This window comes from Mycolicibacterium setense (assembly GCF_000805385.1).
Lineage (GTDB): Bacteria > Actinomycetota > Actinomycetes > Mycobacteriales > Mycobacteriaceae > Mycobacterium > Mycobacterium setense.
Map to the genome: position 1 here is coordinate 57672 of NZ_JTJW01000003.1, position 55320 is coordinate 112991.

The 55320-nt window shown below is 66.5% G+C and carries 57 protein-coding genes (2 of these 57 running past the window's edge); 25 read left to right on the top strand and 32 right to left on the bottom strand.

Annotated features, from left to right (window positions below; genetic code table 11):
- The 5 genes in view from QQ25_RS01835 to QQ25_RS01855 are tightly spaced (each overlapping or abutting the next) and all read left to right on the top strand, a layout consistent with a single transcriptional unit that may run on beyond the window.
- A protein-coding gene (locus tag QQ25_RS01835) for a hotdog family protein (RefSeq protein WP_409370965.1) crosses the window boundary here: on the top strand, positions 1 to 300 show its 3' portion. 606 nt of this gene lie to the left of the window's left edge; 300 of the gene's 906 nt are visible here — the last part of the coding sequence; the start codon falls outside the window, past its left edge; the stop codon is at positions 298 to 300.
- Positions 300 to 1412, top strand: a complete 1113-nt coding sequence (locus tag QQ25_RS01840; protein ID WP_039376859.1) for a CoA transferase — start codon at positions 300 to 302, stop codon at positions 1410 to 1412. Before QQ25_RS01835 ends, QQ25_RS01840 begins: the two co-directional genes overlap by 1 nt.
- Positions 1406 to 2683: an amidohydrolase family protein gene (locus tag QQ25_RS01845; protein ID WP_039376860.1), complete on the top strand. Its 1278-nt coding sequence runs from the start codon at positions 1406 to 1408 to the stop codon at positions 2681 to 2683. Before QQ25_RS01840 ends, QQ25_RS01845 begins: the two co-directional genes overlap by 7 nt.
- Entirely contained in the window at positions 2680 to 3828 is a 1149-nt protein-coding gene (locus QQ25_RS01850) for an MFS transporter (protein ID WP_308205421.1), read from the top strand. Before QQ25_RS01845 ends, QQ25_RS01850 begins: the two co-directional genes overlap by 4 nt.
- On the top strand, positions 3794 to 5257 hold the full coding sequence (locus QQ25_RS01855; protein WP_039376862.1) for an aminotransferase class I/II-fold pyridoxal phosphate-dependent enzyme: 1464 nt from the start codon (positions 3794 to 3796) through the stop codon (positions 5255 to 5257). Before QQ25_RS01850 ends, QQ25_RS01855 begins: the two co-directional genes overlap by 35 nt.
- Here the strand turns inward: QQ25_RS01855 and QQ25_RS01860 are convergent.
- Positions 5173 to 5886 (bottom strand): UdgX family uracil-DNA binding protein, encoded by a 714-nt coding sequence (locus tag QQ25_RS01860; protein ID WP_082017419.1) that lies wholly within the window; start codon positions 5884 to 5886, stop codon positions 5173 to 5175. The two genes, QQ25_RS01855 and QQ25_RS01860, sit on opposite strands and share 85 nt — an antisense overlap.
- A gap of 71 nt (positions 5887 to 5957) precedes the next feature.
- Between QQ25_RS01860 and QQ25_RS01865 the strand changes: the two genes are divergently transcribed.
- Positions 5958 to 6983 (top strand): alpha/beta hydrolase, encoded by a 1026-nt coding sequence (locus QQ25_RS01865; RefSeq protein WP_101906526.1) that lies wholly within the window; start codon positions 5958 to 5960, stop codon positions 6981 to 6983.
- A 65-nt stretch (positions 6984 to 7048) separates the two neighbouring features.
- Complete coding sequence (locus QQ25_RS01870; protein ID WP_039377692.1) at positions 7049 to 7378, top strand: hypothetical protein; 330 nt, start codon at positions 7049 to 7051, stop codon at positions 7376 to 7378.
- 10 nt (positions 7379 to 7388) lie between these two features.
- On the opposite strand, the gene QQ25_RS01875 is transcribed toward QQ25_RS01870, so the two are convergent.
- Genes QQ25_RS01875 through QQ25_RS01920 form a run of 10 tightly spaced genes read right to left on the bottom strand, consistent with a single transcriptional unit; the run spans position 7389 to position 15286 of the window.
- On the bottom strand, positions 7389 to 8156 hold the full coding sequence (locus QQ25_RS01875) for a GntR family transcriptional regulator (RefSeq protein WP_039312731.1): 768 nt from the start codon (positions 8154 to 8156) through the stop codon (positions 7389 to 7391).
- A 49-nt stretch (positions 8157 to 8205) separates the two neighbouring features.
- Positions 8206 to 8985 carry a 3-oxoacyl-ACP reductase FabG gene (gene fabG / locus QQ25_RS01880; RefSeq protein ID WP_039312734.1) on the bottom strand — a complete coding sequence of 260 codons (780 nt, stop codon included), beginning with the start codon at positions 8983 to 8985 and terminating at the stop codon, positions 8206 to 8208.
- A 19-nt stretch (positions 8986 to 9004) separates the two neighbouring features.
- On the bottom strand, positions 9005 to 10009 hold the full coding sequence (locus tag QQ25_RS01885; RefSeq protein ID WP_039377693.1) for a phosphotransferase enzyme family protein: 1005 nt from the start codon (positions 10007 to 10009) through the stop codon (positions 9005 to 9007).
- Between the two features lie 28 nt (positions 10010 to 10037).
- Positions 10038 to 10703 carry a microcompartment protein gene (locus QQ25_RS01890; protein WP_039312737.1) on the bottom strand — a complete coding sequence of 222 codons (666 nt, stop codon included), beginning with the start codon at positions 10701 to 10703 and terminating at the stop codon, positions 10038 to 10040.
- Between the two features lie 2 nt (positions 10704 to 10705).
- Positions 10706 to 10987, bottom strand: coding sequence for a BMC domain-containing protein (locus QQ25_RS01895; protein WP_029106444.1), 282 nt, complete (start codon positions 10985 to 10987; stop codon positions 10706 to 10708).
- Between the two features lie 12 nt (positions 10988 to 10999).
- Entirely contained in the window at positions 11000 to 11275 is a 276-nt protein-coding gene (locus QQ25_RS01900; protein ID WP_039312740.1) for a EutN/CcmL family microcompartment protein, read from the bottom strand.
- A complete protein-coding gene (locus QQ25_RS01905) occupies positions 11272 to 11775 on the bottom strand; it encodes a hypothetical protein (RefSeq protein ID WP_101906376.1) in 504 nt (167 codons plus the stop codon). The genes QQ25_RS01900 and QQ25_RS01905 overlap by 4 nt, the downstream gene beginning before the upstream one ends.
- A 31-nt stretch (positions 11776 to 11806) precedes the next feature.
- Positions 11807 to 12412 (bottom strand): BMC domain-containing protein, encoded by a 606-nt coding sequence (locus tag QQ25_RS01910; protein ID WP_039312743.1) that lies wholly within the window; start codon positions 12410 to 12412, stop codon positions 11807 to 11809.
- Positions 12413 to 12416: 4 nt separating this feature from the next.
- Entirely contained in the window at positions 12417 to 13982 is a 1566-nt protein-coding gene (locus tag QQ25_RS01915) for an aldehyde dehydrogenase family protein (RefSeq protein WP_039376863.1), read from the bottom strand.
- Complete coding sequence (locus tag QQ25_RS01920) at positions 13979 to 15286, bottom strand: class-III pyridoxal-phosphate-dependent aminotransferase (RefSeq protein WP_039312747.1); 1308 nt, start codon at positions 15284 to 15286, stop codon at positions 13979 to 13981. The genes QQ25_RS01915 and QQ25_RS01920 overlap by 4 nt, the downstream gene beginning before the upstream one ends.
- Positions 15287 to 15469: 183 nt before the next feature.
- On the opposite strand from QQ25_RS01920, the gene QQ25_RS01925 reads away from it, so the two are divergent.
- Both QQ25_RS01925 and QQ25_RS01930 read left to right on the top strand, forming a co-directional pair.
- Positions 15470 to 17005 (top strand): APC family permease, encoded by a 1536-nt coding sequence (locus QQ25_RS01925; RefSeq protein ID WP_039312750.1) that lies wholly within the window; start codon positions 15470 to 15472, stop codon positions 17003 to 17005.
- Positions 17006 to 17056: 51 nt separating this feature from the next.
- Positions 17057 to 17302 (top strand): hypothetical protein, encoded by a 246-nt coding sequence (locus QQ25_RS01930; protein ID WP_039312752.1) that lies wholly within the window; start codon positions 17057 to 17059, stop codon positions 17300 to 17302.
- Here the strand turns inward: QQ25_RS01930 and QQ25_RS01935 are convergent.
- Positions 17282 to 18172 carry an alpha/beta hydrolase gene (locus QQ25_RS01935; RefSeq protein WP_039312755.1) on the bottom strand — a complete coding sequence of 297 codons (891 nt, stop codon included), beginning with the start codon at positions 18170 to 18172 and terminating at the stop codon, positions 17282 to 17284. The two genes, QQ25_RS01930 and QQ25_RS01935, sit on opposite strands and share 21 nt — an antisense overlap.
- 96 nt (positions 18173 to 18268) lie before the next feature.
- Here QQ25_RS01935 and QQ25_RS01940 point away from each other — a divergent pair, with 96 nt between their 5' ends.
- Positions 18269 to 19087: a MerR family transcriptional regulator gene (locus tag QQ25_RS01940; protein ID WP_039376865.1), complete on the top strand. Its 819-nt coding sequence runs from the start codon at positions 18269 to 18271 to the stop codon at positions 19085 to 19087.
- Entirely contained in the window at positions 19042 to 19854 is an 813-nt protein-coding gene (locus tag QQ25_RS01945) for an SDR family oxidoreductase (protein ID WP_052235634.1), read from the top strand. Before QQ25_RS01940 ends, QQ25_RS01945 begins: the two co-directional genes overlap by 46 nt.
- Positions 19855 to 19887: 33 nt before the next feature.
- Here QQ25_RS01945 and QQ25_RS01950 read toward each other — a convergent pair whose 3' ends face one another.
- Positions 19888 to 22086: an acyl-CoA dehydrogenase family protein gene (locus QQ25_RS01950; protein WP_039376867.1), complete on the bottom strand. Its 2199-nt coding sequence runs from the start codon at positions 22084 to 22086 to the stop codon at positions 19888 to 19890.
- Between the two features lie 123 nt (positions 22087 to 22209).
- Here QQ25_RS01950 and QQ25_RS01955 point away from each other — a divergent pair, with 123 nt between their 5' ends.
- The 3 genes from QQ25_RS01955 to QQ25_RS01965 are packed head-to-tail and all read left to right on the top strand — an operon-like array spanning position 22210 to position 26405.
- The gene (locus tag QQ25_RS01955; RefSeq protein WP_039312767.1) at positions 22210 to 23433 is read left to right on the top strand and encodes an alpha/beta hydrolase; all 1224 of its coding nucleotides are present in this window, start codon (positions 22210 to 22212) and stop codon (positions 23431 to 23433) included.
- A 27-nt stretch (positions 23434 to 23460) separates the two neighbouring features.
- Entirely contained in the window at positions 23461 to 24879 is a 1419-nt protein-coding gene (locus QQ25_RS01960; protein ID WP_039312770.1) for a WS/DGAT/MGAT family O-acyltransferase, read from the top strand.
- A 17-nt stretch (positions 24880 to 24896) separates the two neighbouring features.
- Positions 24897 to 26405: a GMC family oxidoreductase gene (locus QQ25_RS01965; RefSeq protein WP_039376869.1), complete on the top strand. Its 1509-nt coding sequence runs from the start codon at positions 24897 to 24899 to the stop codon at positions 26403 to 26405.
- A 10-nt stretch (positions 26406 to 26415) separates the two neighbouring features.
- On the opposite strand, the gene QQ25_RS01970 is transcribed toward QQ25_RS01965, so the two are convergent.
- The 5 genes from QQ25_RS01970 to QQ25_RS01990 are packed head-to-tail and all read right to left on the bottom strand — an operon-like array spanning position 26416 to position 30785.
- Positions 26416 to 27261: a TauD/TfdA dioxygenase family protein gene (locus QQ25_RS01970; RefSeq protein ID WP_039376871.1), complete on the bottom strand. Its 846-nt coding sequence runs from the start codon at positions 27259 to 27261 to the stop codon at positions 26416 to 26418.
- 28 nt (positions 27262 to 27289) lie between these two features.
- Positions 27290 to 27625, bottom strand: coding sequence for a hypothetical protein (locus tag QQ25_RS01975; RefSeq protein ID WP_039312779.1), 336 nt, complete (start codon positions 27623 to 27625; stop codon positions 27290 to 27292).
- Positions 27622 to 28896: an aromatic ring-hydroxylating oxygenase subunit alpha gene (locus QQ25_RS01980; RefSeq protein WP_039376872.1), complete on the bottom strand. Its 1275-nt coding sequence runs from the start codon at positions 28894 to 28896 to the stop codon at positions 27622 to 27624. Before QQ25_RS01980 ends, QQ25_RS01975 begins: the two co-directional genes overlap by 4 nt.
- A gap of 53 nt (positions 28897 to 28949) precedes the next feature.
- Complete coding sequence (locus tag QQ25_RS01985) at positions 28950 to 29696, bottom strand: SDR family NAD(P)-dependent oxidoreductase (protein ID WP_039376875.1); 747 nt, start codon at positions 29694 to 29696, stop codon at positions 28950 to 28952.
- 15 nt (positions 29697 to 29711) lie between these two features.
- Positions 29712 to 30785, bottom strand: coding sequence for a ferredoxin--NADP reductase (locus QQ25_RS01990; RefSeq protein WP_052235562.1), 1074 nt, complete (start codon positions 30783 to 30785; stop codon positions 29712 to 29714).
- A 212-nt stretch (positions 30786 to 30997) separates the two neighbouring features.
- On the opposite strand from QQ25_RS01990, the gene QQ25_RS01995 reads away from it, so the two are divergent.
- On the top strand, positions 30998 to 32095 hold the full coding sequence (locus QQ25_RS01995) for a fatty acid desaturase family protein (protein ID WP_039376877.1): 1098 nt from the start codon (positions 30998 to 31000) through the stop codon (positions 32093 to 32095).
- 33 nt (positions 32096 to 32128) lie between these two features.
- Here QQ25_RS01995 and QQ25_RS02000 read toward each other — a convergent pair whose 3' ends face one another.
- Genes QQ25_RS02000 through QQ25_RS02015 form a run of 4 tightly spaced genes read right to left on the bottom strand, consistent with a single transcriptional unit; the run spans position 32129 to position 35495 of the window.
- Positions 32129 to 32581, bottom strand: a complete 453-nt coding sequence (locus tag QQ25_RS02000) for a MarR family winged helix-turn-helix transcriptional regulator (protein ID WP_039313751.1) — start codon at positions 32579 to 32581, stop codon at positions 32129 to 32131.
- 34 nt (positions 32582 to 32615) lie between these two features.
- Complete coding sequence (locus QQ25_RS02005) at positions 32616 to 33902, bottom strand: metal-dependent hydrolase family protein (RefSeq protein ID WP_039376880.1); 1287 nt, start codon at positions 33900 to 33902, stop codon at positions 32616 to 32618.
- The gene (locus QQ25_RS02010) at positions 33899 to 34225 is read right to left on the bottom strand and encodes a hypothetical protein (protein WP_039312792.1); all 327 of its coding nucleotides are present in this window, start codon (positions 34223 to 34225) and stop codon (positions 33899 to 33901) included. Before QQ25_RS02010 ends, QQ25_RS02005 begins: the two co-directional genes overlap by 4 nt.
- A gap of 4 nt (positions 34226 to 34229) precedes the next feature.
- The gene (locus tag QQ25_RS02015) at positions 34230 to 35495 is read right to left on the bottom strand and encodes an aromatic ring-hydroxylating oxygenase subunit alpha (RefSeq protein WP_039376883.1); all 1266 of its coding nucleotides are present in this window, start codon (positions 35493 to 35495) and stop codon (positions 34230 to 34232) included.
- A 145-nt stretch (positions 35496 to 35640) separates the two neighbouring features.
- Between QQ25_RS02015 and QQ25_RS02020 the strand changes: the two genes are divergently transcribed.
- Together QQ25_RS02020 and QQ25_RS02025 are read left to right on the top strand one after the other, a co-directional pair.
- Entirely contained in the window at positions 35641 to 37101 is a 1461-nt protein-coding gene (locus tag QQ25_RS02020; RefSeq protein WP_082017376.1) for an aldehyde dehydrogenase, read from the top strand.
- A 10-nt stretch (positions 37102 to 37111) separates the two neighbouring features.
- Positions 37112 to 38269: an amidohydrolase family protein gene (locus tag QQ25_RS02025; RefSeq protein WP_052235563.1), complete on the top strand. Its 1158-nt coding sequence runs from the start codon at positions 37112 to 37114 to the stop codon at positions 38267 to 38269.
- Here QQ25_RS02025 and QQ25_RS02030 read toward each other — a convergent pair.
- On the bottom strand, positions 38266 to 38868 hold the full coding sequence (locus QQ25_RS02030) for a TetR/AcrR family transcriptional regulator (protein ID WP_039312797.1): 603 nt from the start codon (positions 38866 to 38868) through the stop codon (positions 38266 to 38268). The two genes, QQ25_RS02025 and QQ25_RS02030, sit on opposite strands and share 4 nt — an antisense overlap.
- Positions 38869 to 38993: 125 nt before the next feature.
- On the opposite strand from QQ25_RS02030, the gene QQ25_RS02035 reads away from it, so the two are divergent.
- The 3 genes from QQ25_RS02035 to QQ25_RS02045 are packed head-to-tail and all read left to right on the top strand — an operon-like array spanning position 38994 to position 42663.
- Positions 38994 to 40163 (top strand): spirocyclase AveC family protein, encoded by a 1170-nt coding sequence (locus QQ25_RS02035; protein ID WP_039313763.1) that lies wholly within the window; start codon positions 38994 to 38996, stop codon positions 40161 to 40163.
- Positions 40160 to 40981, top strand: coding sequence for a CbbQ/NirQ/NorQ/GpvN family protein (locus tag QQ25_RS02040; RefSeq protein WP_039312799.1), 822 nt, complete (start codon positions 40160 to 40162; stop codon positions 40979 to 40981). The genes QQ25_RS02035 and QQ25_RS02040 overlap by 4 nt, the downstream gene beginning before the upstream one ends.
- Positions 40978 to 42663: a nitric oxide reductase activation protein NorD gene (locus QQ25_RS02045; RefSeq protein ID WP_039376884.1), complete on the top strand. Its 1686-nt coding sequence runs from the start codon at positions 40978 to 40980 to the stop codon at positions 42661 to 42663. Before QQ25_RS02040 ends, QQ25_RS02045 begins: the two co-directional genes overlap by 4 nt.
- Positions 42664 to 42688: 25 nt before the next feature.
- On the opposite strand, the gene QQ25_RS02050 is transcribed toward QQ25_RS02045, so the two are convergent.
- Positions 42689 to 43135, bottom strand: a complete 447-nt coding sequence (locus QQ25_RS02050) for a MarR family winged helix-turn-helix transcriptional regulator (protein ID WP_082017377.1) — start codon at positions 43133 to 43135, stop codon at positions 42689 to 42691.
- Between the two features lie 189 nt (positions 43136 to 43324).
- On the opposite strand from QQ25_RS02050, the gene QQ25_RS02055 reads away from it, so the two are divergent.
- Positions 43325 to 43936: a hypothetical protein gene (locus QQ25_RS02055; protein ID WP_039376887.1), complete on the top strand. Its 612-nt coding sequence runs from the start codon at positions 43325 to 43327 to the stop codon at positions 43934 to 43936.
- A 20-nt stretch (positions 43937 to 43956) separates the two neighbouring features.
- On the opposite strand, the gene QQ25_RS02060 is transcribed toward QQ25_RS02055, so the two are convergent.
- From QQ25_RS02060 to QQ25_RS02080, 5 genes are all read right to left on the bottom strand, one after another.
- Positions 43957 to 45330, bottom strand: a complete 1374-nt coding sequence (locus QQ25_RS02060) for an FAD-binding oxidoreductase (protein WP_039376888.1) — start codon at positions 45328 to 45330, stop codon at positions 43957 to 43959.
- Positions 45331 to 45340: 10 nt separating this feature from the next.
- A complete protein-coding gene (locus tag QQ25_RS02065; protein WP_039376890.1) occupies positions 45341 to 46597 on the bottom strand; it encodes an alpha/beta hydrolase in 1257 nt (418 codons plus the stop codon).
- Positions 46590 to 48227, bottom strand: coding sequence for an acyl-CoA ligase FadD12 (gene fadD12, locus QQ25_RS02070; RefSeq protein ID WP_082017378.1), 1638 nt, complete (start codon positions 48225 to 48227; stop codon positions 46590 to 46592). Before fadD12 ends, QQ25_RS02065 begins: the two co-directional genes overlap by 8 nt.
- Positions 48228 to 48233: 6 nt before the next feature.
- Entirely contained in the window at positions 48234 to 49043 is an 810-nt protein-coding gene (locus QQ25_RS02075; RefSeq protein WP_039312814.1) for a 1-acyl-sn-glycerol-3-phosphate acyltransferase, read from the bottom strand.
- A gap of 123 nt (positions 49044 to 49166) precedes the next feature.
- Entirely contained in the window at positions 49167 to 49754 is a 588-nt protein-coding gene (locus tag QQ25_RS02080) for an HD domain-containing protein (RefSeq protein ID WP_039376891.1), read from the bottom strand.
- A gap of 59 nt (positions 49755 to 49813) precedes the next feature.
- Here QQ25_RS02080 and QQ25_RS02085 point away from each other — a divergent pair, with 59 nt between their 5' ends.
- From QQ25_RS02085 to QQ25_RS02095, 3 genes are all read left to right on the top strand, one after another.
- On the top strand, positions 49814 to 50656 hold the full coding sequence (locus QQ25_RS02085; protein ID WP_039376893.1) for an arylamine N-acetyltransferase family protein: 843 nt from the start codon (positions 49814 to 49816) through the stop codon (positions 50654 to 50656).
- A gap of 64 nt (positions 50657 to 50720) precedes the next feature.
- Positions 50721 to 51644 (top strand): helix-turn-helix domain-containing protein, encoded by a 924-nt coding sequence (locus QQ25_RS02090; RefSeq protein ID WP_039376894.1) that lies wholly within the window; start codon positions 50721 to 50723, stop codon positions 51642 to 51644.
- Between the two features lie 3 nt (positions 51645 to 51647).
- Positions 51648 to 52178, top strand: coding sequence for a dihydrofolate reductase family protein (locus tag QQ25_RS02095; RefSeq protein ID WP_039376896.1), 531 nt, complete (start codon positions 51648 to 51650; stop codon positions 52176 to 52178).
- On the opposite strand, the gene QQ25_RS02100 is transcribed toward QQ25_RS02095, so the two are convergent.
- Positions 52159 to 52806 carry a TetR/AcrR family transcriptional regulator gene (locus QQ25_RS02100; protein WP_039376897.1) on the bottom strand — a complete coding sequence of 216 codons (648 nt, stop codon included), beginning with the start codon at positions 52804 to 52806 and terminating at the stop codon, positions 52159 to 52161. The genes QQ25_RS02095 and QQ25_RS02100 overlap by 20 nt on opposite strands.
- Positions 52807 to 53120: 314 nt before the next feature.
- Here QQ25_RS02100 and QQ25_RS02105 point away from each other — a divergent pair, with 314 nt between their 5' ends.
- Positions 53121 to 53918, top strand: a complete 798-nt coding sequence (locus tag QQ25_RS02105) for a crotonase/enoyl-CoA hydratase family protein (RefSeq protein WP_039376899.1) — start codon at positions 53121 to 53123, stop codon at positions 53916 to 53918.
- Positions 53919 to 53924: 6 nt separating this feature from the next.
- Here the strand turns inward: QQ25_RS02105 and QQ25_RS02110 are convergent, their stop codons facing one another.
- Together QQ25_RS02110 and QQ25_RS02115 are read right to left on the bottom strand one after the other, a co-directional pair.
- Positions 53925 to 54146: a hypothetical protein gene (locus tag QQ25_RS02110; RefSeq protein ID WP_039376901.1), complete on the bottom strand. Its 222-nt coding sequence runs from the start codon at positions 54144 to 54146 to the stop codon at positions 53925 to 53927.
- Between the two features lie 145 nt (positions 54147 to 54291).
- Positions 54292 to 55320: the 3' portion of an aldehyde dehydrogenase gene (locus QQ25_RS02115; RefSeq protein WP_039376902.1), read on the bottom strand. The gene runs 447 nt beyond the window's last position; 1029 of the gene's 1476 nt are visible here — the last part of the coding sequence; the start codon falls outside the window, past its right edge; it ends in the stop codon at positions 54292 to 54294.

The following is a 55320-nucleotide window of genomic DNA, read 5'->3' on the forward strand; positions in this document are numbered from 1 at the left end:
GCCACCCATCACGATTGGCGCGCGGGTGGCAAGCGCCTGGTATACGGCGGGCACACCATCGGGCTGGCTCTGGCCCAGGCCGGCCGCCTGCTGCCGAACCTGGTCACGGTGTTGGGCTGGGAATCGTGTGACCACACCGGCCCGGTACACGAGGGCGACACCCTGTTCAGCGAGCTACATGTGGAATCGGCCGACGCCGGAGTACTGCAACTGCGTTCGCTGGTGTACGCCGCCGGCGGACCCGAGGGTGGCGACGACCGCCAGGTGCTCGACTGGCGGTTCAGCGCGCTGCAGTTCTGATGACAGCGTTGGCGATGCCGAGGGATCTGCTGCGGCAGGCCCAGACGGTCGCCGATGACTTCACGGCCCACACCGGCGTCGCGGTCGACGCCACCGAACTGCTCACCGGTCGCGCTGCACAGCTGGACATCGCACCACACGGACAAGTCTCGGCGGGCGGAGCGACGCGGCTGCTGAAAGGCCGCGACGGATGGTGTGCCCTGACGTTGTCGCGCCCTGACGACATCGCGTCGGTTCCCGCACTGCTGCAGGATGATTCGGTTGATGCCGACCCGTGGCCGGCGGTCGGCGGCTGGGCCGCACAGCACTCTGCCGAGGAGATGGCCGAACGGGCGCGCCTCCTCGGACTGCCGGTCGGTGTGCTCGGTGAAACCGCGCCTGCGCCGCCGGTGGTGAGCCCGCTCGGCCCCACCCAGACCGGTTCGCTGGCCGGGGTGTTGGTGGCCGACCTGTCGTCGATGTGGGCGGGGCCGTTGTGTGGGCAGCTGCTGGCCCGAGCCGGTGCCGCCGTGGTCAAGGTGGAAAGCCCGAGCCGTCCGGACGGGACCCGCGCCGGCGCGCAGGAATTCTTCGACTGGATGAACGGTGGAAAACTCTCGTACGCGGCCGATTTCGATGACCCCAGTGATCTGGCAGTGCTGCTTCGCGCGGCCGATGTGGTGATCGAGTCCTCACGGCCGGCGGCGCTGGCCAGGCGCGGACTCGGGCCCGACACCGTCGCGCCAAGGCCCGGGCGGATCTGGTTGCGCATCACCGGACACGGCGCCTCGGGGGAGAAGGCCGACTGGGTGGCATTCGGAGACGACGCTGCGGTGTCGGGCGGCCTGGTCGGAAAGCGCCGGGGCGCACCGGTGTTCGTCGGTGATGCCATCGCCGATCCGCTGACCGGGCTGCATGCCGCCGCTGCGGTGGCCGATTCGCGGACCCGTGGCGGCGGCGAGCTGATCGAGTTCTCGATGGCGGCGGTGGCCGCCGGTTACCGCTCCCGAAGCGGCGACGAGACCGACGTGATCGCGAAACGTCCCGTTTCGGGGCTGCCCGGCCGGGAGCTCGGCGCCGACAACGACGTGGTACGTCGGCTGGTGGCGGAACGGAACGATGCCCCATGCTGATTCGCCGTGCGACGCTGCTCGACGGGGCCGTGGTGGACCTGCGGGTCGGCGACACCATCGAAGCAGTCGCGGAGTCACTGCCGCCCCAGCCGGGCGAACAAGTACTCGACGCCGCGTTCGGTACGGTGATACCCGGCCTGCACGATCACCATCTGCACGTGTACTCGGCTGCAGCCGAGCAGGATTCGATCCGGGTCGGCCCCGCCGAGGTGGCAGGCGAGGCCGAGCTGGCCGAGGTGCTGACGGCTGCGGTCGCGGGCAGCGACGGCTGGATCCGTGCCGTCGGCTACCACGAGGCGGTGGCAGGCCCGCTGGACCGGTATTCGCTGGATCGCTTGGTTTCCGATGTCCCGGTGCGCGTGCAACATCGCAGTGGCGTGTTGTGGACGGTCAACTCGGCCGGGCTCGCGGTGCTGGGGCTCGGCGATCACCCTGACGGGCGCCTGCGTAGCGCGGACCCGACCTGGTCGGAGGCGCTGGAGCGCAGGGCCGCGGCGGTCGAGGAGTTCAGCGCCCGGCTCGCCGGATACGGCGTCACCGGTGTCACCGATGCCACGCCCGACCTGCCGGCCGCCGATCGTCCGACGGGCTTGCGGCAGCGTGTGCACTTTCTGGCCCCGGGCAAGCGGATCCTGCACGACGACCGACTCGACCTGGACGATCTGACGGCGTGGATCGCCGAACGGCACCGCGCCGGTGAACCGGTGGCCGTGCATTGCGTGACGGCGGCCCAGCTGATCGTCACCATCGCGGCACTGCAAGCTGCGGGTAGCCATCCCGCCGACCGGATCGAACACGCCGCGATGGTGCCGCTGGACTGCATCGACGACCTCGTCGCGCTCGAGGCAACGGTGGTGACCCAGCCCAATTTCGTGGCCGAGCGGGGTGATCAGTACCGCACGGATGTGCCCACTGCCGAACAGGATCAGCTCTGGCGGGTGGCCACCCTGCTGGCTGCCGGAGTCCCGGTGGCGCTGTCCACCGATGCACCGTTCGGTGCGGCCGACCCGTGGGCCGCCATGCGCGCGGCGGTGCATCGTCGTACCCCGGGTGGTGTGGTGCTCAACCCCGTCGAACGGATATCGGGACGGCGCGCGCTCACCCTGTTTCTGGGCAGCGCCGGGAATCCGGCCCGGCCACGGCGCATCGCGTCCGGCGAACCCGGTGACCTGTGCCTGCTCGCGGACACCCCGCAGCGGGTGGTGGATACGCTCGATGCCGATCTGGTGGCCGCCACCATCGTCGGCGGAGTGGTGGTGTTCGAGCGGTGAGTGTGTGGCGGGTGCCGGGTATGCCGGCGTTGTTGGCGTGTGCCGCAGTGGGATTCTCCGGATTCTCGCTGCTGCTGCCCGCTGCGCCGATGTGGGCGGTGCACATCGGCGCCGACAACCTGGGTGCCGGTGCGGTCAACAGCGTGCTCATGTTGTTCACCGTCATCGCGCAGTTGTTGGTCGGATCGCTGTTGCGGCGGGTCGGCTGGGCCGTCACACAGGCTTTCGGTCTTGTGCTGCTGGGGGTTCCGGCAGTGTTGCACCTGCTGACCGGATCGCTGTGGCAGGTGTTGCTGCTGGCAGCGTTGCGGGGATTGGGCTTCGGGATCCTGACGGTCTGCAGTGTCAGGGGAATAGCCGCCCTGATCCCGCACGAGCGTCGGGGTCGCGCGATCGGGGCGTACGGATTGGCCATCGCGGCACCGCAGTTCGTGTTGACCCCGTTGGCGCCGTGGCTGGCCGAGCACGTCGGGTATCAGTTGGTGTTCGTGTCGGCCGCGGCACCTCTGCTCGCGGTGCCGCTGGCGTTCATCCGGCCGGCACCTGCCGTGGTGCATGAGGCGCATCCGGACCGGCTCGACGGGGTGAGCCGCGGGCTGGTCGGTCCGATCGCCGCGCTCGTGGTGATCACGGCGGCCGGCGGCGGCATCCTCACCTTCGCGCCGCAACTGAGCGGTGCGACAACGGCGCTCGGGGCGTTGCTGGCCATGACCGGCACGGCCGCGCTGGCCCGGTGGTTGATCGGAGGGATTGTCGATCGTCACGGTGCCGCGAGGTTCATCGCCCCGATGCTGGGTGTGGGTGCGGTCGGGCTGGCGCTGATCGCCGTCGGCATCGGGGTGGGCGGATCCTTGGTGATCCCGGGCTGTGCACTGCTCGGTACTGCCTATGGCGCGCTGCAGAATCTCACCCTGGTGCAGGCGTTCGCCACCACCGGCGAGCATGCCCGCGGCGTCGTCAGCGTGGCCTGGAACGTCGGGTTCGACGCCGGCACCGGCCTGGGATCTCTGACGGTAGGTGCGCTGGCCACCTCCTTCTCCTTCCCGACGGCATTCGCCGTGATGACGGCAGCGTGTGTGGGAGTCGGGTTGATGTGGGTACTCACCGGCCATGACGGGCAATCAGGGCGCGGCACCGCTGGTTGACGCGCTGCACCAGTACCACAATTCCAACCGGTACGGGTTCTCGCCGCCGGGGCATCGCCAAGGGCGGGGTGTGGATCAGCGGGTGCTGCAAGTCCTGGGCCGCGAGCCGTTCCTGAGCGATGTCCTGGCCAGCGGCGGGCTGGATGACCGGCGGATGAGCAACGGTTACCTGAAGCGGGCCGAGGACCTGATGGCCGAGGCCGTCGGGGCGAAGGTGGCATGGTTCTCCACCTGCGGCAGCTCGCTGTCGGTCAAGGCCGCGATGATGGCCGTCGCCGGGTGTGACGGCAGCCTGCTGCTCAGCCGCGACAGCCACAAGTCCGTGGTGGCCGGTTTGATCTTCTCCGGTCTGACACCACGCTGGATCACGCCGCAGTGGGACGCCGAGCGTCACCTGTCGCACCCGCCGTCGCCGCAACAGGTCGAGCAGGCCTGGCAGCGTCACCCCGATGCCGCGGCCGCCTTGATCGTCAGCCCCAGTCCCTATGGCACGTGCGCCGACATCGAAGGCATCGCGCAGGTCTGCCATCGCCGGGGCAAGCCGTTGATCGTCGACGAGGCCTGGGGCGCGCATCTGCCCTTCCACGAGGATCTGCCGACGTGGGCGATGAACGCGGGCGCGGACGTGTGTGTGGTGAGCGTCCACAAGATGGGTGCCGGCTTCGAGCAGGGCTCGGTGTTCCATCTGCAGGGCGACCTGGTCGACCAGAACCGGCTGTCGGCCTGTGCGGACCTGCTGATGACGACGAGCCCGAATGTCTTGGTGTACAGCGCGATCGACGGCTGGCGACGGCACATGGTGGAACATGGGCACGAGTTGATGGGGGCGGCACTGGATCTGGCGAACGAAACCCGCCGTGAGATCGAGGAGATCGACGACGTCGAGGTGCTCGACGCGGAACTGCTGGGCAAGGAGGCCTCCCACGATCTGGACCGGCTGCAGGTGTTGATCGACGTCGCCGCGACGGGCACCTCGGGCTATCAGGCCGCAGACTGGTTGCGGGAGCACTGTCAGCTCGATCTGGGGATGACGGACCATCGCCGGGTGTTGGCCACCATGTCGCTGGCGGACGGCCCGGACACGGCGGGGCGGTTGGTCGAGGCGCTCCGGTTGTGGCGCAAGGCCGCACACGATTTCGACCCGCCACCGCAAGTCGACCTGCCCACCCCCGACGAGCTGGAGCTGGAGTCCGTCGTGTCGCCCCGCGATGCGTTCTTCGGCCCCGTCGAGGACGTACCGGTGGAGAAGGCGGCGGGCCGGATTGCCGCCGAGCAGATCACGCCGTACCCGCCGGGGATTCCCGCAGTGGTTCCGGGCGAACGGCTCAACCAGGCCGTCCTGGACTATCTGCGGAGCGGGCTCGCGGCGGGCATGAATGTGCCCGACCCTGCCGATCCGGCGTTGGGTACCGTGCGGGTCACCGCGTAGGCCGTGCGAAGGTCGGCGACCAGCCCGTCGAAGGCTTCGTCGCGGGCATCCGATGGGCCACGCAACACCGCCGAGGGGTGGATGGTGGCGACGAGTGTCCGCTCTTCTCCCTCGTCCGGCACCGTGGCGTGAATGATCTCCCCTCGGTGATGTGAGACGCGAAAGTCATTGCCCAGCAGCGATTTGGCGGCGGTCGCTCCCAGCAGGACGACGACTTCCGGGGCGACGGTGTCCAGCTCGGCAAGCAGCCAGGGCCGGCATGCCACCACCTCGGTCCGGCTGGGAGTCTTGTGGATTCGGCGCTTCCCGCGTTCGGCGGGCGTGAACTTGAAATGCTTGACGGCGTTGGTCAGATAGAGCTCGGAGCGGTCGATCTCGGCTGATGCCAACGCTTTGTCCAATATGCGGCCTGCGGGCCCGACGAAGGGTGCCCCGGCCCGATCCTCCCGGTCACCCGGCTGCTCGCCGACCAGCACCATCCTGGCCGATCGAGGTCCGGACCCGAACACGGTTTGGGTCGCGTCCCGATACAGCGGACAGCCTTGACAATCCCGGGATGCCGCCGCCAGCTTCTTCAGGTCGTGAGTTGCGGGTACGAACTCCTCGGCTCCGCCCATGTCGATGGACATACCCACCGAGGTGTTTTACCAAGCCTCTGGCGGGTATTCGATTTGTGTCATTACAACGGGAGATGGTTGAGATGGCCAGGGTAGAGGTCATTGGCAAGCGGGTGCTCCACCGCAGGCGCAGCCTGGAGGCAGCGGCTCTGGGAACCGGCTGCCGGGTGGCTGTGAAGAACGTCGTCCGTGCGTGGGCGTTGCAGCCGAATCTGGCCTGGCCCTTGGGGTCGATCGATCGGTTCGTCGGCCTGGTCCCGGGCCGTCGGTCGATGGCATCGATCCGCCCGGTGGCCCTGCCGAATTGCCCGGCCGAAATCGTCAGGGCCAGAGGAACCTCGCCCCGCAACGCCATCCTGTATCTGCACGGGGGCGCCTTTCTCACGTGCGGGCTGAACACGCATCGTGCATTGGCGGTCCGTTTGTCGGCTGCCGCCGATGCGATGGTGCTCAATGTCGGGTACCGGATGCTGCCCACCTGTGGATTGGCAGACGCGATCGATGACGCCTTGGCCGGGCTGTCCTGGCTGCGCCACAACGGATATGGCCCGGGCCGGGTGGTGATCGCGGGTGATTCAGCCGGTGGCTATCTGGCCTTCGCCGCCACCCTCAAGGCGTTGTCGCGCGGCCTCGCCCCGGTCGCCGGGTTGGCGGCCATCTCGCCCCTGATCGACCTGGACCCGGCGCGCAAACTGGCACACCCCAACATCGGCCGGTGTTCCATGTTCACCGCAGCGGCGTTCTCGGCATTCGCTCGGTTTCTCCGGAGGGGCCAGTGCAGCGGCGCCGCGAAGCTGATCGATCCGATGACGGCTGATCTGTCGGGTATGCCGCCGGTGATGATTCACGTGAGTGCGGACGAATCATTGCTGGTCGATTCGGAAGTGGTGGCGCAACGGTTGGCCGAGGCTCGGTCGCCGTGCGAACTGCATGTGTGGCGGGGGCAGGTACATGACTTCCCGTTGGCCGCTGACATTCTGCCGGAAGGCCGACGCGCGATCGGCTACCTGGGCGACTTCGTGAAGGGCGTGACGGATCGCTCCGATGTGCGCCCGGAGCCGAGTTTCCGTTGTGTCGGCCTCGGGTATCCAGCGGCAGACGTCAGTTGACGGCGGACGCGAATCGCCCGGCGATGGCGAAACCGCCGCCGTCCCAGCCTGATCCGGAGGTTCTGATGAGTGACACCGATATGGGCCCCGACGACACCTTGTCGCCGAGTGAGTCGACTGATTCCGACGAGATCGCCAACGACGACGGTGACGAGGTCGTCGACCCGCCCGAGGATTGGCATGCAGCCGATCGACCGGAGCCGACGGGAGACCTCGAGAGCAGACTCGCGGCGGAGATTCCGGACACCTCAGCTGGCCGGCCGGCTCCGCCGGACATCGAGGAAGACGTGGACGAACCCGAGGATGTCGACGTGGTGCATCCCGATGACGTACCCGAAGAGGTTCAACTGAGCGGTCCGCAGGACGAGGGCGATTCGTTCTTTTCGGTGGAGTGAGATCGGCAGCTCAGCCGGCCTGACGTTGCAGCGTGACCGAGGCGGTGTTGGCATCTTCGTGAGTGGCGATGCCGCTGCCCTTGGCAGTGACGGCCAGCGCCGTACGGTCCCCGCGGAACAGGTCGCGTGAAAACTCGCACGGAGAACCGTTCTGGTCGTAGGTGACCCGGGTGATCAACAGCAGTGCCGCCTTGGGCTTGATGCCGAGCAAGGTGGCTTCGCTGTTGGTTGCACTCACCGCCTCGATGCGCTCGTCGGCGCGTCCGGTGACCAAACCGTATCGGGATTCCAGGATTTCGTAGAGTGAGCCGCCCAGCTGCTGTTCGAGCAGGCCGGGAAAGGCGTCGGCGGGAAACTGGGCGTGTTCGAGCGAGATGGGCGAGCCGTCGGCCAGCCGGACGCGTTGGATCTCGATCACGTAGTCGCCCGGGCCCAGCCGAAGCGCTGTTCTGGTTGCGTCGTCGGGGATGGTGATACGCGTCGAGAGCACCCGGGTGCCCGCGACATATCCCTGGTTGGCCAGGAAGGCGGGTACGCCCACCACATCGGAGAGGTGTCGCTCCACCTGCCCGTGGCTGATGAAGATGCCGCCCGCCCGGCCGATCACCCGGTGCACCAGCCCGGCTTCCTCCAACGCGGCCAGCACCTGGCGCAGGCTGGAGCGGCTGGTGCCGTAGCGTTCGGCCAGGTCACGCTCACTGCCGAGTTTGGCGCCGGGGGTGCCCGCGTTGATATCGGCGACGATGCGCCTGCGTAACTCTTCGCTGTGAACTGCCACCCCGGCCCCCTGCCCGCGTATTGGTCCAGCCAATTCTATCCAGGTTGAACTAGAGTTCAGCGATCGCCATGTGAGATTCGGGCAGAATCTGTCCGCCGTCGACGACCAGCGACTGTCCGGTGATGTAGGCGGCTTCGTCGGTGGCGAAGAACAGCGCCGCGTTGCCGATGTCGGCGACCGACCCGAGCCGGCCGGAAGGTACCGCCGTGGCCATTTGGTCCATGTAGTCCTGGCCCATTTCGACCAGACCCTCGGTGATGATGTTGCCGGGAAGCACGGCGTTGACGGTGATCTTCTTGGGCGCCAGTTCCATTGCGGCGGTGCGCAGGAAGCCCAGTTGGGCGGCCTTGGACGCACCGTAGTGCGACCAGCCGGGGTAGCCCGTGATGGGACCGGTGATCGATGAGGTGATGACGACGCGACCGCGGCCGCTGGCGGTCAGTGCCGCCAGCGCGGCCTGCACGATGTAGACGGTGCCCTTGAAATTCACGGCAAGGACTTGGTCGATGTCGTCGGGAGTGAGGTCTTCCAGGCGCCCGGAGGGGAAGATTCCGGCATTGGCACACACGATGTCCAGGCCGCCGTGCCGCTCGACGGCGGCGCTGACCACCTGACGGGCGTCTTCGGGGCTGGTGACATCCGCGCGCAGGCCGCTGACCTTGCCCGGGGCGTCCGCGAGCGATGCGACCGCGTCATCGAGATCGCCCTGGTTGCGACCGGTGATGAGGACGTCCACGCCGGCCTGGGCGAACGTCTGGGCGATGCCGCGGCCGATGCCCTTGCTTCCGCCGGTGACGATGGCCGAGCGGCCCTGAAGCGATGCGAACATATTTGGGATCCTTTGAGAGTCAGGTCAAGGTGAGGCCGTTGGAGCGCAGGTAGCGCTCGGCGAGTTCACAGCTGCCGGCGGCATAGCTGATGGCTTTGGTGGCCGATTCCCTGGAGTGGCTATGGCTGCCCATCCAGGCCAGTAGCAGCAGCCTGCGCAGCAGCACGAACGATGCCAGCATGTCCTCGTCGGAGGAGGGCAGGTCACGTCTGGTGCGGTAGCCGCTCACCCAGGCATCCTGCCATTCCGGCAGGGCCGGGTCATCTTCGATGAACGACACCGCGGTGCCGAAATCGTAGAAATACCAACCGAATCCACAGTCGTCGAAGTCGATGACGGTGATCTTGGAAACACCCGAGGCGTCGGGGTCCACGAGTAGGTTGGCCAGCCGCAGGTCGGCGTGGATCAGCCCGTAGACCTCGGATCCGGTGCCGTAGGCATGCAGCCGGTCGTGCAGCAACTGCTGGGCGCGTTCGAGCACCTGCTGCTCGGCCGGGCCGACGCCTTCGGCGTCGTGCCAGCGGCCCCACCTGGGAGCGGCGCCCAGGCTGTGTTCCCAGTCCCAGGAGAACCTGGCGAATCCTGCCGGACGTTCCCACCGCTGCGAATGGTCGTGCAGCGCCGCGGTGATCCGGCCCAGCGTGTGGAAGTCGTCGAGTGTCAACGCGTCCTCGTCCGGCTCCGCCCCGGCGACCATGCCGAAGTGCACGACGTGGCGCGCAAACCCGCCGGATTCCCGACCGCCGAGGGTCACCACGCGCCGGCCGTCGCGGGCCGGCAGCACCGTGGGCACCGTGACATCGCTGTCGGTCCGCAACGCCTGCAGCCAGTCCAGTTCGGATTCGATCTCGCGAGGCTCGTGGTAATCCTGCCGGTGCACCCGCAGGATGGACTGGTTGCCGGCGTCCTCGACGAGATAGGTGGCATTCTCGGACAGGTTCAGCAACCGCAGGGTCGCATCCGCCCCGATGTCGTATTGGCTCAATGCCAGTTGAGCGACATCGATCTCGTCGGTGATAACCATCGGTACTATCTCCTCTTCGCGCAAGTGCTCATTGGTGGCTCCGTCCTTCGATGCCATCGAGCACAACCGTGATCCGGTCCCGCGCCACCGTGACGTCGGCGGTGCTGCCGCCGATGTAGAGCCTCCCAGCGGCGCCGATCATCTGCACGTCGACCACAGTAAGCCCAGGTGCGGCCCGCTCCGCCTCGTTGGCCGCGACGGCCGCGAACAACGCCGGGGTCATCTCGTACACCAGCAGAGACTGCCCGGGCAGGATCATCGACGCCTGGCGATTGCGGTTGAGGATCACCGCGTGCTGATCGGTGATGTTCTCGATGATGTCGTGGTAGAGCACCTGTGGCCGCAGCTGGTCGGAGGCCTTGTTGCCGGTGCCGGCCAGGATCGCCTCGCCGGCCCGCCGGACGTCCTCCAGATTGGCAGAGTGGATCTCCAGCACGCCGAATTGCCGTTCGACGTACAGGATTCCGGGCTGGATACCCGGAACCTCACGCAGGGCCAGGTCGATGACCCGCTCGATCGCCAAGGCGGGGGACACCTCGACGATCAGAGCGTGCTCACCTTCGTACGGTGGGTAACCCCGGGCCCGGGTCGGTGTTCCGAGGTAGGCGGCGAACTGGCGCTGCAGGTCCTCCACCAACAGGTAGACGCGGATCTGGGTGCGAATCCGCGTGCTCTCCTCCGCTTTGGTCGGCATTGCTACTTGCCGGCGACCGCGAAGTGCGCGCCGAGCTCGTTGTGCGGACGCGGGATGACGTGCACGCTCACCAGTTCGCCTACCTGCGAGGCGGTCTCGGCGCCGGCCTCGGTGGCGGCCTTGACGGCACCCACCTCGCCGGTGACGATCACGGCGACCAGTCCGTCGCCGACCTGCTGGCGATCGGTGATGGTGACGTTGGCGGCCTTCACCATGGCGTCGGCGGCGGCCAGCGCAGCTACGTAGCCCTTGGTCTCGATCAGTCCGATTGCGTTGCTGGACATGGGTGTTTCTCCTTATTTGTTGGAAATGCCGGATGGGTTTGTGTCTGTGCCGGTGTCGATGGATCCGATGATGAGGGCGTCGACCGGGGGCGGGGTGCCGGTGAACCAGCCCGAGGCCACGGAGCCCTGGGCGACCAGGACCCGCTCGCCCACACCGCTGCCGAGCACGTCAAAGGCGATCAGCTTCGATCCGGTGCCGTCGATCTCGACCTCGAGGAACGCACCGGCGGGGATGCCGTCGATCCGGCGGGTCGACCACACGTTGCCGGTCACGGTCGCAGATATCATTTGCGCTCCTTCTCAATCGTGATCCCCAGACTGCGGGCCTTTTCTCGAGCCAGCGGGGTGAGCACCGCCTTGCGACCGAGCACGAGCGTGCCGCCGGTCATGTCGGCGATGTGGCGTTCGGTGACCGCGCCGGTTTCGATGCGCCGGCTGGCACCGCCGCCGGACGTCCGATTGGATCCCGCCAGCCGGAAGCTGAGCCGGCCGGCCTTGAGATCAGCACGGGTTTTGGGGCTTTCGAAGAGCCGCAACAGCTTTCGCACAAAGCTGTCGAGGTCTCGGTCGTTGGACAACTGCACGGTCTCGGTGCGGTTCTTGCTGTCGACGGCACGAGGCCCGGTGGGTTGCACACCGAACTGGTCGGCGACCGTCGGCGGAGCCGGGGCCGGTGGTGGGGGGACAGCCACCGGCCCCGGGGTCTTGGCGGCGGCGCGGGCGTCCCGGACCGCCTCCCGCACCACTTCGCGCACGAGGGCGCGGAGCTCGTCACGGCTCATGTCCATGCGCGATCCGCCTTCGCTCCTCGCTGGCCATTCACGCTGTGGCCCTCGCCAACGCGTCCCGGGCCGCCTCGGCTGCGGTTCGAACGTCGGCTTCGGTTCCGGACAGGTAGACGCGGCCCGTGGCGCCGATCATGCGGAAGTCGACCACCTTGATGTCGGCGGCCTTCTCGGCCTCGTTGGTGGCAAGGATCGCGTAGGAGGCGGGGGCCACCTCGAGCACGAACAGGGATTCGCCTGCCAGCACCATGGACCCGATCTTGTTGCGGTTGATCAGGAATGCGTGCTGATGGTCGACGCTGGAGATGATGCGCGAGGCCAGCACGTTCGGCTGTACCGCGCTTCCGGTGTCGCCACCGAGCTCATCCAGTGCGGCGTCGGCGGCGGCCTTGACCGCACCGGTCTCGCCGTGGAACTCCAGGTAGCCGAATTGGCGCTCTACCACCAGGATTCCGGCTTTGACCTCGGCATGCTTGAGAGCGACATCGGTAACGCCCTCGATGTCCAGGCCGGGAGCCACCTCGATGATCTGGGCGGCCTGGTTGGCCCGGGGAAGAGCACCCTTGATCCAGGTGCCCAGGTACGACATGGTCTGCGGTTGCAGCCGGTCGATGAAGATGAAAGAACGAAGTTCAGCCACAGCCCTACCTCTTGATCAGTTGTGCGAGTTCTTCGGCCACCAGTGCGCGTAGTTCCGCGCGCAGCGCGTCGAGTCCCAGGTCGGTCGTGCGGGCCGCGCCCGGCGAGCGCGGAGCAGGCCTGGCCCCGGAAGCGATTCCGTTGCGGTCGTTGGAGGCGCGCGGATATTCCGGCACCGGTCCGGCCGGCGAGTGCCACGGGTTGATCCCCGCGAAGTTGCCCATGGGCACGCCCGAATCGCTGTTGTAAGCGATGCGGGCCCAGTTGATCAGGTTCTGCGGTTGCAGGTTCTCCCCGATCGAGCTGCGACCGACGAAACCGGTGCCGATGGTCATCGAGGGCGCCAGGTTGGTGTCCAGTCCGGAGCTGCCGGTGCTGTTGCCGACGTTGACCGAAACCCGCAGCACCGGTACCTGGGCCGCGAAATCGGTGATGACCGAAGGGTTTTCGCTGTGGATAGCAGCCGAATGCCCGGCTCCGCCGATCCGCACCACCGCCCGGGCCGCACGGATTCCGCGTGCGGCGTCGGCGGCGGTCGTCATGCCGAGAACCGGGGACAGCTTCTCGTGGGCCAGCATCTCCTCGCTGATCACGTCGTCGAACGGCGCGATCAACACTCGGGTCTTGGGGGTGACCCGCAGGCCCGCCTGCCCTGCGATCCAGGCGGCGTCACGGCCCACCACGTCGGTGTTGAGGTGCCCGTCGGCGAACATGTAGGCGCGCAGCCGCCGTGCGCCGTCCTCGTCGAGGATGTGCGCGCCGGCGCGGGTCAGCGCACCCGAAAGCTTGCCGGCGATCACGTCCTCGGCGATCAGGACGGATTCATTGGTGCACAGCACCGAGTTGTCGAAGGCCTTGCTGTCCACGATGCGCTTGGCCGCGGCGTCGATGTCGGCGCTGGCCTCGACGAACACCGGAACATTGCCGGGGCCCACTCCGAGGGCGGGGTTGCCCGACGAGTACGCCGCCCGCACGACGCCGGTGCCGCCGGTCGCCACGATGACATCGGTGCGCTCGTCGGCCATCAGGGTCTGTACCAATGGGATGGACGGTTCCTCGACCACCTGGATGATGCCGTCCGGTGCGCCGGCCGCCACCGCGGCCTGGGCCAGCAGCCGGGCCGCATCGGCCGAGCACCGCTTGGCCCGTGGGTGCGGGGCGACGACGACGGCGTTGCGGGTCATCAACGACAGCAGGACCTTGAAGTACACGGTGGCAACGGGATTCGTCGTCGGCGTCAGAGCCAGCACCACCCCGGCCGGGCGTGGCAGTTCGACGATCTTGCGGGCCTCGTCGACCCGCGGCGACACGTAATCTCCTGCGGATTCGCCCCGAGCGTAGTAATCGACGATGCCGCGCGAGCAGGCCCGGTTCTTGGTGACCTTGTCTGCCACCACACCCATCCCGGTCTCGGCGACTGCTTCGGCGGCGAACCGTTCGGCTGCGGTGTAGGCGGCGTCGGCCACCGCGTTGACGATCTCCGACACTGCGGCTCGGTCATAGTCGGCGTACGCGCCGGCGGCCCAACGGGCACGTTCCAGCATGTGGCCGGCCTGTGCGGTACTGGTCATGATGCTTTACGTCCCTTCGGGTTCGACCGGCGCCCGGGCCCTCTCGCGGCCTCGCAAGCTCGGCCGACGGCGACGGCGAGGCGGTCCAGGACGTCCTCGCACAACTCACGCGACAGCAGCAGGCCGGGTTTGAACTGCAGCACACGGGGATCCAGGGTCGAGAAGATCGCCCACACCCCGTTCTCGTAGAGCTCACGCATGACGAACTTCGCGCCCTCGGGATGGTCGAACTCCAGCCCGATCACGACGCCGTTCTGCCGGATCCCGACGAACCAGTCCGGATTGTCGGCCTGAATGCGTTGCAGCCCGTGGTCGAAGATGTCGGCGATGTAGTGCACCATCGAGCGCACTTCGGGGCGGGTGCAGATCTCCAGGGTCTTGATGGCGGCGACGCATCCGAGCTCGGCACCACCGAATGTCGAGATGTGGCCGAATCCGTCCTGGTCGAGCCATTGCGCGGCGCGGTCACCGAGTAGGGCGGCGGTGATCGGGTACATGCCGCCGGACAAGCCCTTGCCGGTGACCAGGATGTCGGGTTCGATGCCGTGCTTGGTGATCGCCCACAGTTCACCGGTACGCATCAGCCCGGTCTGCACCTCGTCGGCGATGTAGAGCGTGCCGTGCTTCTCGGCAGCGGCCTTGACCGCCTCGAGGTAACCCGGTGCGGGGAGCGGGAATCCGTACGTCGCCGGGATGGTCTCCATGATGACCGCGGCGATATCGCCGGAGGCCAGCACCCGTTCCATCGCGTCGATGTCGTTGAACGGCACCTGGAGGAACTCGTCGGGCTGGTCGGCCAGGAAGAACTTGGCGAACCGGTCGTCGCCCGTGGCCACCGCCAGACCGGTGTGGCCGTGGTAGGCCTTGACGATCGAGACGATCTTGCGGCGCTGGGTGGCGTGGCGGGCGCTCTTGAGCGCGATGTCGATGGCCTCCCCGCCGCCGGAGCCGAACGCGACCTTCTTGATCGAGGCCGGCGCCGTCTCGACCAGCCGCTGCGCCAGTGCGGTGCGGGCCACCGACGGGAAGTGGTGGTTGCCGACGTCGAAGTGCGCCATGCCTTCGGTGATCGCCTGCATCACTTCGGGATTGCGATGACCCAGGTTGTAGGTCCCCCCGTTGAGGTGCATGTCGATCAGGCGGCGTCCGCCCATGTCCCACAAGAAATAACCCTCGCGGCGGTCGATCACCAGATCGACACCCGAGTCCGTCCAGAACTGTGTCTTGTCTGGATTCCAGAACGTCTTGGCTCGCTCCAGCACCTGGGCTTTGGAATCGAACGTGAACGTGCCGTAGTCGTACATGCGGCTCCCTCTTCAGCTATGCGGTAGCTGTGATGGGCCTCACCGTAAACGGTCGCAACCATTTATGTCAATGGTTGCGGGAAGTGCTTGCCAACTGATTTTGGTAGTGCCAATATACGTAGGTCCCAACTGTGGCACAGGCCACAGCGGGCGTCCCATTGTTACCTGGAAGGTACCCCCTAGATGACCGATCAAGCTGTCGCTGGGAGTGAAGACGCAGCTCACGATGTCCAACGACTGAAACGCAACGCCGTCGGCACCGTCGGCGTCATTTTCATGGCGGTGGCGACCGCCGCTCCGATCACGGCAATGGTCGGCAACGTCCCGATCGCTGTTGGCTTCGGAAATGGTTCACATGCACCGGCCGGCTACATCGTGGCGACCGTGGTCCTCGGACTGTTCGCCGTCGGCTACGCGACGATGGCCAAGCACATCACCACCACCGGAGCCTTCTACGGCTACATCTCCCACGGCCTCGGCCGCATCGTCGGGATGGCCAGCGGCGGTCTGATCACCATGGCCTATGTGGTGTTCGAGGCTTCCCTGATCGGGATCTTCTCGTTCTTCTTCCAGAACTTGATGCAGTCCCAGCTGGGCATGCACATCCACTGGATAATCCCGGCGCTGCTGATGCTGACGGTCAACGCGGTCCTGACCTACTTCGACGTCAACCTGACCGCCAAGGTCCTCGGCGTGTTCCTGGTGACCGAGATCGTCATGCTCGCGCTCGGTGCGCTGGCGGTGCTGGTCAAGGGCGGCGGGCCGCAGGGCTTCGCGGTCGCCGAGACCATCAACCCCATCGGCGCGTTCTCTCCTGCCGCCGGAATCGCCGGTGCCAGTGCCGGATTGGGTCTGTTCTTCGCCTTCTGGTCCTGGGTGGGTTTCGAATCGACCGCGATGTACGGCGAGGAGTCGCGTAACCCCAAGAAGATCATTCCGCGCGCCACCATGTTGAGTGTGCTGGGCGTCGGCGCGTTCTACGTGTTCGTGTCCTGGATGGCGATCGCGGGCACCGGTCCGCAGCGTGCCGTGGAACTCGCGCAGGATTCCGCCACGTCATCGGAGATCTTCTTCGGCCCGGTGCGTAGCACCTACGGCGAGTGGGCGATCACGGTGTTCAACATCCTGCTGGTCACCGGGTCGTTCGCCTGCGGCATGGCGTTCCACAACTGTGCGTCGCGCTACCTGTACGCGCTGGGCCGGGAAGGGCTGTCGAAGGGCCTGCAGAAGACCATCGGCGCAACACATCCCACGCACGGCTCGCCGCACATCGCCTCGTTCGTGCAGAGCGCGATCACCCTGGTGATCATCCTGGCCTTCCTGCTCGCCGGGTTGGATCCGTATGTGCACATGTACACGCTGCTGGCGATCCTGGGCACCATGGCGATTCTGATCGTGCAGTCGCTGTGCGCCTTCTCGGTGATCAGCTACTTCCACATCCGCAAGAACCACCCGGTGTCCAAGCACTGGTTCAAGACACTGGTCGCCCCCGGCCTGGGTGGCATCGGCATGCTCTACGTCGTGTACCTGCTGTGGGAACACAAAGAATCCGCCGCGGGCACCGCGTCCGGCACCCTGCTGTTCAAGCTGACGCCGTGGATCGTGGTGGGAATCTTCATCCTGGGCGCGGGTATGGCCACCTACTTCAAGCTGCGCGATCCGCGCCGCTACGAGTTGATCGGCCGGATCGTGTTCGAGGACAACGTTGTTCGAGACTGAACCTGCTCCGAATCGAAGCCATCGGGGACCGATCACCTACCCGGCCGGTAGATGGACTCCTTCGAACGCGTGCTGCTGAAATTCGTCCTCGCGTGGGCACCCTATGGGGGTCCACGCGAGGACGACGTATGGATCGAATTCGGTATGACCGCCGAGCAGTTGCGTGTCCGGTTCGCCAGGACGGTGGCCGGTCAGGTGCCCAGGGCCCGGACGCTCTCGGCGGCCGACCGGTCACTGCTGGGGCAGGCCTGCCGGTATCTGCGGCAGCAGCGCGAATCAGGCGAACGCTGCCCGTAAGTGGGCGAACTGGCTGGCCATGAAGGCTTGGGCCACAGGTGTTTTCGCCGCGATCTGGTCGAACCCGTGGAACGCCCCGTACACCGCTTCCACCTGGCATTCGACGCCTGCGGCGCGCAGCCGCTCGGCGTAGGCCATGTCCTCGTCGTGGAACAGATCCAGGGTTCCGACACCGATCCAGGCCGGCGGCAGTCCGGCCAGGTCGACACGTCGTCCCGGGACGGCGACGGCCGGATCGGCTCCGCCCAGGTACGCCGACCAGCCGAACTTGTTGCTGCCCTGGGTCCACAGCCGGTGGCCGGGATTGTCCAGCTCCGGGCCCACCGAACGGTCGTCGAGCATCGGGTAGACGAGAACCTGCGCGGCCGGCGAAACCTCGCCACGGTCGCGGGCCAGCAGGGCGAGCGCAGCGGCCAACCCACCGCCTGCGCTGGCACCGGCCACCGCCACCCGCGACGAATCGACTGCGGGAAGTGCCGCCAGCCACTTCAGCGCGGCATAGCAGTCCTCGAGCCCGGCCGGGTAGGGATTCTGCGGTGCCAGCCGGTATTTGACCGCAGCCACCGTGGCGCCCAGTTCCCTGGCGAAGCGCCGGCACAGGGCGTCGTCCTGCGCGGGGCTGCCCAGCACATAGCCGCCGCCGTGGATCCACAACACGGCCGGCGTCGGCTCGGTGACACCGGTCGGCCGGAACAGTCGCACCCCGACGCCGGAGCTCAAGGTCAGCACCTCGACGTCAGCGGGCGTCTGCCGGTTCTGCAGCACCGTCAGCCGCTGCAGCAGCGGTAACGTGCGCCGGCTCACCAGCTGCCGCGGGATGAAGCGCGCGATGCGTTCGAGATCCGGATGGAAATCTGTGCGGGAGGTCACAGCGTCAGTTCTACCTCCTCGCCTCGTGCGGCACCGATGGCAGGGGCCGTAGAACGGTCTTGAGTCTCCCCCGACGGGAGAGTTCAGACTGAGCCGGTGACTACAGAATTGTCGATCGGCGACTTTTCCCGAATGACACAGTTGCCGGTCAAGACGCTGCGCCATTACCACGAGGTCGGATTGCTGGAACCCGACCACATCGACCCGTCCTCCGGTTACCGCTACTACACCGCCGAGCAGGTGGCGACGGCGCAAGTGGTGCGTCGGCTCCGCCAGGTCGGGATGCCGATCGCGGATGTGCGCGCGGTGCTGGCAGCTGCGCCGGCCGACCGCAATGCACTGATCGGTGGTCATCTCCAGCAATTGGAGGACCAGCTTGCCGCGACCCGCAGCGCTGTCGAGTCGCTGAGAGCGATCCTGCAGCGGCCGGACGAAGCGTCCCGGATCCACTATCGCAGCGTCGCGGCAGCCTCGGCTGCGGCCGTCACCGCGACGGTGGATCGCGACGAGCTGCTGCCGTGGTGGCAGGGTGCGGTCGGCGAGCTACGGGCCACGGTGCTGCGCGAACCCGAACTGACCGTGACCGGAGCGCCAGGGGCGTTGTTCGGGTTCGACATCTTCGCACGTGATCGCGGCGTCGCGACTGTGTTCATCCCGGTCGAAGGCGAAGTCCACCCGGTCGGCCGGGTCGCACCGCAGATGATTCCGGCAGCCGAACTCGCGGTGGTGAATCACCGCGGGTCGCATGACGATGTGGACCTGGCCTACAGCGCACTCGGGGAATACGCGACCAGCCGGGAGATCAGTGTGGAAGGACCGTTGCGCGAGTATTACGAGCGGTTCTTCTGGGACACCGATGATTCCGCAGAATGGCTGACGATGCTCTGCTGGCCCGTCTTTCGGGCCGACGCGTGAACCGGCTCGAGGGGCGGCGCGCCGTGGTGACCGGTGGCACCAAGGGTGCGGGCGCCGCGATTGTCGCTCGGCTGCGGCATGCCGGTGCGCACGTGACCGCAGTGGCGCGTCACCATGGTGAAGGAGCCGTGGCAGCAGACGATTTCGTCGCCGCGGACCTCACCTCGGTGACCGATGTAGCCGATCTGGCGTCTCATGTTCGCCGGAACGGTGGTGCCGAGATCTTGGTACACACCGCGGGCGGCTCCGCGGCGCCATCCGGAGGGTTCGCGGCACTCAGCGATCAGGATTGGGCCGATGAGCTCAGCCTGAATCTGCTGGCGGCGGTTCGGCTCGACCGGGCGCTGCTGCCGATGATGATCGAAGCGGGTTCGGGCGCGGTGGTGCACATCGGGTCGATTCAGAGCCGGATGCCGCTGTACGACGCCACCCTGGGGTATGCGGCGGCCAAGGCAGGGCTACGGGCCTACAGCAAGGGCCTGGCAAATGAGATGGCGCCCAAAGGTATTCGGGTCAACACGGTATCCCCGGGCTTCATTCAGACCACGGCAGCCGAGGCGTTGATCGGTCGCATCGCCGCAGCCGCCGAGACCTCCCGCGCGGAGGCGCTCGAATCGGTGATGTCCGCGCTCGGTGGCATCCCGCTGGGGAGGCCGGCCCAGCCTGCCGAAGTCGCCGAGGTGGTCGGGTTCCTGGTGTCCGACGCCGCATCCTCCATCGTGGGCGCCGAACTGGTGGTCGACGGCGGCACGGTGCCGACGGTGTAGGTGATCGCGGTGGCAGTTACGGCCACGCGGCCGCTACTTCAGCAGCGGGTCGCGGGGCAGGCCCAGGATGCGCTCGGCGATGGTGTTGCGGGTGATCTCGGATGTCCCGCCGGCGATGGTCATGGCGCGGTTGCCGAGATAGGCCCGGGTCAGCTTCTGCGTCTGGCCCGTGACTCCGGCCGAGCCCACGAGGTCCATGCCCAGCGCGGTCAGATGCTGGGAATGCTCGGCCACCAGCAGCTTGGTGACGTTGCCCTCGGGGCCGGGCTCGGCGCCGGCGATGGCACGGCTGACCCGGCGCAGGTTCAGTAGCCGCAACGTGTGCCCGACGGCGATCACCTCGCCGGCGCGGCGCACGTGGCGTGCTCCGTCGGGATCGGCGTCGATCAGGGCCACCAGCTCGTCGGCGTCGAATCCGGTCGGTGCCGCGGAACCGCCACCGATCGAGATGCGCTCGTTGCCCAGGGTGGCGCGGGCGACCAGCCAGCCGCGGTTGACGTCACCCACCACATCCGCGTCGGGGACGAACACGTCGTCGAAGAACACCTCGTTGAAGTGGGCGTCGCCGGTCAGGCCGCGTAGCGGATTCACCGTCACCCCAGGGGCTTTCATGTCGATCGCCATCATGGTCACCCCGGCGTGCTTGGGTGCGTCAGGGTCGGTGCGCACGGTGGCCAGCCCCCACTGGCAGTGCTGAGCCAGGCTGGTCCACACTTTCTGGCCGGTGACCCGCCAACCGCCGTCGACCTTCTTGGCCGCGGTACGCACCGCGGCGGCGTCCGAACCCGCTCCCGGCTCGGAGAACAGCTGGCACCACATGACCTGCCCGCGCAGCACCGGCTCAACCCAGCGCTCCCGCTGATCGTCGGTGCCGGCCTGAGCGATGGTGAGGGTCACCCAGCCGGTGATGCCCATGTCGGCGCGCTCGATCTGTGCCGATTCCCCGGTCTCTTCGCTGCTGCCTGATGGGCCGAACTCTTCCTCGATCACCAGCTGCTCCAGCACATCGGCGGCGCGGCCGTACGGCTTGGGCCAGTGCGGCACCAGATAGCCCGAGTCCACCAGATAGTCGCGGCGCTTGTCCTCGGGCAGTGCGCGCACGGCCGCCGCGGCGTCGCGCGCATCCTTCCGGTACTGCTCGGCCTCTTCGGGGAGTGAGAAGGAGGCTCCGTGTGCCTGCCCGCTGCGCTGTCCGTCGACGACGTCGATCAGGGGATCGGCGCCGTCACCGAGCACCGCGGCCAGGGTGCGGGCGCGGCGCAGGTAGAGGTGTGCGTCGTGCTCCCAGGTGAAAGCGATGCCGCCGTGCAGCTGAATGTTGTTCTCGGCGTTGAAGATCACCGACCGGATCGCGTGCGACGCGGCCACCGCGGCGGCAAATCGGGCGGCGTCCAGGTCGTCGGCACGCGCGGCGTCCCACACCGCTGCGGTGGTCTGCTCGGCGTCGACGAGCATGTTGGCCGCGTGGTGCTTGACAGCCTGGAATGTGCCGATGGTGCGGCCGAACTGCTCGCGCACCTTCGCATACTCGACGGCCATGTCGAGTGCCGCCCATGACACGCCAACCGCCTCCGCCGAGCCGAGGATGCGGAACACCGTGCGGGCGGCCCGCGCGATACCGCGCAGGATCCGGCTCTCGTCGACCGACACCGCCCGGAGATCCACCGCGCCGATACTGCGTGTCGTGTCGAGGGAATCTTGTGCCGTGACGGTGATCCCGTCGGCCGTGGCGTCGACGATGACGATGTCGTCCCCGGCGGCCAGGACGAGCAACTGGGCGTCGGGTGCGCCCAGCACGGCGCGCGCCTGCCCGCCGACCAGACCGTCAGCGCCGATGGCCACCGAGCCGGCGAGCCCGAGAGCTGCCACGGTCGTGCCGTCAGCGAGGCCTGGAAGTAGTTCGGCCCGAACATCGTCCGGGGCGTAGCGGTCGATGACCACCGAGGCCGACACGGTCGGCAGGAATGGGCCGGGGGACAGTTCGCGGCCGGCCACCTCGGCGACGACGGCAAGCTCGGGCAGGCCGAAACCGGAACCGCCGTGCTCCTCGGAGATGGCCAGCCCGTTCCAGCCGAGTTCGGCGCAGGCGGACCAGATCTCGTCGGGGTAGGTGCCGGGATTCTCAAGCGTGGCGCGGGCAGCTGCGCGGCTGCCGAGCCGGTTGAACTGCCCGAGTGCAGCGTCGGCGAGATCCTGGTGTTCTTCGGTGATGGCCAACGCGGACTTAGTCATGGTTAGCGAAGCTAACGGGAGTGCGTGGTTACGTCGACGTGATGCAGGTCACATTTTGACGCCGGGTGAACAACTCGGCGAAGTTGTCCCGTCCGCCAATCCGCTGCGGGGTAGGCTCGCGCAATGACGGCACGACCGGATAACCGGTACCCCGCACCGACACTCGCCGATAGGGCGAGATGGTTGCTACGCGCGAAGCCTGCCGACCATATGCTGGCGCTGAGCGTGGCATCGGCTTCGCTGCCAGTCGTGGGTAAGCACCTGGAACCGTTTGGCGCCATTGCTGCGATCGGGGTGTGGGGGTTCCGTCACCTGCCCGAATTCGTGAGTGCGTCGGCGAAGTCCTGGCTCGCGCCGGAAAACGGCGAGCTTCGCAAGGCCGAGCGGGCCCAGACCAACACCGTGGCGCAGGACGGGCTGCGCGGTGTGGTTCCCGCCGGCGAGCTGGCCATTGACTGGCCGGCTCCGGACAACCTGCCGCCGTTGTGGCACACCCTTGAGTACCGGCGCGACGTGTATCGGACCTCGGTGCGCTACGGCGACGACCCGGCCCAGCTGCTCGACGTGTGGCGGCCCAAGAATTTGCCCGCCGAACCGGCGCCCGTCCTGCTGTTCGTGCCCGGCGGAGCCTGGGTACACGGCGGCCGGATCCTCCAGGGCTACGCATTGTTGTCTCATCTGGCGCGGCAGGGCTGGGTGTGTCTGTCGATCGACTACCGGGTGGCTCCGCACCATCGCTGGCCGCGGCACATCACCGACGTCAAGGCCGCGATCGCCTGGGCGCGGGCCAACGTCGACAAGTTCGGTGGCGACCGCAATTTCGTCGCCGTTGCGGGCTGTTCGGCCGGTGGTCACCTGGCCGCGCTGGCCGGTCTCACCCCGAATGATCCGGAGCTGCAAGGTGATCTGCCCGACGGGGCCGATACATCGGTCGACGCCGTGGTCGGCATCTACGGCCGCTACGACTGGGAGGACCGCTCGACCGAGGAGCGGGTCCGGTTCGTCGACTTCCTCGAGCGGGTTGTGGTGGGCCGCAGGATCGATCGCCATCCGGAGATCTACCGGCAGGCCTCACCGATGGCGCAGATCCATCCCGAGGCACCGCCGTTCCTGGTCATTCACGGCACCGGTGACACCGTCATTCCGGTGGCGCAGGCACGCAGTTTCGTCGACAAGCTCAAAGCCGTGTCGCGGGCAGTGGTCGGCTACATCGAGCTGCCTGGTGCCGGGCACGCCTTCGACATGACCGACGGGGCCAGAACCGGGGCGATGGCCACCGCAATCGGCTTGTTCCTCAACCAGATTCACCGAAACCGGGCGATGGACGAGGCTAAAGCGGTCATATAGACGTTTCCACACCTGGGGAGGGACACCGTGAAGCGGTTGAGTGGGTGGGACGCGTTCCTGCTTTATACAGAGACGCCCAACGTGCACATGCACACGTTGAAGATCGCGGTGATCGCGCTCGACGACATGGGGGACCGGACATTCGGGATCGACGAGTTCCGCGAGGTGATCCGCGGACGGCTGCACAAGCTGGACCCGTTCCGCTATCAGCTCGTCGACATCCCGTTCAAGTTCCACCACCCGATGTGGCGGGAGAACTGCGACGTCGACCTGGAGTACCACGTGCGGCCGTGGCGGGTACGCCCGCCGGGCGGGCGCCGCGAACTCGACGAGGCCATCGGCGAGATCGGCAGTACCGCCCTGGACCGCAGCCGGCCGCTGTGGGAGATGTACTTCGTCGAAGGTCTGGCCAACGGGCGGATTGCCGTGGTCGGCAAGATCCACCACGCGCTGGCCGACGGGGTCGCCTCGGCGAATCTGTTGGCCCGCGGGATGGACTTGAGTGACGGCCCGCAGCGCGACGAAGACTCGTATGCCACCGACCCTGCCCCCAGCAAGACCGAACTGGTGCGTTCGGCGTTCGCCGACCACATGCGTCAGCTCGGCCGGTTGCCCGGGACCGTCCGCTACACGGCCAAGGGCTTCGGTCGGGTACGGCGCAGCAGCCGCAAGCTGTCGCCCGAGCTGACCCGGCCCTTTACCCCGCCGCCCAGCTTCATGAACCATATCCTCGACGAGAAACGTCTGTTCGCCACTGCCACACTGGCTTTGGCTGACGTCAAGGAAACGAGCAAGGCACTCGGCATCACCATCAACGACGTGGTGCTGGCCATGTCGTCGGGGGCATTGCGCAAGTTGTCCCTCAAGTACGACGGCAAGGCCGACCATCCGTTGCTGGCCTCGGTGCCCATGAGTTTCGACTTCTCGCCGGACCGCATCTCGGGCAACCGGTTCAGCGGCGTGCTGGTGGCGCTGCCGGTCGACGTCGCCGATACCGCCGAGCGGGTGCGCCAAGCTCATGACGCGGCCGCGCTGGCCAAGGAGAGCCATCAACTCATCGGTCCCGAACTGATCGCGCGCTGGGCCGCATATATGCCGCCGGCCCCGATTGAGGCGATGTTCAAATGGCTGTCCCACCAGGACGGTCAGAACAAGGTGCTCAACCTCAACATCTCCAACGTGCCGGGCCCGCGGGAACGGGGCAAGGTGGGCGGGGCCACGGTCACCGAGATCTACTCGGTCGGCCCGATCACCACGGGCAGCGGGCTGAACATCACGGTGTGGAGCTATGTCGACCAGCTCAACATCTCGGTGCTCTCTGACGATGCCACGGTCGACGATCCTCATGAGGTCACCGACTGCATGCTCGAAGAATTCCGCGAAATCCGAAGGGTGGCAGGGCTTTCGGAGAAGTTGACCGTGGTCGAGTCCGCGATGCCGCAGTAGCGCGTCGAAGGCCCGCCATGTCAGCTAACGATGTTGCCGATTTCATCGTCGTCGGTGCGGGTTCGGCCGGATCGATCGTGGCGTCGCGGCTGGCGTCGGAAGGTGCCGATGTGGTGCTGATCGAGGCCGGCGGCAGCGATCGCCGGCCCGACGTTCGGATACCGGCTGGGATCGCGTCGCTGTATATGACGGCGAACTGGAAACACCAGTGCGCACCTGATCCAAGTAAGGGCGACGCTCTCGAAGGGTTCCCAGCCGGCCGCATCGTCGGTGGTAGTGGGTCGATCAATGCCATGGTCTATGTACGGGGACGTGCGTCCGATTACGACGGGTGGGCCGATGCCGGTTGTGAAGGCTGGTCGTACGACGACGTTCTGCCACATTTCAAGGCAATCGAGAACTGGGTGGGTGGTGCCGACGACTACCGCGGCGACTCCGGCCCGATCCCCGTGTCGTGGTGCGCGCACCGCAACCCGGTCAACGAGGCGTTCCTCGCGGCAGGTGCCGAGGCCGGGCACCGGGTCAACCCCGACCAGAACGGTCGCTCCCAGCTGGGTGTCTCGCGAACACAGGTCAATCAGCACCGCGGCCTGAGGGTCTCCTCGGCACGCGCATTCCTACGGCCCCTACCGCGAGATCGACGGCCGCGCCTGTTCACCAAGACCGCGGTGTCACGCATCGTGATCGAGAACGGCAGGGCCATCGGCATCGAATGCAATGGCCGCCGACTGCGCGCCCGCAGGGAAGTCATCTTGAGCGCGGGGGCCATCGGATCGCCGACTCTGTTGCTGCGCTCCGGCATCGGGCCGTCGGGCGCCACCCTGGATCTTGGGGGCGTCGGCGCAAACTTCCAGGACCATCTGGTGGGGACCCAGTGGTGGGAATCGAAGGTGCCCACCGCGAACACCCTCGGCCCGCTCGGGGCGCTCAAGGGCATCGGCTCATTGCTCATCCGTGGCGACGGAATCCTCACCATGTCGCCGTTCGAAGCCCAGATCTTCACCGAGGAATTCCAGATCGCCGTCAGCCCAATGCATTACGAACTCGACACAGGCACCGGGCGGATGAACGTCGAAAGGGTTGACGGGTTCACCGTCTACACGGTCCTCATGCACCCGCGAGCGCGCGGGCGGGTCGGACTATGTGATGGGAAGGCCAAGATCGAGTTTCCTCGACTGGGCGATGGTGATGACACCGGTCGACTGCTCAAGGGCATGAGGCTCGCCCGCGACGTCATCGACGGATCCCAGGCGATGCGGGGTATCGCGGGAGCGTACAAGAACATCGGCGAGCAAGATCATGCCTGGCTGGCTCGGCGAGAGATGAGCATCGGCCACGCCGTGGGAACCTGCCGCATGGGTATCGACGATGGGTCGGTTGTCGATCCCCGGCTACGGGTCCACGGCATCGACGGGCTCCGCGTGGTGGACGCGTCGGTCATGCCGACACTGACATCGGGCAATACCAATGCGCCCACCATGATGATCGCCCACCGCGCAGCAGATCTCATTCTGGACCGCATCTGAGCCGAGCCGGCTATTGGATCGGCTCGTCCCCGAGCACCGTGGTGCGCAGCATGTGGCGCGGTGAGTTGGGCTCATACGGTGCGGCGCGGTGTAGCACGCCCTGGTTGTCCCAGATGACGGTGTCGCCGACGGACCACTTGTGGCGGTACACCTTGTCCGGAGTGGTGGCGCGGGCGAGGAGTTCGGCGAGCAGTGCGCGCCCCTCGTCGAGGTCCATGCCGACGATGTAATCCGCCGAAGCGCCCAGTACCAAGGACTTTCGGCCATTGCGGTGGGTCCATACCAGCGGGTTCTCGTGCGTCGGCCGCGCCGCCCACCGTTGCCGTTGCTCCGGTGTCGGGTCGGGGTAGACGCGCCGCTGCGACGCTTCCAGGGAATGAACCACCCGCAGCGTGCCGAAGCGTTCCTTCTCGGCTTCGGTCAGGGAGTCGTAGGCGGCATAGGCGTTGGCGAACTCCGTCTCCCCACCACGGGCAGCGACTTCGATGGCTGACAGCACGGTCGCCTTCTGCGGGCATTCGTCGTGCACGGGAGTGCAGCCGTCGATATGCCAGTCGAACGTGGCCTTGAGATATTCGGCGGCCTTGTTCTTCGTTCTGTCCAGGGTGATCGGGTAGATGCCCGACACCGGGTGGTGGCCGTCCGCGGAGCGGTCGATCTCGCCGAGCCGCTGTGAGAAGGCCACTTGGGCTTCGGGATTCAATTGCAGGCCGTGGAAGACCAGCACGCCGTTGTCTTCCAGGGCGTCCAAGACGGCGGCCCCGAGGCCGTCGTCGGTGCCCAGTCGTTCGGCGTCGACACCGACAACCTCGGCGCCCACCGATGTGGTCAGCTTGTTGATGGTCAACACACTCATAGGTGTGTCCTTTCGTATTCGGTGCCGGTTACGGCCGTGGGTCGCCGGTGCGGATCATGACTGCGTCGGCGGCGTCGATCGGGGCGGGGTGGTGCATGATCTCCACCGACATCGAGACCATGATCAGCGAATAGATCATGTGCAGCAGATTGAGCGCATCGTCGGGAACGTCGTCGAGTGGAAACTTGTCGCAGTACTCGATCGCCTCTTCGAGCCGCGGGAAGAAGGCGTCGTAGAACTGGTGCATTTCGGGCATGGTGCTGGCCAAGCGCTGGTCCCAGCGTTCGGTTTCTGATGGCAGACACCAGATCTCGGCGTAGGGCTCCAACTCTGCGAATGCGCTGGGCAGTCGGGCAGACGTCATCGTGACGCTCCTGCCGGCGTGCGTTCGCGCTGATAGGCATCGACCCAGTCGACGGCCACCTTGTGCAGGTGGCGCACCAGGATCTCCTGATCGTTGAGCGGGAAGTCGTCGATCACGTCGTACTCGAGCGCGGCCTGCGTGCCGCCGAGCATGCCGGCGTCCTGGAGGGCGAACTCCTTGAGCACCACAGCGGCCACCTCGTGTTCGATGCGCTCTCGCACGGTGCGGGCCGGGTGGAAGTAGGTGAACGCCTCGAACCGGTGGGTGTTGTGCGAGGTGGGCCAGTAGCGGTACAGCAGGTACCAGCCGCCGTAGATCAGGATCTCCAGGTTGGGGAAGATCTGGAAGTTGCTGATGCCCCACGGTTCGATGTTTCCCGGGTTGAGTCCTTGCATCGGTAGGTCGCCGATGTCGGGAGTCCGCCACGGACCCACGAGCCCGCTCTGGGTGGCCCGCTCGATCGGGTACATGTACTCCGGAGCGAGGAGCCAGCGCCGCGTGCCGGCCGTCGAAACGAGCCGGTGCGGACCGTCGAGCTGGAAATGTCCACATGTGAAGCCGGCGTTGGGATCTCGCACTTCCGGTGGCACCTGCTGGGTGTGCAGCGACGGCACGTGGTAGTACTCCTGGAAGGCGTCGGCGAAGATCTTCCAGTTGCTGTTGTTGTGGGCCACCCAGTCGTAGCGCTCGGTGAGTTTGTCGAACGGGTAGTCATCGAGTGCGGTGACCATCGGACCCAGGAAGTCGCGCAGGGTCTGGCGTGGCTCGCGGTCGAAGTTGACGAACACGAAGCCGGCCCAGACATCGCAATGCACCGGGACCAGGCCGTAGTCGGCGGCATCCAGGCCGCGGAAGTCGTCGACGTCGGGCTGTGACAGCAGCTTCCCGTCGAGGCCGTACCGCCATCCGCAGTGCCGGCATTCGAATTCGCCATCGGCGCGGCGCAATTCGGTGGCCCGGAAGTCGGCCGGTACCAGGGGGTGCCCACGTCTACGGCACATGTTGTGGTAGGCCCGGATGCCGCCGTCGTGGTCTTTGACCAGGAGCAGCGATGCATCGGCGGCCTCGATTTGGCGGGTGATGAAACTCCCGACCTCGGGAGTCTCCTCCACCCGGCTGATGTTGAGCCAGGCCCGCTTGAAGACAGCTTCCCGCTCCAGAGCGTAGAACTCGGGAGAGATCGAATCCCGGAAGGGTATCGGCCCGGTACCCAGATCCGGATAGTGCTCGGTCCAGGACCCCTCGGCCGGCTTGGGCCACTTGGTTGCCATGCGAACCTCCGTGTGACTAGTGGGTTTTGGGACTGCTCGGGCGGCACTCGCCGCTACATCACCGAGCCGCCGTTCACGCCGAGGGTCTGACCGGTGATGAACCCGGCCTCCTCGGAGCACAGGAAGCCCACGGCGGCAGCGATATCCGCACCGGTTCCCAGCCGGCCGAGGGGAATGTTGGCGGCGATGGTCTCATTGGACGGCAGATGGCCTGCCGCCTGCGACTGGTGTTGCATCGGCGTCTCGATGCCGGACGGCGGGATGTTGTTGACCGTGATGCCGTGCGTGGCATATTCGCGGGCCAGCGATTTGGTCAACGTCAACAGCGCGCCTTTGGACGCGGCGTAGTGCGCCGCGAACGGTGTGCCGCGCTGGGCGCTCGACGAGGAGATCATCACGATGCGGCCCCAGCCGGCGTCGACCATGTCAGGAAGGGCGACCTGACAGCACCGGAAGGTGCCGCTCAGGTTCACGTCGATCATCTGGGCCCAGGACTGCTCGGTGATCTCGGCGAATGACGCGTACCCGAACATGCCCGCGCTGGTGACCAGGATGCCCACGGCTCCCAGCTCACTGCGGACCTTGCCGAAAGCCTCTTCCACGGCGGCGCGGTCGGTGATGTCGGCGCCGACCGCGAACGCGGTGACGCCGGCCGACCGCAGATCATCGGTGACACGTTGGGCGGCATCGGCATTCACGTCGAGCACCGCGACCTTGTGGCCACGCCGCCCCAATTCGTGGCAGGTCGCTTCCCCCATACCCGACGCCCCGCCGGTCACCACGGCCACCCTGTTCGTCATTTCAGTCACCTGTTCTCACTCATAGACCACTGTCACTGTGCGACTGGTGGGGATCGTCTGACACGTCACCACCCACCCATCGGCGACCTCGTCGTCATCGAGGGCGTCGTTGTTGAGCATCCGGGCCGTGCCCTCGACCACCTGAGCCATACATGTTCCGCACGAACCGGTTTCGCACGACGACGGGGCTTTCAGGCCGGCCAGCCGAGCGGTCTGCAGCAAGGTGTTGCCCGCGCGGTAGGGCGCGGTGACGGTGCTGCGACCCAATTCGATGGTCACCTCTTCGGTGACCACGGGTTCGGCCGGGTCGAGAGGCGGAATCGCCGCGACAGTGAAGCGCTCGAGATGGATCTGCTGCTTGGGGATCCCGGCATCGAGCAGGACGCGCTCGACGGTGTCCATGAACGGGGCCGGACCGCAGACGTAATAGTCGGTATCCGCGTGGTCGTGTCCCGGCTCCGCACTGCCGATGAAGTCGGCGATGTGTCGTGGTGAGACGACGCCGTCGAGGTCGTCGAGATGGTGATGCACCTCGAGGCGCTCACCGTGGGAGTCGGTGAGGCCCGCCAGCGCATCCCGGAAGATCACCGATTCGAGGTTGCGGTTGGCGTAGAACAGGCGGGCGTTGCGGGTGGTGGCGGCCAGCGCCGAATGCACCAATGAGTACACCGGAGTGATGCCGCTGCCGCCGGCGAAGGTGACGACGTCGCCGGCGGTGGAGGTGAGGACGAAGCGGCCCTCGGGCGGTGCGACATGCAATTCGTCGCCGGCGCTCAGGGTGTCGTTGATCCAGTTGGAGACCAGGCCGTCTCGATCGCGCTTGACGGTGATCCGCAGATCTGACTCGACGGCCGGGGAAGAGGACATCGAATAGCACCGGCGATGTTCGGCACCGTCGATCGTCACTCGCAAGGTGACGAATTGTCCGGCCAGATAACGGAATTGGTCCTTGCGCGCCTCGGGGACATCGAGGACCAGTGATACGGCGTCAGTGGTCTCGCGGATCACGTGTTTGATGCGCAACGGCGTGAACCCGTCGGCGTCGTTCACGTCGGCGGATTGCATGCGGGGTGTCGTCGATGTCTCCATCGCGATCCACAATATCAAGTACTTGTCATTAATCTCAAGTGGTAGATATCGGGGCGTGGTCGACGCCGGTAGAGGCGCGCGGGCCGTACGTTTCGCCTGGTCGGCTCACCTCGATTACCTATCGTCGAGTCCGAGCCTCTAGGCTGCGGTTTTGCCCTCGCGGTGGCCCGGATTGCACCGCTCCAACGCTGCACCCACCCGAGGACACCCTGATGGCGATCACCGATGTCTCCACTTACCTGCATCTCAGCAGCGCTGACGTCGAAGAGATCGCCTATGAACTCGACGTGATCCGCCGAGACGTCGAGGAGTCGCTCGGCGCGGAGGACGCGGCCTATATCCGGCGGGTGATCCATTTCCAGCGGGCGCTCGATGTCGCGGCGCGTCTGGTGATCGCCGGCAGCCGGTCGAAGAAGGGTTGGCTGCTGGGCACGTGCGCGCTGGCGTACGCGAAGTCCATCGAGAACATGGAACTCGGCCACAACATCTCCCACGGCCAGTGGGATTGGATGAACGACCCCGAAATCCACTCCAATACCTGGGAGTGGGACATGGTCGGGCATTCCGCGCAGTGGCGGTACTCGCACAACTACCGGCACCACGTCTACAACAATGTGCTCGGCATGGACGAGGACATCGGCTACCGCCTGCTACGGGTGACTCCCGACCAGCCGTGGCGCGGGTGGTACCTGGCGACGCCGCTGCGCAACCTGGTGTTGGCAGCGATGTTCGAGTGGGGAATTGCCCTGCACGGGTTGCACTCGGAGCGTCTGCGGTTGGACTCGCCGGACGCTGTTGCGCTGGAGAAGCGGAAGTTCTTCGGCAAGGCGGCCCGCCAGTTGGCCAAGGATTACGTGTTCTTGCCCGCGCTGAGTCTGCGCCGGTGGCGACGGACCCTGACGGCCAACCTGACCGCGAATGTGCTCCGGAACCTGTGGGTGTACGTGAACATCATCTGCGGGCACATTCCCGACGGTGCGGAGACGTTCGACCCGGCGGTGGTCGAGGACGAGACCAAGGGCGAGTGGTATCTGCGGCAGATGCTCGGGACGGCCAACTTCGAAGTGAGCCCGCTGCTGGCGATCTCGGGTGGCCATCTGTGCTATCAGATCGAGCATCACCTGTTTCCCGATCTGCCGAGCAACCGCCTCTCGCAGGTCAGCGTTCGCGTACGGGAACTGTGCGACAAGTACGACCTGCCCTACAACACGGCATCGCTACCGCGCCAGTACTTGCGGACGCAACGGATCATCCACGGGTTGGCGTTTCCCGACTGGCTGTCGAGCATCGGCCGGCGACGCCGCGAATAGGCCTGGCTGCGCGCTCCGTGGAAGACGGAGAGTTCACGGGTCGATGTGATCGGAATGCGGGGTGTGGCCGGTTCCCTGCTCGATCACCCGGCGCAGGAGAGTCTTCAGTTGCTCCTGCTCGTCGTCGCTGAGCACGCCGAACACCCGCTCATGGGCCGCCACCGCGTCGGCCACGACCGCCGAGGCCACCGCGCGGCCTTCATCCGTCAGGAAGACCTGCAGGATGCGCCCGTGCTGCGGGTCCTGTTTGCGCTCGACCAGGCCACGCTTCTCCAGTGCGGTCAGCGCGATCTGAACGCCTTGCGGGGTGATCAGCAGGCGCCGGGCCAACTCGGCCCCCGATAGGCCGGGTTGATTGGCCAGCTGACGTAGAACACCGATCTGGGCAGTGGTGACACCATGCTCCTTGACCGACTCGTTCACCTCGGTGAGCGAGAAATAGAACGCCTGTTTGAGCCACCACAAGGTGTTCTCGTTGAGGTCCATGATCTCGTCTCCTGCCGTGCCCGTCACCTCGACGCTAGCGCACCGTGGCCTCCGCGTTTTTGTAGATCGCACCGTCCTTCATCACGAACCGCACATCGAGCGTCGTCGCGATGTCCGCGCTGGGATCGCCCGCGACGGCGATGACGTCAGCCAAATACCCCGGTGCCAGCTGCCCCAGTTCGTCGGCGGCATCGACCAACTCGGAGGCCACCACGGTGGCGGCCTGTATCGCCTGCATCGGTGTCATGCCGCGTTCGACGAGCGCACACAACTCCTTGGCGTTCTCGCCGTGCGGGACTGCCGGCGCGTCGGTGCCACAGGCGATGCGGACTCCGGCGGCAATGGCCTTGGGCAGCATGGCTTTCGCCCGGGGGAACACCTCGAGTGCCTTCTTGCGCAACTCAGGTGCGATCCGGTCGATGGCCATCGCGTCGGTCAGATATGTGGTCGACACCAGGAAGGTGCCGTGGTCGACCATCATCTGAATCGTCTCGTCACTGGCCAGGAATCCGTGTTCGATGCAGTCGATGCCGGCACGGATGCAGGCCTGGATGGCCGTGTCCCCGACCGCGTGGGCCGCCACTTTGACTCCGGCCCGGTGGGCCTCGTCAGCGATGGCCTCGAACTCGGCATCGGAGTACTGCTGGGCGCCCGGTGCGGTGCTGTGGGACATCACGCCGCCGGAGGCGGACACCTTGATCAGCTTGGCCCCGTGGCGGATCTGGTAGCGCACACATGCGATGACGTCCGGCACGCCGTTGGCGATGCCCTCGGCGACCGACAGCGGCATGACGCCCGGCGCCAACCGCTGGAACACCGTGGGATCGAGGTGCCCGCCGTAGGGCGTGACGGCGTGGCCGGCCGGATAGATGCGGGGGCCTTCGTGCCAGCCCTGATCGATCGCTCGTTGTAGCGCGACGTCGAGCAGGTAACCGCCGGTCTTGACCATCAAGCCCAGGTTGCGGACGGTGGTGAACCCGGCATCCAGTGTGGTGCGGGCGTTGACCGCGCCACGCAGCGTCCGGTACGCCGGATCGTCCTGCACGCCGTGCATCGGGGTGGGCAGCCCGCCGGGATTGCCCGGCCCGCCGATCAGCAGGTTGAGTTCCATGTCCATCAGCCCGGGCAGCAGGGTGCTGTCACCCAGGTCGACGACGGTGGCCGAATCCGGCAGTGGCCCTTCCGGATTGATGGCCTTGATGCGGTTGCCCTCGATGACCACGACCGCCGGGGAGCGGACCTGTCCGGCGGCCACGTCCACCCAGCGGGCCGCGCGCAGAACCGACGTCTGAGTACCGGCGCCGGAATCCGCGTGGGTCACGGGACGGGCTCGACGACGCAGTCCAGGGACGTCGCACCGGAATCCGGTACCCGTGGCTGCTTCCAGCACTCCACCGGGAACGACACCGTGATCATCGAATACAGCAGGTGCATCAGGTTGAGCACATCCTCGGGCAGGTCATCGAGGCTGAACTTGTCGCAGTAGCTCATCGCTTCCTCGGCCCGCGGCGTGATCGCGTCGTAGAAAGCCTGCATCTCCGACATGGTGCTGGCCAGCCGTTTGGCGTAGCGCTGCGGCTCGCTGGACAGGCACCAGTCCGAAAACTGTTCCAGGTCGGCGAATTCAGCCGGCAGTCTGCTCATCGCGTCACACTCCTGCGGTCTTGCGCTGGTAGTCCTCGATCCATGCAGCGGTCTCCTTGTGCAGGTGCCGCAGCAGGATCTCCTGATCGCACAGCAGGAACTCGTCGACCACCCGCGTCTCGATCGAGGTCTGAGTGGCCTCCAGGGTGTTGGCGTCCTGCAGGCCGTATTCCTTGAAGGACACGGCAGCCAACTCCTGTGCCACTCGCTCCCGCGGGGTACGGGGCTCCGGAAAATACAACGTGCACTCGAAGGTGTGCGTGTTGAACGAGGTCGGCCAGTAGTGGTAGGTCAGATACCAGCCTTGGCCCCAGAACAGGATCACGAAGTTGGGGAACAACTGGAACGAGTCCAACCCCCACGGATCGCACTTGGCGGGGTTGAGCCCGGCCGGCATCTCGCCGATGTCCTGCTTGTCCCACGGGCCGAAAAGGCCACTCTGGCAGATGTCTTCGATGGGCTTGCGCATCTCGTCGGCCATCTCCCAGGCGCGCACGCCGGACGTGCTCACCAGCCGGTGCGGCCCTTCGATCCGATAGTGCGGTGCCTCGAAACCTGATTCCGCGGCCGCCTTCGAGTAGGCGGTGGGGGATTGGTTCGCGTGCAGGATGGGTGCGTGGTAGAACTCCTGGAAGGCGTCCATGTACAGCTTCCAATTCGCCTTCACCTCAGAGCGATAGGTGAACTTGGAGGTCAACTTGTCGAACGGGTAGCCCTCCAGATTGGTGATCATGGGGCCGAGGAATTCGCGTAGTGGCTGCTCGGGGGTCTTGGCGAAGTTGACGAAGATGAACCCCTCCCACACCTCGCAGTGCACGCCCACCAGGGGATAGCGGCTCTTGTCGAGGTCGAAGAACTCGTCTTCCTGCTGGACGAACGTCAGCTGGCCGTCCAGGTCGTAACGCCAGGCGTGGTACTTGCAGGTGAACTGCCGGCAGACGCCGCTGGTCTCCTCCAACGGCATGTCATCCCACACCAGCTTGTTGCCGCGGTGGCGGCAGACATTGTGGAATGCCTTGATCTCCCCGGTCTTTCCGCGCACCACGATGATCGAGGTGTTGGCCGCCTTCATCTCTCTGGTGAAGTAGCTGCCCTTGCGCGGAAGCTGTTCTACCCGGCCGACATTCAGCCAGGCGCGTTTGAAGATCGCCTTACGCTCCAGTGCGTAGATCTCCGGACTGATCGAGTCTTCATACGACACCGGCCCGGTACCCAGGTCGGGGTAGTGCTGCGTCCAGCTGCCTTCAGCCGGCTTGGGAAACCGAGCCATGCCCGCTCCTCTGCGATGTGATTCGACCGACGATGCCGACATGGGGCTGCGGACGCCGGCCAGGGCTTCAGGCTTGACGGTAGACCGCGGTTCCATCAATGACAAGTAGTTGATACTCTTGGGGCACAGAGGCGGAAGGATCCGAATGGATCAGCATCTTGGCGAGTATCTCGGAGTCGAGGCGGACTGGTCGCTGGACGGCGATCCCGGCGACACGATCGAGGTCATCTCGCCGCACACAGAGCAGACCATCGCCCGCGTGGCGGCAGGTCGCCCGGCCGATGTGGACGCCGCGGTGGCGGCCGCCCGCGCGGCTTTCGACCACGGACCGTGGCCGCGGCTCGACCCGGCGGAGCGGATCGCCGCGGTGCGGCGCCTGGCCGAGCTCTACGCACAGCGACGCGGCGAGATGGCCCGGCTGATCTCGGCCGAGATGGGTGCGCCGATCAGTTTCGCCCAACGCGCACAGGTCGGGCTGCCGACCATGATGATGCCGGCGTTCTGCGACCTCGCCGAGTCGTACCCGTGGCAGGAGAACCGCGCCGGTTTCTTCGGCTCCGACGTCCAGATCCGCAAGGAGCCGGTGGGTGTCGTCGCAGCCGTCGTGCCGTGGAACATGCCGCAGTTCCTGATCACCACCAAGCTGGTCCCCGCGCTGTTGGCCGGCTGCGCTGTGGTGCTCAAACCTGCCCCCGAATCTCCCCTGGATGCGCTGTTCCTGGCCGAACTGCTCAAGGAGGTCGGCCTCCCCGACGGCGTCGTCACCGTGGTGCCGGGGGACGCCGCAGTGGGCGCCCACCTGGTCGGCCACCCCGGCGTCGACAAGGTCTCGTTCACCGGGTCCAGCGCCGCGGGCCGGGCCGTCGCGGCGGCGGCCGCCGCCAACTTGACCAAGGTGAGCCTCGAGCTCGGCGGCAAGTCGGCGGCCATCGTGCTCGACGACGCCGATCCCGAAACCGTTGCGGCCGGGGTCCGTTCGGCCAGCCTGTCCAACAGCGGGCAGATCTGCAATGCGCTGACCCGCATCCTGGTTCCCGTCGCGCGGGAACAGGAGTTCGTCGATGCCCTGGCAGCCAAAATGAGTGCCCTTGTCGTGGGCGACCCCGCCGATCCGGCCACGGAGCTGGGCCCGCTGGTCTCACGACGGCAGCAACAACGGGTACGTGACTACATCGACCTCGGGCAGCGCGAGGGGGCCCGGCTGATCTGCGGCGGGACCGACCTGCCCGACGGCGTCGACACCGGCTGGTATGTGCGCCCCACCCTGTTCGCCGGGGCGAACAACACGATGCGCATCGCGCGTGAGGAGATCTTCGGGCCGGTCCTCACAGTGATGACCTACGAGGACGAGCGGGACGCCATCGCCATCGCCAACGACTCCGATTACGGGCTGGCCGGCTCGGTGTGGACGGCGGACACCGACCGCGGTGTCAGCATCGCCGAGCGTGTACAAACGGGCACTTTCGGGGTAAACCAGGGGTACACGATGGATCCGTTCGCACCCTTCGGCGGCGTGAAGGACAGTGGATACGGCCGGGAACTCGGCCGTGAAGGGCTCGATGGATATCTCGAGACCAAGTCCATCGCCGTCGCGACCGCACGTTGAGGGGACAGTCATGACCGACACGTTGTCTACGCAGAACTCAGCTCGAAGGATTCCCGCCACCGAGCGCATCGCGGTCCGTTGCGTCGACTCCGATGTGCATCCGGTGCCCCGCAGCGGCGAGCTGGGCCAGTACATCCCGGAGCCGTGGCGCAGCAAGTACTTCGGGACCCACGATGTCGGCGACCTGATCTATTACGACGCCCCCGACTATGCGCACGCCTACGCCATGCGCACCGATTCCTTTCCCGCCGACGGCGAATTCGCCGGCAGCGATCCGGATCTCGCGTTCCGGCAACTGATCATGGAGGCCGGCGCCGACATCGCGGTACTGGAGCCGGCGGCGTACTCGGCCCACATCCCCGAGGCCAATCACGCGATGAACTGCGCGCTGAACGACTGGCAGGCCAACCACTGGCTGGACTCCCACAACAACTGGCACGAGCGCTGGCGCGGGTCCATCTGCCTGGCTGTGGAAGCGCCGGAACTGGGCGCTCAGGAGATCGAGCGGTGGGCCGGCCATCCCTACATGGCGCAGATCCTGATCAAGGCCGAGCCGCGCCCGGCATGGGGTGACCCGAAGTACGACCCGATCTGGGCCGCGGCCACCAAGCACGACATCACCGTCAGCTGCCACCTCTCCCGCGGTGAGTACGACGAGTTGCCGCTGCCGCCGGTCGGATTGCCCAGCTACAACCACGACTTCATGGTCACGTACTCGCTGTTGGCGGCCAACCAGGTGATGAGCCTGATCTTCGACGGGGTCTTCGACCGGTTCCCGACGCTGCGCATCGTGTTCGTCGAGCATGCCTTCACCTGGATCCTGCCGTTGATGTGGCGGATGGATGCCATCTATGAGAAGCGCAAGAGCTGGATGGACATCAAGCGCAAGCCGAGCGAGTACGTCAAGGACCACATCAAGTTCACCACCCAGCCGCTGGACTACCCCGAGGACAAGACCGAACTGTCCCGGGCCCTCGAGTGGATGGAGTGCGACAAGATCCTGCTGTTCTCGTCCGACTACCCGCACTGGACGTTCGACGATCCGCGCTGGCTGGTCAAGCACCTGCCCGAGCATGCCCGCGAAAACATCATGTTCCGCAACGGGATTGAGACTTACAAGCTGCCCGAGACCGTCCCGGTGCTGGAAGGCCAGGTACGAGTCTTCTAGGGCAGCTTGATCGCTGACACGTACATGTCGACGATCGGCCGGTAGAGGTCGACGTCGTCGAGTTCGCTACCCAGCACGACTGCGTCACTGGTCGCGATGAGCACCTGGGCGAACGTCTTCGGTGGGATCAGCAGCGTGCCACCGAGTTGGTCGATGCCCTCGATGATGAACTTCGTCAGCGCGTCGACAACCTCGGATCGCTTGGCCGCGACGCGTTCTCGCGCGTCGGGGTTGCGCAGCAGATACAGCATGAACTCGTGCCCGAGCGCGGCGTGTTCGGCGCCGCGGTCTTGGCTCAGCAGGCGCCACCGCCGCGCGATCTCATCGATTTCACGCGGACCGACCTGTTTCGCGCTCGACATCACCTCGGCGAAGTTGTCGAAGTAGCGCCGCCAATAGCGATCGCTCACGGCCAGGAACAGGTCTTCCTTGGTCGTGAAGTGCTTGTAGATGGCGCCCTTGGTGTATCCGGCGGTCCGCGCGATGTCGTCGAGCGTGGCTGGCGCGAAGCCCTTTTCGGCGAATACCTCCTCCGCGGCATCGAGCAGCACCGAGCGCGTGTGCTCGAGTCTGCGTTCTCGGGTCCAGCGCTCCGCCATGGCAGAAAGTCTGCCACAGAATCTGAGCGACCTATTGGATTCTCAGATACCGACGAGTATATTTGCACCGGTTGGGCCGCCTCGCGCTGCCCACTGCCTCCACGATCGTCAAGGGGAAACCGATCATGAGTGATCTGTCCAAAAAGTCTGCTGTCACCGAATCGATCAGCGGCGTCGCCGAGCTCGAAAAGCAAGGTCCGTCGTCGTCGAACGCCTTCAAGATCTGGGCGACCGTCGGCGGCATGGTGCTGCTATTGACGTTGTATCTGTTCACCCGGTGGGTCACCGGGCCCTATTTCGAGTCGGTGTCGGGTGGCCCGAGCGAGCCACCGATGTACATGAAGATCCCGCTGATCGCCAACTCCGTCGTACTTTGGGTCGGCCTGCCGGTTGCCTTGTGGTTCTTCATCATTCGGCCTTGGGTGCGGGAGCGCCGCATCACGCTCGACGGCATGCTGCTGGTGTCGATGGGCCTGATGATGTTCCAGGACCCGATGCTCAACTACTACAGCACCTGGTGCACGTACAACGCCTGGCTGTTCAACCAGGGGTCCTGGGCGCCGTACATCCCAGGCTGGGTGGCACACGAGGAACCGGGCCATACCGTGCCCGAACCGATACTGACCAACATCCCCGGCTACGCGTACGGCGTCTTGCTGCTCACCATCGTCGGATGCCTGATCATGCGCAAGATCAAGAACCGTTGGCCCGGGATCAGCAATCTGCGGCTGGTCTTGGTCACCTATGCGATCGCCATCGCCTTCGACTTCGTCATGGAGGCCCTGATCATGCTGCCGATCGGGTTCTACTCCTACCCCGGCGCCATCCAGTCGCTGTCGTTCAACGCAGGCACCTACTACCAGTGGCCGATCTACGAGGGCTTCATGTGGGGTGGCGTCCAGACGGCGCTTGTCTGCCTGCGCTTCTTCACCGATGACAAAGGCCACACCGTGGTCGAACGCGGAATCGACCGGGTCCGCGGCGGATTCGTCAAACAACAGTTCATCCGGTTCCTGGCGATCTTCGGCGGTGTCAGCGCATGCTTCTTCCTGTTCTACAACGTCCCGGCGACGTGGCTCGGCACCCAGGCCGATGCGTGGCCGGAGGATGTGCAGAAGCGTTCGTACTTCAACCCCGGCATCTGCGGCGAGGGGACCGACCGGCCGTGCCCGAACCCTGACCTGCCGTTGACGACACACCGTTCGGGGTATATCAACAACGAGGGTGAACTGGTCCTGCCGGAAGGGGCAACGATGCCGCCTGTCGTTCCGATCGTTCAGGGTCCACAGCGATGACGGCCAGCAAGTTCAGGCCGATCACCGAAACAGGTTCGGCGGCACCGTTCTACCGCGCCGCGGGCACAGAGGTCGAGACCTTCCGGGCGGCCGCGCGGCGCGGTGCGCCGGTGTTGCTCAAAGGACCCACCGGGTGCGGAAAGACCCGTTTCGTCGAGGCGATGGCGCACGAACTCGGTCGTGAGCTCATCACCGTCGCCGGCCACGAGGACATGACTTCGGCCGATCTGGTGGGCCGGTTCCTGCTGAAGGGCGGTGAAACGGTCTGGGTGGACGGCCCGTTGACCAGGGCGGTGCGAGAGGGCGCCATCTGCTATCTCGACGAGATCGTGGAGGCGCGTCAGGACACGACTGTGGTCATCCATCCGCTTGCCGACCACCGTCGCGAATTGCCCATCGACCGGCTCGGCACCACGTTGTCCGCCGCGCCGGGCTTTCAACTGGTGATCTCCTACAACCCCGGCTACCAGAGCATCCTGAAGAGCCTCAAAGACTCGACCCGGCAGCGCTTCGTCGCGATCAGCCTTGACTTCCCGGCCGCCGAGATCGAGACCGAGATCGTGGCATGGGAGGCGGGGATCGACGCGTCCACCGCTCAGTCGCTGGTCACTCTTGGAAACGCCATCCGGGATCTGGACGGCTCGGCACTGAGCGAGGTGGCCTCGACCCGCATGCTGATTCTCGCCGGCGGGCTCGCCGCCGAAGGACTGAGTCTGCGCGACGCTGTCCAGTCCGCCGTGGTGGAGGTGCTGTCCGACGATCCCGACGTGATCCGGGGCCTCGGAGAACTCGTCGACGCCGTCCTGCCCCGACGGTGAACACCGGTCATCCGGAGCCGCACGACTTCCGGTTTCTGGCCGGTTTCCTCGCCGGGCGGTCCATCGATGTGGCCGTGGCCCGCGTGGACGAGTTGGCGTACACCGACGGGCAGGTCGTCTTCGTATCGGCGAGCGCGGATCCGGACAGGCAGCGTCGCGAAGTGCTCGTTCAGAGCGCACTTCTGGGAGCCGGAAGCCTCGACGATCAGTACGTCAAGCGACTGCGGGGGCGGCCCCAGCTTGCCCGCCGCTACCTGGCGCTCGAAGGGCACCGGGTACTCGCCGATCTCGGTCCGCGTGTTTCCCTGGCGGCAGCGGTCGGTCCTGACTCCGCCGCGCGGTCGGCCAATTCCGAGGAATCGCTACAGATCGCCTTGGGCAGAACGAAACTCGACCCAGCACCGGATTGGTTCGGGACGATCAAACCGTCCAAACTGGGCCGCGTCGGCGGCGGGGCGGGGTCACGCGCGACCGATGCCGACGTCCGGATGGACGCCGAGCACACCGACCCATCCGAGATGGACGAGGACGATGACGACGACGGACCGGCAGAGAAGAGCTGGATCCTCAAACTGTTCGAGGCGCCCATCGGCATGCAGGCTCCCGCGAAATTCCTGCGCAGGCTGTTCGGCGGTGCCCGTTCGTCCGAAAGCGACAGCGTCGGTGGGGAATTGGGAGTCGGCTCGATACGACGGACGTCGCACGCCGGCATGAATGCGCGCCCGGTACCCACCCCGATCCACTTCACCCGCGCCGAGAAGCCTGGTGCGGCACTCGCGGTCGGTGGCGCCATGTATCCGGAATGGGACGTCTTCGGTGACCGGTATCGGGAAAACTGGTGCCGCGTCATCGATTTCCCGATCACCGCCGCGGTGGACGTCTCAGCCATCGGTGTGACACGGGACGCGGTGTTGAGACGCAGATTGGCGCGAGTGGGCCTCGGTCCCAAAGTGTTGCGTGCTCGTGCTGACGGCGACGACGTCGACAACGAGGCCTTGATCGACCTGTTCGTCGATCTGCGGTCAGGCTACTCAGCACCCGAGCACGTGTACACGGAGCGCCGCAAGCTCGCCCGCAACCTCGGTGTGCTCATCCTCGTCGACGCGTCAGGATCGGCGACCGATGCCGACGGCGACGGCCTCGCCGTCCACGATCACCAACGCCGGGCGGCCGCGACGCTCGCCGCGACGCTCGAGGAACTCGGCGACCGCGTCGCGGTATACGGGTTTCGGTCACAGGGCCGCCGCGCGGTGCACCTGCTTGCGATCAAGACGTTCGGGCAACGCTTCGGAGCTGCCGGGCGGGCCCGCCTCGGCCAGCTGCAGCCGTTCGGTTACACCAGGCTGGGTGCCGGCATCCGAGGCGCGGGCGAGATACTCAAAAACCAGGCAGGAACGCCACATCGGCTACTGATCGTGCTGTCGGACGGCTATCCGTACGACGACGGCTACCAGGGGCGTTACGCCCAGGCCGACGCCTCGAAGGCCCTCGAGGAGTTGCGCGCGGACGGCATGGGGTGCCTGTGCCTGTCCATAGGTCCCGGCGGCGACCCTGACACGCTCGATCAGGTCTTCGGCGCGGCCAGCTCGGCCAGCGCCGCGACGTTGTCCGAGCTGAGCCCGCGGATGGATGAGCTGTTCTTGTCGGCGCTGCGTGAACTCGCCGCTCCCAAACCGCGGTGACCACGCCAGGGCATCACCATGAACATCAGCCGTCGCTACGTCCGCACGCGGTGTCGTCGCTTCCGGCTTTGCGCAACAATGCTTTGAGCTGCCGTTGTTCAGTGGGTGTGAGGCGGTCCAGTACTCGCTGATCGGCGACGTGGACGGCGTCCTCCGCGCGGGTGAGCAACGTCTGCCCCGTCGCGGTGAGTTCGGCGGGCAGTGCTTTCCCGGCCGCCGCCGTATCGGGGCGGCGCACCGCGCCCGCAGCTTGTAGGCGGTGCAGCAGCTGGTTGGCCGCCTGCGCGCTGACGTGCGTGAGGCGGGCCAGTTCGGCGTTGGTGAGCCCGGGGTTCAGCGAGATGATCCGCAGGCAGACGAACTCGGCCAGTCCGAGTCCCAGGGGGGCGAGAACCGCCGCCACCTCTGGCCGCAATGTTGCGGCCACCCTGTGCAGGAGGTAGCCCAGCGGCTCGCTGTCGGGGACAGTCATAGGTGGCATCCTCACACGCGCGACCCGCGTCGACCATCAGGATCGATCGCGCCATTTCGCCGACAGCTCAACCAGTTCTCAGCCAGATCTCATTGAATTGGGTCCGATAGCGGCGTATCAAGGAACTTGATACACCTGTCGGGCCGCGCTTCGCCGGCCCGGCTGAAATCTGATAAAAGGATGTGTGACATGGGTTTTGGAGGATTCTCTGGCGGTTGGAGCCCGGCGGGATTCGGCGGCGGTAACTGCGGGCCTGAGGGGCAGGGCGGTTTTGGTCCGGGAGGGTTCGGTGCGCCCGGTTTCGGCGGAGGCTTCGGCGGCCCCGGGTTCGGCAAGGGCTTCGGGCCCGGTTTCGCACTCAAGCGTGCGGCAGTCGGCACCGCGGCACTGTTGCTCGACGGTCCGGCCACGGCTGAACAAATCGTCGAGCGCACCACCGAGGCGACCGGCGGTGCCGTCACCCCACCACTGGACATCGTCGAATTGGCCATCGCCGCACTGGCCGGCCGAGGTGTGGTCACCGTCTCCGACGGGGTCGCCACGCTGACCGAATTCGGCACCCAGCTGCTGGCCTGGCGCGGTGTGACCAGCGAGACCGCACACGCGTTTCTGGGCAAGGCGGGTAAGTTCGCCGACGTCATCAAGATCCGCACCGGCCTGCACGAGGTCGCGGGCCTGGCCCGCACCATCGCGTTCACCGGCACGGACGAACAGAAGGCCAAGCTCGGTGAGGTGCGGACGAATCTGCTCGCGGCCATCACCGAGGCGAAGAAGGCCCTGCACGGGGTGCTGGCCCAGTAAGCTCCCGGCGGGCGCGGGGGCTAGCGCAGCACTGCGCCCGGATTGAGGATGCCCTGTGGGTCCAGGGCATCCTTGATCCGGCGGGTCAACCTCATCACGTCGTCACCGAGTTGTAGTGGCAGCCAATCTCTTTTGAGCCGGCCGATGCCATGCTCGCCGGTGATGGTGCCACCCATCGCGATCGCCAGTTCCATGACCCGGGCGAACGCTTGACGGGCGCGTGCGCTCATATCCGGATCTTCGGCATCGAACACCACCACCGGGTGGGTGTTTCCGTCACCGGCATGCGCGACGACGCAGATCAGTACGTCGCAGTCGTCGGCGATGCGCTTGATGCCGGCCACCAGTTCCGGCAGGTCGGGTACGGGCACCGTCACGTCCTCGAGGTAGAACGTGCCCAATCGCATCAGGGCCAGGCCGACCAGCCGGCGGGCGGCGGTGAACGCGGCGCCCTCGTCCGGATCATCTGTCGCGTAAACCTCAGTGGCACCGGATGTTTCGCATGCCTCGACGATGTGGGCGATCTCCTCTTGGGCAGCGCCCGGCGCGTCGGATTGAACCAGCAGCATCGCCTCTGCCGAGCGATCCAGGCCCATGTGGCGGTAGTCCTCGACGGCGTTGATGGTGGCGTGGTCCATCAACTCCAGCATCGCCGGCCGGACCTTGTCGGTGATGGCCACCACCGCGTCTGCGGCGTCCTGTACCGAGCCGAACAGCGCGACCGCGGTCGACGCCGGAGGCTGCGCCGGGATCAGCCGGAGGGTGAGCTCGGTGATCACCCCGAGGATGCCCTCGGAACCGACGAACAACTTCGTCAACGACAGGCCGGCAACGTCTTTCAGCCGCGGGCCGCCCAACCGCACGGCCGTGCCGTCGGCCAGCACCACCTGCATGCCCAACACGTAATCGCTGGTGACTCCGTACTTCACACAGCACAGCCCGCCGGCGTTGGTCGCCGCATTCCCGCCGATCGAGGAGATGTCGACCGAACCGGGGTCGGGCGGGTACCACAGCCCGTGCTCAGCGGCTGCCCGCTTCACCTCTGAGTTCAGCAGACCGGGTTGCACCACCGCGGTGCGGCTCGCGGTATCGATGCGGATGTCGCGCATGCGTTCGGTGCTCAAGATGATGCCGCCGTCGACTCCGTTGGCGCCGCCGGCGAGCCCGGATCCCGCGCCGCGGGGCACTACGGGAACACCGTGTGCGCTCGCCCACCGCAGCACTGCCTGCACATCCTCGGTGCCGGCGGCACGCACCACGGCCCGCGCTCGTCCCGCCTCCGGGTCGAGCGCGGCGTCGCGGCGATAACCCTCGATCACGGCGGGGTCGGTGATCACCGCGCGGTCCGGCAGTTCGGCGGCCAGCGTGGCGATGTCGGTGTCCGGGGTGGACATCACCGGAAGTTTAGTAACTGGAAGCGACGTCCGTGGTGTTCTCAGCGTCGGCGCGGGCCCTGGCCCGGGCCCAGGTCAGGAACTCGGCGACGGCATCGGCCGTGTAGTGCCCGCGGGGTGAGCCGAAGATGTCGAACGCGTGCTGGGCGTGCGGAATCTCGGCGTAGATCACCGGCGAGTTCGACACCTCGCGCAGCGCTTCGACGAACTCGCGGCCTTCGCGTACCGGGATGAGGGAGTCGTTGGTGCCGTGCAACACGAAAAACGGTGGAGCGTCGGGGTGTACCAGCGTGATCGGTGAGGCGTCCTTGTACACCTGGCCATGGGTGGCCAGCGGCTTCTTGACGATCAGTCGCTCCAGGATCTCCATGAACTCGGCCCGGCCGGTGCCTGTGCTGCTGAACCAGTCATAGCGGCCGTAGACGGGCACCGCAGCTGCCACCGACGTGTCGGCGTCCTCGAAACCCGGCTGCCATTTGGGGTCGTTGGGGGTCAGCGCGGCCAGCGCGGTGAGATGGCCGCCCGCCGATCCGCCCGTGATGCACACCGCGTCGGGATCACCGCCGTACTCGGCGATGTTGGCCTTCACCCAGGCCAACGCCTGCTTCACGTCGATGATGTGGTTCGGCCAGGGGTGGCGCGGGCTGATCCGGTAGCCGATCGACACGCAGATCCAGCCCTGCTCGGCCAGGTGACTCATCAGCGGATACGACTGCGGTCGGCGCATGCCGATCATCCACGCCCCGCCCGGCACCTGCAGCAGCACCGGCGCCTTGCCGTCGAGCGGCAGGTCCGGACGCATCCAGATGTCGGCGAGGTTGGCCCGGTGCGGGCCGTAGTGCACGGTCTTGCGTGCGTAGCGGCGCCGGCTCATCGAGGTGGCGTACACCTCGCCGCGACGCAGGGGCCGCAGGGCCGACGGGTACTCGTCGGCGAGCGCCTCGCGCACCGGATCTTCGAAGTAGGGCCGGGACTGCACACCGCGACGGTGCACCAGCACCAGCAGCGCCCAGGAAATCGCCTTGAGCAGCAAAGAGATTCGGCCGCTCGTGGACCGGTAATCGCCACGGATACCGCGGCGCAGTGCATCGAGGGCCGACCCGGTGATCACCAGCGGAGCGTTTTCCGAGGTCGGCCAGCCGAAGGCAAAGGCCAGGACGGTGCTGTAACCCTTGCGTCCGATCGGCTTCACCGCGTTGGCGGCGTTGAGCAGCTCAGCGGCCGCTGCGAGCAGCCGTCTTCGTAGTGCATGATGGCGGTCAGCCATTCACCTTCTCCTGGAGTTGGCGCCGGTCGATCTTGCCGGTGCTGTTGCGCGGCAACTCGTCGAGCACGGCGATCTCCCTCGGCACTTTGTAATTGGCCAGATTCTCTCGAACATACGCCTTGAGGTCCTCGGGGCTGATGGCGCCGGAGAGCACCACGAACGCTGCCAGACGTTGTCCGAACTGTTCGTCCTCGACACCGATCACGGCCGCTTCGGCGACATCGGAGTGGCCGGCCAGCACCTTCTCCACCTCGATGGGGTACACGTTCTCGCCGCCGGAGACGATCATCTCGTCGTCGCGGCCCACCACGAACAGGCGGCCTGCCGCATCGAGGTAGCCCACGTCGCCCGAGGACATGAAGCCCTCGTGGAAGTCTTTCGTGGTGCCGGAGGTGTAGCCGTCGAACTGGGTCGAGTTGCGTACGTAGATGGTGCCCACTTCGCCGGCGGGGACCTGCCGGAACTCCGCGTCGAGAATGCGAATGTCGGTGCCCTCGGCGGGTTTACCCGCGGTGTCGGGTGCGGCGCGCAGATCGGCCGGTGTCGCGGTGGCGATCATCCCGGCCTCGGTGGCGTTGTAGTTGTTGTAGATGATGTCGCCGAACCGGTCCATGAACGCGGTGACGACGTCGGGACGCATGCGCGATCCAGATGCCGCGGCGAATCGCAGCGAGCGTCCGTCGTAGCGATTCAGCACGTTCTCCGGCAATTCCATGATCCGGTCGAACATCACCGGCACCACGCACAGGCCCTTGGCCCGGTGCCGGTCGACCAGCTCGAGGGTGGCCTCGGGATCGAACTTGCGCCGGGTGACGATGGTGCAGGCCATCGACGCCGCGAAGGCCAACTGGGAGAAGCCCCACGCGTGGAACATCGGCGCGACGATCACGACCCGCTCTTCGGTGTGCCACGGGGTGCGATCCAGAATGGCCTTCAGCACCTCGGGGCCACCGCCGGAATGCTTGGCGCCCTTGGGAGTTCCCGTGGTCCCGGAGGTCAGCAGGATTACTCGGCTCTTCTCGGCCGAGCGGCGCGGCTCCTCGCCGCGGTGCTCCTCGACGAGTTTGGCGACGGTGAGGTTGTGGGCGTGGGTGTCGGTCCAGGCGACGATCCGTGCGACGTTCGGATGCGCGCCGAGTGCTTGATCAAGAGTGCCGGTGAACTCTTCGTCGTAGATGACGGCATCCACGGCTTCGCGGTTGAGCACCTCGGCCATGGCCGGAGCGGCGAACGACGTGTTGAGCAGCAGCACGTCGGCGCCGATGCGGTTGGCGGCGATCAGCGACAGCACGAAGCCGCGGTGGTTGCGCGCCATGATGCCGAGAACTTTCGGCTCACCACCCGGCAGCGCCTGCAGGCCGGCGGCCAGCGCATCGGCCTGTTGGTCGACCTGCTGCCAGGTCAGCGTGCCGAGTTCGTCGACCAGGCCCGGCCGGTTCGGGCAGCGCTGCGCTGAGGCCGCGAAACCCGAAGTGACGCCCATGTTTTCGCGCGCCATCGCGGTGGCGATGCGCAGATACTTGTCCGGGCGCATCACCGTGATGATTCCGGCCCGCCGCATGGTGGTGACCAGGCCGACGGTGTCGGTTACGCGGTCCAGCGGTCCGGTCAGCAGATCAAGCGGATTCACCGGTGCTCAGCCGATCACCGGAAAGCGGCGCTCTTCGGCCAGCTCGTCCAGCGCACGCTGCATCACCCTGCGGACGTGAGCGTCGACCTCGTCGATGTCGGGGTCTTCACCGAACTCGGCTGCGATGTCGATGGGCGGCAGCGTCTTCATCACGATCTTGCTGGGCAACGGCACATTGAGGGGCAGCACCGCCGAGAGGCCGAACGGGAAACCGAACGACACCGGCACGATCTTGGTGCGGGCCATCCGCGCTATCGGGCCGAGCGCCTTGGCCAGCCCGGTGCCGCGGGACAGGAAGAGCTGGGTTTCCTGGCCACCGATGCCGACCATCGGGACGATCGGAACGCCGGCGTTGATGGCGGCCTTGATGTAGCCCGTGCGTCCGCCGAAGTCGATCTTGTTGGCCGACAGCGTGGGCCGGTACACGTCGTAGTCACCGCCGGGGAACACCACGACGACGCCACCCGAGCGCAGCGCCTCGTCTGCGTTCTCGTGGCTGGCCCGGATGAAGCCGGTCTTCTTGAAGAAGGCCGCGGTCGGGCCGGTCATGAGCATGTCGTGGCTGAGGGTGTAGACGGGCCGCTCGTAGCCGAACTTCTCGTAGAAGCCCGTCGCGAACACCGGCACGTCCAGGGCGAACAGGCCACCGGAATGGTTCGACACCACCAGCGCGCCGCCCTTGGGGAAGCTGTCCAGCCCCCGTATCTCGGCCCGGTGGTAGCCCTTGATGAGCGGCCGCAGCAGGCCCATGACCTTCTCGGTCAGGCCCGGATCCCATTTGGTGATTTCGGACGGGTCGATGTCGGTCGCAGCCACAGGGTCCCCCTGATGTGGATTGGAACGTGTTCTAGTTTTGCTAGTGTACCCAGCTCGCGGGCAAAAAACCCATTTGCTCCCTGCGTTCGTCCAGCTACCGCCCAGTAGCTGCGGTCGATCCTCTCAAAATCGCGGGTCCGGCATGGTCAGCTCTGCTATTTCGCCGGTGACATTGCGCCGGGCCTGCTCCTCCCAGCGCTGCAGGCCGGGCGCCGTGTGGAAGATCGGGCCGGCGAGCAGTGCTGCGAGCACCCGCGCCCGCGCCGACCGGAATACGTCGTCGGGCACCGCCGCATACTCGTCGCGTACCGCGTCCGCATACTGCCGATAACGCGCCGCGGGCGCGCCCAGCACCGACAGATCGGCGTCGCTCAGCACCGCGGCATTGACGTCGCCGGCGTCGACTTTGTGGGACTTGGTCGCCAGCACCAGTCGAGCCACTTCCTCGCGGTCGGCCGATCCGTCCAACAGCCGGCGGGCCAGCATCGCCGAGCGGTCTTCGTTGTCGTCGCGGCCGATGTCGTAGATCGCGTCGTGGAACCACGCCGCGAGCTCGACGGCTTCCCGGTCGAAGTGCAGTCCGTCGTCGGCAAGGGTTCCTATCGCGTCGAGCACCTCACGCAGGTGCGCGACGTTGTGGTGCCTGCGGTGGGATTCCGACCAGCGGGCCAGCAAATCCTCCCGCAGGGCCTCGGTGAGATGGGCAGCCATGGGTCCAGTGTGCGCCGCGGTTGACCTCAACCGTTGTTGAGGCAGCATCATTGAGCGTCATGGGATTAGACCTCGCCGCCTACTTCGACCGGATCGGCTATCAAGGCCCGGCGTCAGCCGATGTGGAAACGCTGCGCAACGTCGTCGCCGCCCACGGACGGTCGATCCCGTTCGAGAACCTGGACCCGTTGCTGGGTGTCCCGGTGTCCGACCTCAGCGCGCAAGCTTTGGGCGACAAGCTCATCACGCGCCGCCGCGGTGGCTACTGCTACGAGCACAACGGCCTTCTCGGCTACGCCCTGGACGAGCTCGGGTACGGCGTCGAGCGGCTGGCCGGTCGGGTGGTGTGGATGAAAGAGCCCGATGCCCCTCTGCCCGCACTCACCCACAATGTGCTGGCGGTGACGGTTCCCGACGAGGCCGGACGCTTCCTGGTCGACGTCGGGTTCGGCGGGCAGACGTTGTCCTCGCCGATCCGACTGCATGCCGGCGCTGTGCAGCAGACCCGCCACGAGCCGTACCGGCTGCTCGAGCTGCCCACGCTCAACGAGCCGGAATATGAGCTGGCCGCGCAGGTTCGCGGGCAGTGGCAGCCGCTGTACCGGTTCACCACGGCGCCGCAACCGCGCATCGACCTGGAGGTCGGAAGCTGGTATGTGTCAACGCACCCCGGTGGGGTGTTCGTCGTCGGTCTGACCGCGGCGTTGGTCACCGATGACGCCAGGTTCAACTTGCGCGGGAGAAACCTGGCCATCCACAGCCGTGGCAATACCGAACGGATCCGATTCGACACGGCCGCACAGGTTCTCGAGGCGCTCACCGAGCGGTTCGGCATCAACCTGTCCGATCTCGACCCGGATGTCGACGTCGAAGCCCGGGTGGCGCAGGTGCTCGACAGCTGATCCTGGCCCGGGCAACCACAGCAGGAAATGTCATGTTCCCGGCGCGGTCGGCCGACCATACTCGGTGACCGTGGAGGACCAACCGAACAGACGCGACCGGCTGCGTGAACTGCTCGACGCCGTCGTCGACGACGACAACTCGGGCGTCGGCGACATGGCGCGCAGCAGCTACGCCTCGGAGTTCCACTTCTCCCGGGAGGTACGCCGGCTCACCGGAGAGCCGCCTGCGGCGCTGCGCCGACGGGTCATGCTGGAGCGGGCGGCCTGGCGGTTGCAGCAGGGTGCCGGCGTGGCGGAGGTGGCCGAGACCGAGGGCTGGTCGTCGGCGGAGGTGTTCTCCCGGGCGTTCCGCCGGGCGTTCGGTGTGCCACCGTCGCGCGCCGGCGATGTCGGCTTCCGGTTGACCGCCCCCAACGGTGTCCACTTCCATCCGCCCCAGTCGTTGTGGTGCGATGCCGACCCGGGCGAGGCATCCGGGCCGGATATCGCCCAGTTCATGCTCGTGCACGATGTCGCCGACACCGAATACCTGATCGGTGTCGGCGGCCGGCTCTCCGAACAGCAATGGGCCCAGGATGTTTCACCGGGGCAGGTGGTCTTGGACTGGGACGGTCCGGAGCCCAGCGTCGCCGCGGTATTGGGAGCGATCGTGTGGACCAAGGAGGTCTGGCTGGCGACCATCGAGGGCAGGGATTTTCCCTCGCGTGACGTGACCCGCAAGGCGGCGGCCGGGCAACTCGCCGCGCACCACCGCGTCATCGGAAAGCGTTGGACCACACTGATATCGGAGTACTCAGCGGCAGGACGGCTCGGCGACACCGTGATCGACGCACTGTGCGATCCGCCGGAATCCTTTCAGCTGTACGGGATCATCGCGCATGTGCTGACCTACTCCGCGCATCGGCGCGCACTGGTACGGGGCATGTTGGCCCGACATGGTCTCGAAGTGGACCGTGGCGACCCACTGGAATGGATGAGGAGGGACTGACCGGTGAAGACCGTGTACTACACCGCGTCGAGCTTGGACGGGTTCATCGTCGATACCGACGACAGCCTGGACTGGCTGATCACCCGCAACATCGATCAGCACGGCCCATTCGGCTACGACGAGTTCATCAAGACGATCGGGGCACTGGTGATGGGTTCGGCCACCTATGAGTGGATCCTGAAGGACCAGCCCGGTGAGTGGATGTACGAGCAGCCGACGTGGGTGTTGACGCACCGGCCGCAGATCATCGCCGCCGGGCATCCGGTGCAGGTGTTCTCCGGAGACATCGCCGAACTGCAGCCGAGCCTCGTCGAGGCGGCGGCAGGTAAGGATGTCTGGGTGGTCGGCGGAGGCGACGTCGCCGCGCAGTACGTCGCGGCCGGGTTGATCGACGAGATGGTGGTCAGCTACGCGCCGTGCACTCTGGGGGCGGGGTCGCCGGTCTTGCCGGTCCGCTCCGAGTGGGTGCTGGCCGAATCCGCGCCCAACGGTGAGTTCGTCTGCGCCCGATGGGTCAGGGCGACGGCCGACTGAGCCGGGGGACACCGTTACGGCGGACGAATTCCCTTGACTTGATGAGGAATTCGAGTTGCCGAGCGACATCGTGCAACGGTTCGACAGATCTTGAGGACCGGCACAACACCACGACCCCCTCGAGTGCCGCTATGCACATCACCGCAAGCGATGACGCGTCGGATTCGTCGAAGCCATCGGCGGTGAAGGCTCCGGCCAGGTCCGTGCGCCAGCGGTCGAAGATCGCGGCCGCGGCCGCGGCCAGATCGGGCTCTTCGTCCGGTGCGGCGATCGCCACCGCGACCACCGGGCAGCCGGAACTGAAGTTACTTCCGGTGAGTACCCGTTCCCAGAACTCGACGAATCGGTGCACCAGATCCCATGCGCTGCCGGATGTTTCGGCGCCCACCACGCGACCGATGGTGTCCGCGGCGTATTGCAGCGCCTCGATCAGCATCTGCCGGCGGCCGCCGGGGAAATGGTGATACACCGACCCGCGTGGCGCACCGCTGCGGGCGAGCACTTCGTCGATCGTGACGCCGGCGGCGCCCCGCTCACGCAGAACCTCCACCGCACTGCCGAGCATGCGGGCGCGGGTCGAGCCACGCTTGTTGCGCGGCTTCGTGGCGGTGTCAGGCGACGCGGTCATGAAGGAACTGCGAGGAACAGCGAAGGAGCATCCGGGGGGTGATGACACGCACCGGGGTGTGGGGTGTGCGAACCCGACGGCTGAACCGGTGACCGGCGAGATTGAGTTCGACGACCCACATCGCGCACCGCCCTTCTATGTCATCCACCATAGAAATGATGGAATCCTCGCATGATGTCGAGTATCCGACAGGCATGCTGGTGTGTAAAAGACTAGCAGGTTAACTGCTTCTGAACAGGTTCTCCCTGTGTCGCGAGGCTCCACCAAAATTATGGTGCCTTGCATAATTCTGTGAGCCGGCGTTGACTGCTCCCATGACGACCGACCCGGCATTCGAAACCCTCACGCTGCAGCGGGACGGCCACGTCCTGCTGATCGGACTGAACCGTCCGGACAAACGCAACGCGTTCAACGTCGCGATGCTCACCGATCTCGCCCTCGCCTACGGACTGCTCGAATCCGATGACGACCTGCGCGTCGGTGTGTTGTTCGCGCACGGGGCGCACTTCACCGCAGGCCTCGATCTCGTCGACGTGGCGCCGTATGTGGCCAGTGGCGATCTACCCATGCCCGAAGGCGGACGTGACCCGTGGCGCCTCGACGGCGACTGGACGAAACCGGTGGTCGCCGCGGCCCAGGGCCGATGCCTGACCCTCGGTATCGAACTGCTGCTGGCCGCCGATATCCGTGTGGCGGCGCAGGACACCCGGTTCGCCCAGATCGAGGTGTTACGCGGCATCTACCCGTTCGGGGGTGCCACCTTGCGCCTACCGCGCCAGACCGGCTGGGGCAATGCCATGCGGTGGCTGCTCACCGGTGACGAGTTCGATGCCGCCGAGGCACACCGGATCGGGCTGGTCCAGGAGGTCACGCCCGATGCCGACACCGCTCTCATCCGCGCCACCGAGATCGCGCACACGATCGCCGACCGGTCCGCGCCGCTCGGTGTCCGGGCCACTCTCGCGTCGGCACACCTTGCGCACACTGACGGGGACGAAGCCGCGATCGCACGGCTGCGGCCCGTGATCGCCGAGCTGTTCGCGACGGCCGACGCCGCCGAAGGCGTGCAGTCCTTCATCGAACGCCGGGCCGCGAACTTCGTGGGCCGCTGAGGGAAATCAGCCGGCGGACTCCAGCGCGACCAGGGCCGCGGCCACCGCGAAGAACTTGTTGGACCCGAGCTGGCGCACGGTCTTGATGTTGAACGCCGCGGCGAGGTGCTCGGCGTCGGCGTCGGTCACCCCGGCGAGCGCCGCAGGCGAGGCATCCAGGATCTCCCCGAGGGACTTGTCCTCGTATGTCTTGTCGAGCGACTTGGCCAGATCAACGGAAACTGCCATGGAAATCTCCTTGCGTCTCGGTGTCGGATAAGCCCGCGCCAGGCTAGTTGGCGAACCTGAATATTGACTGCCGGTGCGACGTGGGCCAAACGAAAAGCGCCCTGAAACCGCAGTCCCAGGGCGCCTTTACGATTTTCGAGGAGTTTTACTCCGGGGTGTAGCCAAACGGCAGCAGCACGCTCTTGGCCTGGGTGTAGGCGTCGATGCCCTCGGGGCCGTTCTCGCGTCCGATGCCCGAGTTCTTGTAACCGCCGAACGGTGCGCCCGGATCGAAGGCATACATGTTCACCGCGTAGGTGCCGGTGCGGATCTTCGAGGCGATCTGGACGGCCTTGGCGAAGTCCGTCGTGTACACGCTGCCGGCCAGGCCGTACGGCGAGTCATTGGCGATGCGCACCGCGTCTTCCTCGGTGTCGAACGGGATCACCACGAGCACCGGCCCGAAGATCTCCTCCTGGGCGATGGTCATCGAGTTGTCGACGTCGGCGAACACGGTCGGCTGAACGAACCAACCCGAATCCAGCCCCTCGGGACGGCCGCCGCCGGTGACGATGCGCGCACCCTCTTCGAGGCCCTTCTTGATGTAGCCCTCGACCCGGTCGCGCTGCTTCTCGGAGATCAGCGGGCCGATCATCGAGGCCGCATCGTCGGGCAGGCCAACCGGCATGGCGGCGACGGCTGCCGAGAGCTTTTCGACGATCTCGTCGTAGCGCGACCGCGGCGCCAGAATGCGAGTCTGGCCCACACATGCCTGACCACAGTTCATCAGGCCTGAGAACACCAGCATCGGGAGCGTGGAATCCACGTCGGCATCCTCGAGGATGATCGCCGCGGACTTGCCACCGAGTTCCAGCGTGCAGGGCTTGAGCTTCTCGGCGGCGATCTTGCCGATCTCCTTGCCGACACCGCTGGAGCCGGTGAAGGTGAACTTGTCGAGCTCAGGATTGGCAGTCAGCGCGCGGCCGGTCTCAGGGCCGCCCGGCACGACCGACAGCACGCCCTCGGGCAGGCCGGCCTCGGTCAGCACCTCGGCGAACAGGTTGGTGGTCAGCGGTGTCTCACCGGCCGGCTTGAGCACCACCGTGCAGCCGGCGAGCAGAGCCGGGCCCAGCTTGTTGCAAGCCAGGAAGAAGGGCACGTTCCACGCGATGACGGCGCCGACGACGCCGATCGG

Bases quoted from the DNA above. Each gene is read 5' to 3' on its own strand.
- QQ25_RS01840 (WP_039376859.1), top strand. From the start codon at position 300: ATGACAGCGTTGGCGATGCCGAGGGATCTGCTGCGGCAGGCCCAGACG.
- QQ25_RS01845 (WP_039376860.1), top strand. From the start codon at position 1,406: ATGCTGATTCGCCGTGCGACGCTGCTCGACGGGGCCGTGGTGGACCTG.
- QQ25_RS01855 (WP_039376862.1), top strand. From the start codon at position 3,794: ATGACGGGCAATCAGGGCGCGGCACCGCTGGTTGACGCGCTGCACCAG.
- QQ25_RS01860 (WP_082017419.1), bottom strand. From the start codon at position 5,886: ATGTCCATCGACATGGGCGGAGCCGAGGAGTTCGTACCCGCAACTCAC.
- QQ25_RS01865 (WP_101906526.1), top strand. From the start codon at position 5,958: ATGGCCAGGGTAGAGGTCATTGGCAAGCGGGTGCTCCACCGCAGGCGC.
- QQ25_RS01870 (WP_039377692.1), top strand. From the start codon at position 7,049: ATGAGTGACACCGATATGGGCCCCGACGACACCTTGTCGCCGAGTGAG.
- fabG (WP_039312734.1), bottom strand. From the start codon at position 8,985: ATGTTCGCATCGCTTCAGGGCCGCTCGGCCATCGTCACCGGCGGAAGC.
- QQ25_RS01885 (WP_039377693.1), bottom strand. From the start codon at position 10,009: ATGGTTATCACCGACGAGATCGATGTCGCTCAACTGGCATTGAGCCAA.
- QQ25_RS01890 (WP_039312737.1), bottom strand. From the start codon at position 10,703: ATGCCGACCAAAGCGGAGGAGAGCACGCGGATTCGCACCCAGATCCGC.
- QQ25_RS01895 (WP_029106444.1), bottom strand. From the start codon at position 10,987: ATGTCCAGCAACGCAATCGGACTGATCGAGACCAAGGGCTACGTAGCT.
- QQ25_RS01900 (WP_039312740.1), bottom strand. From the start codon at position 11,275: ATGATATCTGCGACCGTGACCGGCAACGTGTGGTCGACCCGCCGGATC.
- QQ25_RS01905 (WP_101906376.1), bottom strand. From the start codon at position 11,775: ATGGACATGAGCCGTGACGAGCTCCGCGCCCTCGTGCGCGAAGTGGTG.
- QQ25_RS01915 (WP_039376863.1), bottom strand. From the start codon at position 13,982: ATGACCAGTACCGCACAGGCCGGCCACATGCTGGAACGTGCCCGTTGG.
- QQ25_RS01920 (WP_039312747.1), bottom strand. From the start codon at position 15,286: ATGTACGACTACGGCACGTTCACGTTCGATTCCAAAGCCCAGGTGCTG.
- QQ25_RS01925 (WP_039312750.1), top strand. From the start codon at position 15,470: ATGACCGATCAAGCTGTCGCTGGGAGTGAAGACGCAGCTCACGATGTC.
- QQ25_RS01930 (WP_039312752.1), top strand. From the start codon at position 17,057: ATGGACTCCTTCGAACGCGTGCTGCTGAAATTCGTCCTCGCGTGGGCA.
- QQ25_RS01945 (WP_052235634.1), top strand. From the start codon at position 19,042: ATGGCTGACGATGCTCTGCTGGCCCGTCTTTCGGGCCGACGCGTGAAC.
- QQ25_RS01950 (WP_039376867.1), bottom strand. From the start codon at position 22,086: ATGACTAAGTCCGCGTTGGCCATCACCGAAGAACACCAGGATCTCGCC.
- QQ25_RS01955 (WP_039312767.1), top strand. From the start codon at position 22,210: ATGACGGCACGACCGGATAACCGGTACCCCGCACCGACACTCGCCGAT.
- QQ25_RS01965 (WP_039376869.1), top strand. From the start codon at position 24,897: ATGTCAGCTAACGATGTTGCCGATTTCATCGTCGTCGGTGCGGGTTCG.
- QQ25_RS01970 (WP_039376871.1), bottom strand. From the start codon at position 27,261: ATGAGTGTGTTGACCATCAACAAGCTGACCACATCGGTGGGCGCCGAG.
- QQ25_RS01975 (WP_039312779.1), bottom strand. From the start codon at position 27,625: ATGACGTCTGCCCGACTGCCCAGCGCATTCGCAGAGTTGGAGCCCTAC.
- QQ25_RS01980 (WP_039376872.1), bottom strand. From the start codon at position 28,896: ATGGCAACCAAGTGGCCCAAGCCGGCCGAGGGGTCCTGGACCGAGCAC.
- QQ25_RS01985 (WP_039376875.1), bottom strand. From the start codon at position 29,696: ATGACGAACAGGGTGGCCGTGGTGACCGGCGGGGCGTCGGGTATGGGG.
- QQ25_RS01990 (WP_052235562.1), bottom strand. From the start codon at position 30,785: ATGGAGACATCGACGACACCCCGCATGCAATCCGCCGACGTGAACGAC.
- QQ25_RS01995 (WP_039376877.1), top strand. From the start codon at position 30,998: ATGGCGATCACCGATGTCTCCACTTACCTGCATCTCAGCAGCGCTGAC.
- QQ25_RS02000 (WP_039313751.1), bottom strand. From the start codon at position 32,581: ATGGACCTCAACGAGAACACCTTGTGGTGGCTCAAACAGGCGTTCTAT.
- QQ25_RS02010 (WP_039312792.1), bottom strand. From the start codon at position 34,225: ATGAGCAGACTGCCGGCTGAATTCGCCGACCTGGAACAGTTTTCGGAC.
- QQ25_RS02015 (WP_039376883.1), bottom strand. From the start codon at position 35,495: ATGGCTCGGTTTCCCAAGCCGGCTGAAGGCAGCTGGACGCAGCACTAC.
- QQ25_RS02020 (WP_082017376.1), top strand. From the start codon at position 35,641: ATGGATCAGCATCTTGGCGAGTATCTCGGAGTCGAGGCGGACTGGTCG.
- QQ25_RS02025 (WP_052235563.1), top strand. From the start codon at position 37,112: ATGACCGACACGTTGTCTACGCAGAACTCAGCTCGAAGGATTCCCGCC.
- QQ25_RS02030 (WP_039312797.1), bottom strand. From the start codon at position 38,868: ATGGCGGAGCGCTGGACCCGAGAACGCAGACTCGAGCACACGCGCTCG.
- QQ25_RS02035 (WP_039313763.1), top strand. From the start codon at position 38,994: ATGAGTGATCTGTCCAAAAAGTCTGCTGTCACCGAATCGATCAGCGGC.
- QQ25_RS02040 (WP_039312799.1), top strand. From the start codon at position 40,160: ATGACGGCCAGCAAGTTCAGGCCGATCACCGAAACAGGTTCGGCGGCA.
- QQ25_RS02050 (WP_082017377.1), bottom strand. From the start codon at position 43,135: ATGACTGTCCCCGACAGCGAGCCGCTGGGCTACCTCCTGCACAGGGTG.
- QQ25_RS02055 (WP_039376887.1), top strand. From the start codon at position 43,325: ATGGGTTTTGGAGGATTCTCTGGCGGTTGGAGCCCGGCGGGATTCGGC.
- QQ25_RS02060 (WP_039376888.1), bottom strand. From the start codon at position 45,330: ATGTCCACCCCGGACACCGACATCGCCACGCTGGCCGCCGAACTGCCG.
- QQ25_RS02065 (WP_039376890.1), bottom strand. From the start codon at position 46,597: ATGGCTGACCGCCATCATGCACTACGAAGACGGCTGCTCGCAGCGGCC.
- QQ25_RS02080 (WP_039376891.1), bottom strand. From the start codon at position 49,754: ATGGCTGCCCATCTCACCGAGGCCCTGCGGGAGGATTTGCTGGCCCGC.
- QQ25_RS02085 (WP_039376893.1), top strand. From the start codon at position 49,814: ATGGGATTAGACCTCGCCGCCTACTTCGACCGGATCGGCTATCAAGGC.
- QQ25_RS02100 (WP_039376897.1), bottom strand. From the start codon at position 52,806: ATGACCGCGTCGCCTGACACCGCCACGAAGCCGCGCAACAAGCGTGGC.
- QQ25_RS02105 (WP_039376899.1), top strand. From the start codon at position 53,121: ATGACGACCGACCCGGCATTCGAAACCCTCACGCTGCAGCGGGACGGC.
- QQ25_RS02110 (WP_039376901.1), bottom strand. From the start codon at position 54,146: ATGGCAGTTTCCGTTGATCTGGCCAAGTCGCTCGACAAGACATACGAG.